General features: G+C 64.7%; 53 protein-coding genes and 1 riboswitch. Of the genes, 22 read left to right on the plus strand and 31 right to left on the minus strand.

From position 1 onward, the window contains the following. Positions 1–167: 167 nt before the first annotated feature. The 3 genes from ACG2LG_RS15045 to ACG2LG_RS15055 form a co-directional block, all read right to left on the minus strand. Complete coding sequence (locus ACG2LG_RS15045; RefSeq protein WP_396260301.1) at positions 168–1,439, minus strand: sensor histidine kinase; 1,272 nt, start codon at positions 1,437–1,439, stop codon at positions 168–170. Between the two features lie 3 nt (positions 1,440–1,442). Then, positions 1,443–2,120 carry a response regulator transcription factor gene (locus tag ACG2LG_RS15050; protein ID WP_396260303.1) on the minus strand — a complete coding sequence of 226 codons (678 nt, stop codon included), beginning with the start codon at positions 2,118–2,120 and terminating at the stop codon, positions 1,443–1,445. Positions 2,121–2,210: 90 nt separating this feature from the next. Next, entirely contained in the window at positions 2,211–3,314 is a 1,104-nt protein-coding gene (locus ACG2LG_RS15055) for an Lrp/AsnC family transcriptional regulator (RefSeq protein WP_396260309.1), read from the minus strand. 52 nt (positions 3,315–3,366) lie between these two features. Here ACG2LG_RS15055 and ACG2LG_RS15060 point away from each other — a divergent pair, with 52 nt between their 5' ends. After that, entirely contained in the window at positions 3,367–3,822 is a 456-nt protein-coding gene (locus ACG2LG_RS15060) for a group 1 truncated hemoglobin (RefSeq protein ID WP_396260311.1), read from the plus strand. A 9-nt stretch (positions 3,823–3,831) separates the two neighbouring features. On the opposite strand, the gene ACG2LG_RS15065 is transcribed toward ACG2LG_RS15060, so the two are convergent. Beyond that, entirely contained in the window at positions 3,832–4,635 is an 804-nt protein-coding gene (locus ACG2LG_RS15065) for a pseudouridine synthase (RefSeq protein ID WP_396260313.1), read from the minus strand. Between the two features lie 83 nt (positions 4,636–4,718). Further along, entirely contained in the window at positions 4,719–4,874 is a 156-nt protein-coding gene (locus ACG2LG_RS15070) for a small basic protein (RefSeq protein WP_396260315.1), read from the minus strand. Between the two features lie 147 nt (positions 4,875–5,021). Here ACG2LG_RS15070 and ACG2LG_RS15075 point away from each other — a divergent pair, with 147 nt between their 5' ends. From ACG2LG_RS15075 to frr, 3 genes are read left to right on the plus strand one after another with little or no spacing between them, the layout of a single operon-like run. Continuing rightward, positions 5,022–5,567 (plus strand): hypothetical protein, encoded by a 546-nt coding sequence (locus tag ACG2LG_RS15075; RefSeq protein WP_396260317.1) that lies wholly within the window; start codon positions 5,022–5,024, stop codon positions 5,565–5,567. Between the two features lie 53 nt (positions 5,568–5,620). Then, positions 5,621–6,358 (plus strand): UMP kinase, encoded by a 738-nt coding sequence (gene pyrH / locus ACG2LG_RS15080; RefSeq protein ID WP_396260319.1) that lies wholly within the window; start codon positions 5,621–5,623, stop codon positions 6,356–6,358. Positions 6,359–6,390: 32 nt separating this feature from the next. Beyond that, complete coding sequence (gene frr / locus ACG2LG_RS15085; RefSeq protein ID WP_396260321.1) at positions 6,391–6,957, plus strand: ribosome recycling factor; 567 nt, start codon at positions 6,391–6,393, stop codon at positions 6,955–6,957. A 34-nt stretch (positions 6,958–6,991) separates the two neighbouring features. Here frr and ACG2LG_RS15090 read toward each other — a convergent pair whose 3' ends face one another. Next, the gene (locus ACG2LG_RS15090) at positions 6,992–7,627 is read right to left on the minus strand and encodes a CRISPR-associated endonuclease Cas1 (RefSeq protein ID WP_396260323.1); all 636 of its coding nucleotides are present in this window, start codon (positions 7,625–7,627) and stop codon (positions 6,992–6,994) included. A gap of 136 nt (positions 7,628–7,763) precedes the next feature. Between ACG2LG_RS15090 and ACG2LG_RS15095 the strand changes: the two genes are divergently transcribed. Together ACG2LG_RS15095 and ACG2LG_RS15100 are read left to right on the plus strand one after the other, a co-directional pair. Next, on the plus strand, positions 7,764–8,021 hold the full coding sequence (locus ACG2LG_RS15095; RefSeq protein WP_396260325.1) for a type II toxin-antitoxin system Phd/YefM family antitoxin: 258 nt from the start codon (positions 7,764–7,766) through the stop codon (positions 8,019–8,021). Positions 8,022–8,032: 11 nt separating this feature from the next. Then, complete coding sequence (locus ACG2LG_RS15100; protein WP_396260327.1) at positions 8,033–8,473, plus strand: type II toxin-antitoxin system VapC family toxin; 441 nt, start codon at positions 8,033–8,035, stop codon at positions 8,471–8,473. Here ACG2LG_RS15100 and cas9 read toward each other — a convergent pair. From cas9 to ACG2LG_RS15120, 4 genes are all read right to left on the minus strand, one after another. Beyond that, a complete protein-coding gene (gene cas9 / locus ACG2LG_RS15105; protein WP_396260329.1) occupies positions 8,460–11,879 on the minus strand; it encodes a type II CRISPR RNA-guided endonuclease Cas9 in 3,420 nt (1,139 codons plus the stop codon). The genes ACG2LG_RS15100 and cas9 overlap by 14 nt on opposite strands. A gap of 347 nt (positions 11,880–12,226) precedes the next feature. Continuing rightward, the gene (gene pheA / locus ACG2LG_RS15110; protein WP_396260331.1) at positions 12,227–13,297 is read right to left on the minus strand and encodes a prephenate dehydratase; all 1,071 of its coding nucleotides are present in this window, start codon (positions 13,295–13,297) and stop codon (positions 12,227–12,229) included. Continuing rightward, positions 13,294–14,043, minus strand: coding sequence for an SMC-Scp complex subunit ScpB (gene scpB, locus ACG2LG_RS15115; protein WP_396260333.1), 750 nt, complete (start codon positions 14,041–14,043; stop codon positions 13,294–13,296). Before scpB ends, pheA begins: the two co-directional genes overlap by 4 nt. 150 nt (positions 14,044–14,193) lie before the next feature. Then, a complete protein-coding gene (locus ACG2LG_RS15120) occupies positions 14,194–14,502 on the minus strand; it encodes a hypothetical protein (protein WP_396260335.1) in 309 nt (102 codons plus the stop codon). 10 nt (positions 14,503–14,512) lie between these two features. Between ACG2LG_RS15120 and ACG2LG_RS15125 the strand changes: the two genes are divergently transcribed. From ACG2LG_RS15125 to folE2, 4 genes are all read left to right on the plus strand, one after another. Further along, positions 14,513–15,025 carry a TraR/DksA family transcriptional regulator gene (locus tag ACG2LG_RS15125; RefSeq protein WP_396260337.1) on the plus strand — a complete coding sequence of 171 codons (513 nt, stop codon included), beginning with the start codon at positions 14,513–14,515 and terminating at the stop codon, positions 15,023–15,025. A 41-nt stretch (positions 15,026–15,066) separates the two neighbouring features. Further along, a complete protein-coding gene (gene rpmG / locus ACG2LG_RS15130; RefSeq protein WP_396260338.1) occupies positions 15,067–15,240 on the plus strand; it encodes a 50S ribosomal protein L33 in 174 nt (57 codons plus the stop codon). 12 nt (positions 15,241–15,252) lie between these two features. Further along, positions 15,253–15,495: a 30S ribosomal protein S18 gene (rpsR, locus tag ACG2LG_RS15135; RefSeq protein WP_396260340.1), complete on the plus strand. Its 243-nt coding sequence runs from the start codon at positions 15,253–15,255 to the stop codon at positions 15,493–15,495. A 67-nt stretch (positions 15,496–15,562) separates the two neighbouring features. After that, positions 15,563–16,345, plus strand: a complete 783-nt coding sequence (folE2, locus tag ACG2LG_RS15140; protein WP_396260342.1) for a GTP cyclohydrolase FolE2 — start codon at positions 15,563–15,565, stop codon at positions 16,343–16,345. A 13-nt stretch (positions 16,346–16,358) separates the two neighbouring features. On the opposite strand, the gene ACG2LG_RS15145 is transcribed toward folE2, so the two are convergent. Beyond that, positions 16,359–17,051 carry a sulfite exporter TauE/SafE family protein gene (locus tag ACG2LG_RS15145; protein WP_396260344.1) on the minus strand — a complete coding sequence of 231 codons (693 nt, stop codon included), beginning with the start codon at positions 17,049–17,051 and terminating at the stop codon, positions 16,359–16,361. A gap of 137 nt (positions 17,052–17,188) precedes the next feature. Between ACG2LG_RS15145 and hypA the strand changes: the two genes are divergently transcribed. From hypA to hypD, 5 genes are read left to right on the plus strand one after another with little or no spacing between them, the layout of a single operon-like run. After that, positions 17,189–17,536 carry a hydrogenase maturation nickel metallochaperone HypA gene (gene hypA, locus ACG2LG_RS15150; protein WP_396260346.1) on the plus strand — a complete coding sequence of 116 codons (348 nt, stop codon included), beginning with the start codon at positions 17,189–17,191 and terminating at the stop codon, positions 17,534–17,536. 47 nt (positions 17,537–17,583) lie between these two features. Then, complete coding sequence (hypB, locus tag ACG2LG_RS15155) at positions 17,584–18,312, plus strand: hydrogenase nickel incorporation protein HypB (protein ID WP_396260347.1); 729 nt, start codon at positions 17,584–17,586, stop codon at positions 18,310–18,312. Continuing rightward, positions 18,309–20,660, plus strand: coding sequence for a carbamoyltransferase HypF (gene hypF / locus ACG2LG_RS15160; RefSeq protein WP_396260349.1), 2,352 nt, complete (start codon positions 18,309–18,311; stop codon positions 20,658–20,660). Before hypB ends, hypF begins: the two co-directional genes overlap by 4 nt. Beyond that, entirely contained in the window at positions 20,633–20,893 is a 261-nt protein-coding gene (locus ACG2LG_RS15165; protein WP_396260350.1) for a HypC/HybG/HupF family hydrogenase formation chaperone, read from the plus strand. The genes hypF and ACG2LG_RS15165 overlap by 28 nt, the downstream gene beginning before the upstream one ends. Next, positions 20,890–21,987: a hydrogenase formation protein HypD gene (gene hypD, locus ACG2LG_RS15170; protein ID WP_396260352.1), complete on the plus strand. Its 1,098-nt coding sequence runs from the start codon at positions 20,890–20,892 to the stop codon at positions 21,985–21,987. The genes ACG2LG_RS15165 and hypD overlap by 4 nt, the downstream gene beginning before the upstream one ends. A 21-nt stretch (positions 21,988–22,008) precedes the next feature. Here the strand turns inward: hypD and ACG2LG_RS15175 are convergent, their stop codons facing one another. The 12 genes from ACG2LG_RS15175 to ACG2LG_RS15230 form a co-directional block, all read right to left on the minus strand. Then, complete coding sequence (locus tag ACG2LG_RS15175) at positions 22,009–22,761, minus strand: hypothetical protein (RefSeq protein ID WP_396260353.1); 753 nt, start codon at positions 22,759–22,761, stop codon at positions 22,009–22,011. Positions 22,762–22,944: 183 nt separating this feature from the next. After that, the gene (gene hypE / locus ACG2LG_RS15180) at positions 22,945–24,024 is read right to left on the minus strand and encodes a hydrogenase expression/formation protein HypE (RefSeq protein WP_396260355.1); all 1,080 of its coding nucleotides are present in this window, start codon (positions 24,022–24,024) and stop codon (positions 22,945–22,947) included. A 20-nt stretch (positions 24,025–24,044) separates the two neighbouring features. Further along, on the minus strand, positions 24,045–24,509 hold the full coding sequence (locus ACG2LG_RS15185) for a hydrogenase maturation protease (RefSeq protein ID WP_396260356.1): 465 nt from the start codon (positions 24,507–24,509) through the stop codon (positions 24,045–24,047). Positions 24,510–24,512: 3 nt separating this feature from the next. After that, positions 24,513–25,940, minus strand: coding sequence for a Ni/Fe hydrogenase subunit alpha (locus tag ACG2LG_RS15190; protein ID WP_396260357.1), 1,428 nt, complete (start codon positions 25,938–25,940; stop codon positions 24,513–24,515). A gap of 18 nt (positions 25,941–25,958) precedes the next feature. Then, positions 25,959–26,498, minus strand: coding sequence for an oxidoreductase (locus ACG2LG_RS15195; RefSeq protein WP_396260359.1), 540 nt, complete (start codon positions 26,496–26,498; stop codon positions 25,959–25,961). Then, on the minus strand, positions 26,486–27,202 hold the full coding sequence (gene hoxU, locus ACG2LG_RS15200) for a bidirectional hydrogenase complex protein HoxU (protein WP_396260361.1): 717 nt from the start codon (positions 27,200–27,202) through the stop codon (positions 26,486–26,488). The genes ACG2LG_RS15195 and hoxU overlap by 13 nt, the downstream gene beginning before the upstream one ends. Before the next feature lie 9 nt (positions 27,203–27,211). Beyond that, positions 27,212–28,837, minus strand: coding sequence for an NADH-quinone oxidoreductase subunit NuoF (gene nuoF / locus ACG2LG_RS15205; RefSeq protein ID WP_396260363.1), 1,626 nt, complete (start codon positions 28,835–28,837; stop codon positions 27,212–27,214). Continuing rightward, entirely contained in the window at positions 28,824–29,357 is a 534-nt protein-coding gene (hoxE, locus tag ACG2LG_RS15210) for a bidirectional hydrogenase complex protein HoxE (RefSeq protein WP_396260365.1), read from the minus strand. The genes nuoF and hoxE overlap by 14 nt, the downstream gene beginning before the upstream one ends. Positions 29,358–29,557: 200 nt before the next feature. Beyond that, positions 29,558–29,998, minus strand: coding sequence for an RES family NAD+ phosphorylase (locus tag ACG2LG_RS15215; protein ID WP_396260366.1), 441 nt, complete (start codon positions 29,996–29,998; stop codon positions 29,558–29,560). Beyond that, entirely contained in the window at positions 29,982–30,431 is a 450-nt protein-coding gene (locus ACG2LG_RS15220; protein WP_396260367.1) for an antitoxin Xre-like helix-turn-helix domain-containing protein, read from the minus strand. Before ACG2LG_RS15220 ends, ACG2LG_RS15215 begins: the two co-directional genes overlap by 17 nt. A gap of 69 nt (positions 30,432–30,500) precedes the next feature. Further along, entirely contained in the window at positions 30,501–32,543 is a 2,043-nt protein-coding gene (gene thiC / locus ACG2LG_RS15225) for a phosphomethylpyrimidine synthase ThiC (RefSeq protein WP_396260369.1), read from the minus strand. A 58-nt stretch (positions 32,544–32,601) separates the two neighbouring features. After that, positions 32,602–32,715, minus strand: a riboswitch (TPP riboswitch). A 27-nt stretch (positions 32,716–32,742) separates the two neighbouring features. Continuing rightward, entirely contained in the window at positions 32,743–33,489 is a 747-nt protein-coding gene (locus ACG2LG_RS15230; RefSeq protein ID WP_396260370.1) for an ABC transporter ATP-binding protein, read from the minus strand. A gap of 89 nt (positions 33,490–33,578) precedes the next feature. On the opposite strand from ACG2LG_RS15230, the gene ACG2LG_RS15235 reads away from it, so the two are divergent. After that, on the plus strand, positions 33,579–34,556 hold the full coding sequence (locus ACG2LG_RS15235) for a ThuA domain-containing protein (protein WP_396260372.1): 978 nt from the start codon (positions 33,579–33,581) through the stop codon (positions 34,554–34,556). Between the two features lie 98 nt (positions 34,557–34,654). Here ACG2LG_RS15235 and ACG2LG_RS15240 read toward each other — a convergent pair whose 3' ends face one another. The 4 genes from ACG2LG_RS15240 to ACG2LG_RS15255 are packed head-to-tail and all read right to left on the minus strand — an operon-like array spanning position 34,655 to position 37,877. Beyond that, positions 34,655–35,689, minus strand: a complete 1,035-nt coding sequence (locus ACG2LG_RS15240) for a zinc-binding alcohol dehydrogenase family protein (RefSeq protein ID WP_396260374.1) — start codon at positions 35,687–35,689, stop codon at positions 34,655–34,657. A gap of 48 nt (positions 35,690–35,737) precedes the next feature. Next, complete coding sequence (locus ACG2LG_RS15245; protein WP_396260376.1) at positions 35,738–36,676, minus strand: aldo/keto reductase; 939 nt, start codon at positions 36,674–36,676, stop codon at positions 35,738–35,740. Continuing rightward, a complete protein-coding gene (locus ACG2LG_RS15250) occupies positions 36,673–37,485 on the minus strand; it encodes a TIM barrel protein (RefSeq protein WP_396260378.1) in 813 nt (270 codons plus the stop codon). The genes ACG2LG_RS15245 and ACG2LG_RS15250 overlap by 4 nt, the downstream gene beginning before the upstream one ends. Next, the gene (locus ACG2LG_RS15255; RefSeq protein ID WP_396260380.1) at positions 37,485–37,877 is read right to left on the minus strand and encodes an RbsD/FucU domain-containing protein; all 393 of its coding nucleotides are present in this window, start codon (positions 37,875–37,877) and stop codon (positions 37,485–37,487) included. Before ACG2LG_RS15255 ends, ACG2LG_RS15250 begins: the two co-directional genes overlap by 1 nt. 147 nt (positions 37,878–38,024) lie before the next feature. On the opposite strand from ACG2LG_RS15255, the gene fusA reads away from it, so the two are divergent. Beyond that, on the plus strand, positions 38,025–40,148 hold the full coding sequence (gene fusA, locus ACG2LG_RS15260) for an elongation factor G (RefSeq protein ID WP_396260382.1): 2,124 nt from the start codon (positions 38,025–38,027) through the stop codon (positions 40,146–40,148). A gap of 114 nt (positions 40,149–40,262) precedes the next feature. Here fusA and murA read toward each other — a convergent pair whose 3' ends face one another. From murA to ACG2LG_RS15280, 4 genes are all read right to left on the minus strand, one after another. Next, positions 40,263–41,531, minus strand: coding sequence for a UDP-N-acetylglucosamine 1-carboxyvinyltransferase (gene murA, locus ACG2LG_RS15265; protein WP_396260383.1), 1,269 nt, complete (start codon positions 41,529–41,531; stop codon positions 40,263–40,265). Positions 41,532–41,608: 77 nt separating this feature from the next. Then, the gene (gene prmC / locus ACG2LG_RS15270; protein WP_396260385.1) at positions 41,609–42,448 is read right to left on the minus strand and encodes a peptide chain release factor N(5)-glutamine methyltransferase; all 840 of its coding nucleotides are present in this window, start codon (positions 42,446–42,448) and stop codon (positions 41,609–41,611) included. After that, positions 42,445–43,587 carry a M20 family metallopeptidase gene (locus ACG2LG_RS15275; protein WP_396260386.1) on the minus strand — a complete coding sequence of 381 codons (1,143 nt, stop codon included), beginning with the start codon at positions 43,585–43,587 and terminating at the stop codon, positions 42,445–42,447. The genes prmC and ACG2LG_RS15275 overlap by 4 nt, the downstream gene beginning before the upstream one ends. 246 nt (positions 43,588–43,833) lie before the next feature. Next, complete coding sequence (locus ACG2LG_RS15280; RefSeq protein WP_396260388.1) at positions 43,834–44,493, minus strand: YiiX/YebB-like N1pC/P60 family cysteine hydrolase; 660 nt, start codon at positions 44,491–44,493, stop codon at positions 43,834–43,836. Between the two features lie 67 nt (positions 44,494–44,560). Here ACG2LG_RS15280 and ACG2LG_RS15285 point away from each other — a divergent pair, with 67 nt between their 5' ends. From ACG2LG_RS15285 to ACG2LG_RS15305, 5 genes are all read left to right on the plus strand, one after another. After that, positions 44,561–45,031: a MauE/DoxX family redox-associated membrane protein gene (locus tag ACG2LG_RS15285; RefSeq protein ID WP_396260390.1), complete on the plus strand. Its 471-nt coding sequence runs from the start codon at positions 44,561–44,563 to the stop codon at positions 45,029–45,031. Positions 45,032–45,173: 142 nt separating this feature from the next. Then, positions 45,174–45,962: an orotidine-5'-phosphate decarboxylase gene (pyrF, locus tag ACG2LG_RS15290; RefSeq protein ID WP_396260392.1), complete on the plus strand. Its 789-nt coding sequence runs from the start codon at positions 45,174–45,176 to the stop codon at positions 45,960–45,962. 129 nt (positions 45,963–46,091) lie between these two features. Further along, positions 46,092–46,898 (plus strand): MBL fold metallo-hydrolase, encoded by an 807-nt coding sequence (locus ACG2LG_RS15295; RefSeq protein WP_396260393.1) that lies wholly within the window; start codon positions 46,092–46,094, stop codon positions 46,896–46,898. A gap of 373 nt (positions 46,899–47,271) precedes the next feature. Further along, complete coding sequence (locus ACG2LG_RS15300) at positions 47,272–47,637, plus strand: nucleotidyltransferase (protein ID WP_396260395.1); 366 nt, start codon at positions 47,272–47,274, stop codon at positions 47,635–47,637. Positions 47,638–47,898: 261 nt separating this feature from the next. Continuing rightward, positions 47,899–55,896, plus strand: a complete 7,998-nt coding sequence (locus ACG2LG_RS15305; protein ID WP_396260397.1) for a tetratricopeptide repeat protein — start codon at positions 47,899–47,901, stop codon at positions 55,894–55,896. Positions 55,897–56,300 lie beyond the last annotated feature (404 nt).

The following is a 56,300-nucleotide window of genomic DNA, read 5'->3' on the forward strand; positions in this document are numbered from 1 at the left end:
CGCTTGGTCAGCTCGGCCCAGAAGCAACCGAAGAATCAGAAAGAATTGAGAAAACTGGCGAAAATGTTGAAATGCAGCACCTGACCCCATCTGCATCTGCGCGCCGGGTTCCAACGGTCGCTCGGCGTGCTGCGAGATCGTTAGGCAGCTTCGAGAGCCGCCTCTCCTCATGCCGAGGCCGCCGCCCCGGAGTCATCATGGTTCTGCGCGTCCGGGTGCGGGGGCACCTCTGCGTCCGGGGGAAGGGTGATGGTGAAGCGGGTGTCTTCTCCCGGTGTCGAGGCGACGTCGATCTGCCCGTGGTGGGCCTCGACGGCCCGCTTGACGATGGATAGACCGAGGCCGGTTCCCTTGATCTGGTCCTGATTGTGGTGCTTCTCGACCCGGTAGAAGCGGCGGAAGATGTGGGCGAGGTCGGTGCTGGGAATGCCGATGCCGTCATCCGAGACCCAGATTTCGATCGATTCGTCGGGCCTGCGATGGCAGCCGATGGTCACGCGCAGGCCGTCGCGGGGATTCTGCTTGAGGGCGTTCTCGACCAGGTTGAAGAGCACCTGGGTCCAGTAGAAGCGGTCGCCGTTGATGACGAGATCCTCATCGTCCATCCTGATCTCCACCCTGGCCTTCTGGGCCTGGATCATCGCCTCGAGGCGCTCGAGCACGTCGGAGATGCAGGAGCGGATCTTGAAGGGCTTCAGCTTGAGCGCGGCGGCCTCGCCGGATTCGAGTCTCGAGATCACCAGCATGTCCTCGACGATGCGCGAGATTCGCTCGGTGTGCTTGCGCATCACCTTGAGGAAGCGCTTGGTGAGCTCCGGGTCGCTGACCAGCCCGTCGTCTAGAAGGTTTTCGAGGTAGCCGTTGATGATTGCCAGGGGCGTCCGGAGTTCGTGGGAGGCATTCGCCACGAAGTCCTTTCGAATCTGTTCGGCCTGGTGCTCGGGGCTCACGTCGCGAAAGACCACCCGGAACTCCGGAGCGTCGTCGGGGGTTTCGGAAATCCGGGCGGCATCGACCACCCAGGCGCTGTCGCCGGGGCGCTCGTCGTCGCCGGAGCGGCGGAGGACCACGCGGCGAATGGTGTTCTCGCCGGTCTCGAGGCATTCGAGCACCGGTGCGGCGAGCCGGCGCTCCAGCAGGACGTCCTCGATGGTGCGGTCGATGATGCTGCGACCGGCGAACATCTCTTTCGCCGCACGGTTGGCGAAGAGGATGCGGGCGTCACGGTTGATGAGCAGGAAGGCCTCGTCGAGGGCGTCGAGCAGCAGGTCGCGCTCCTTGCGGGCGCGCTGCAGGTCGAGATCGAGCCGGAGTTTCCAGGCATCGACCTCTTGGATGAATTCACGGCGGGCACGGCGGAGTCGGAAGGCGACCAGGGTGAGGGCGATGATGGCGGCGAGGGCCGCCAGGACCGCGAGAATGACGGAAGGTTCGGTCATGCGCTAGGTGGACGACACGCGGTAGCCGATCCCGCGCACCGTTTCAACCATCCCGGCATGATCCCCCAGTTTCTGACGCAGCCGCTTCATGTGGGTGTCGAGCGTGCGGCTGTGGACGTCGTCGCTGTAGCCCCAGACCGAGCGGAGAAGATCGTTGCGATCCTGGGCCTTGCCGGCGCGCTCGGTGAGAAAGAGCAGCAGCTTGAACTCGGTGGAAGTCAGGTCGACGGGTTCACCGTCGAGGTGGAAATTGAGGTCGTTCTTGTTGAAGCGGAAGGGTCCGTGCTCCACCACCACGGCGCCCGGGGTGGAGTCGGAGCGTTTCAGCACCGCCTGGACCCGGAGCATGAGTTCCTTGGGAGAGAAGGGCTTGGTCAGGTAGTCGTCGGCCCCGGCTTCAAGGCCCTGGATCCGGTCCTCGGTCTGGGCCCGGGCGGTGAGCATGATGACCGGGGTGTCCCGGCTGCGCGAATCGCGCCGGATCTCCTTGAAGACCGCGTAGCCGTCCTTTCCGGGCAGCATCAGGTCGAGGATGATCAGGTCGGTCGGTTCGTGAATCGCGAGTTGGGCTCCGCGGATGCCGTCGTGGGCCTTCAGGACCTCGAACCCGGCCCGCTCGAGGTTGAAGGCGATCAGGTCGGCGATGTCCCGCTCGTCCTCGATGATCAGGATGCGCTGCATTGCCGTAGGGAAATAGAGCGGTTCCGACACGGAGAGAAAGCCAGGCGGGTGACGAAATCGTTGCTTTTGGCGGCAGCGGACTGGGAGGACTCAGCTGGCGTGCTTGGCGTGCCAGTCGCGGTAAACCGCCGGCGAGATCTCCGAGGGCTTGATTTCGGAGCGCCCGCCCCAGAAGACGTTGGTGTAGCTGACCGGGATGCCGCAGCTCTCGAGGTGGGCGTCGATGGCGGCCTTGTGTTCGAGGACCTTGTCCTTCTCGGTGCCGTGGACGACGCCCATGATGTTGACGTTCCCGAACTGCGGCCCGCCCTCCCGCCAGTAGCAGTGGGTCATGCAGTAGTGGCGGCCGACCTCGGCGCCGGCCTCGACCTCGCGGCCCTTGGGCACGGCCCAGTGGAAAAGGCCGTTGAAGCGGGTGACGCGCTGGCCGGTGGAGGAGGGTTTGACGTGCTCGAGAAAGGTCGAGAAGCGGCCGATGACCTTTTTGGCATTCAGTCCGGTGGCGATCTCGCAGAAGCGCTCGACCGGCATGCCAAGCTGTTGGGCGCGCCCGACCCACGGCTCGGCGACGATCTCCCCGGCTGAGAGTTCCTCCTTGAGGACCAGCAGCACGGCCCACTCCTCCTCGCTCAGTTCCACCGTGGCGGTGGTCATCATCACCGCCGGTTCATCCGCCTTGCTGCCGGGGGGGAGGCCCTTGCGGCGGACGTGGCCGACCCCCAGGGCGAAGACGCCGTTTGCCGGCATCAGCAGATACTCCTCGGCACCGGTCAGGCCCATCAGCACGGTGGCGTGCTCGTCGAGGGACTCGCCGACCGGGACCTTGAGGGTGGTCCAGAGGCGGTAGCCGGAGCCGGAGACATCGCTGTCGGTCGAGCGGATGACGACATGACCGGAGAAGGGGTCTTCCTTGGCCATGTAATCGAAGGCGTCGTTGAGCTTCTCCTCGGGAACCCGCCACGCCACCAGCGCGCCGTGGGCCAGCTTGGTCGAAAGCAGGGTCTGCCGGACGCGGCGGATGACTCCGGCCTCGAGCATGACGCGGATGCGCCCGAGCACGGTTTCCAGGTCGACCCCGCTTTTCTCGGCGATGAGGTGGAAGGGATGCTCGTGGAATCCGGAGATCAGGTCCTCGGAAATCGCGAGAATCTTCGCGTTGACGGGGTCGGTGTGTTCGACGGGAACGGTTTCCATGGCCGGACGCTATGAGGGGACCGGGCCCCGGGCCACGAGGAAATTTGCCGAAATGGTGTCCGCCGGGGCGACAAAGAAGCGGCTTGTCGTCACCCCGGCCCGCTGGTGGGATGGAGACATGAGCAAGGACAGTCTGTTCGCGCGGGCCGGAGGTGAGGCCGGAATCGAGAAGTTGGTCGAGGCCTTTTACGAGAGGGTGCTCGCCGACGAGGTCCTGGCGCCGTTTTTCGAGCACGCCCCCATGGACCATCTGCGGACCATGCAGAAGGAGCTGTTCAGCGAAGCGCTGGGTGGGCCGCTCTACTACAGTGGGCGTTCGCTCCGCCAGGTCCACGCCGGGAAGGGGATCAAGCGCCGTCATGTCCGGCGCTTCGTGGGACACCTGCTCAAGACGCTCGAAGCCGAGCGCGAGGACCTCCAGATCACCGAGCAGGAGGTGAAGGACATCTACAGCCGCATCGCGGTGGAGGTCGACCGGGTCACCGATGACGTGGCCGAGTCGGGCTGACGGCCCAACTCAGCGGGTCCGCTTGCGTCCGCCGCGGATGGGGGTGCGCTTGCGCTGCGGCTGTGGCCTGTTCTTGGCCGGGCGGGCCGGACGGGTGGATTTCCGCTCCGGCGGATTCTTGAGCAGGAGTTCGGTCTCCGCCGGCGAGAGGCGGGCCCACTTTCCGGTCCCCAGATTGCCGAGTTCGAGCGAGCCGATGCGCACGCGGAGAAGGCGCTGGACGCGGTAGCCGAGCTTTTCCAGCATCACGCGGATCTGGCGCTTGTGGCCGGTGGTGAGGACGATGCTGAGGCGGCGGGGGGAAAGGCGCTCGATGCGGTCGGCGCGCAACTTGCCGTCATCGGTGTAAATGCCGCTGAGGAGTGTCCGGACATGGTCGTCGGTGACCGGTTGGTTGGAGGTGACGAGGTATTCCTTTTCGACCTTCTTGGACGGGTGGAGCATGGCGTGGCCGAGGTCGCCGTCGTTGGTCAGTACCAGCAGGCCCTCGGACTCGCGGTCGAGGCGGCCGACGTGCTGGAGGTGGCGCAAGGAGTCCGGCAGCAGGTCGAAGATGTTGCCGCGCCGGAGTTCGTCGGCCTTGGTGCAGACCAGCCCGCGGGGTTTGTTGAGGACCACCACGGTCTCCTGCTTCGGCGCCACGCGGCGGCCGTCGACCTTGACGTGGTCCTCGGGTCCCACGCGGGTGGCGGGATTCAGGCAGGGCTGGCCGTTGATCTCGACGTGGCCCTCCTGGACGAGGGCGTCGCAGGCGCGGCGCGAGCCGATCCCGCAGGAGGCGAGATACTTGTTGATGCGGGTGCCGTCATCCATGGTGGGGCGAGGGGTAGAGACGAAAAAGGCGCGGTCCCCGGAGGGGGGAGCCGCGCGCTCGGGAAAAGAACCGGGTGAGCGGATCAGTCCTCGCCCTTGGTCTTGGGCAGGCCGATCGGGCTCTGTCCTTCCTTCCACTGGCCGCGGGACTTGAGGACTTTGATGCGCTCGAAGCGCTTCATCACGGAGCGTTTGCCTTCGGCGCCACCTTTGAGCTTGAGACTGTTGTGCTTGGACATGGGGAAAAACGGTTGGTTTCCGGTCGCGGGGCGCGGAAACTAGGGTTCGGGCCACGGCTTGGCAAGGCGAAAGGTTGGCGAAGAATGCGCGGAGGCGGCCGGACTCGTGGATTGATCGACCTGCCGGGGCATGACACGCTCCTCGCGATGAACCTCAAGATTGCCGCGCTCGTTCTGGCCGTGATTTCATTCGCCGGGGCCACCACCATTTCGGTCGTGCCGATCTACGAGCCGATCACGCTGCACGGCACCGACGTGGACGAGGCGATCAGCGAGATCGGGGAGGCGCTCCAGGCGACCGTCATGCCCCGTCCGATGGCGCTCAGCGGGGCCTTTCCCGAGACTCTCGTCGAGGCGGTGCGGACGACTCACGAACTGCCGGGCAACGATCCCAACTACACGGTCGACGAGGTCAACCTGCTGGTCCTGTGCCGTGTCGGCGTCGCGGCGGAGATTGTCGACCAGAAGCTGGAGGTTTCGCTCGATGTCGGCGAGATGGTCGTGCCGGAGGGAATCGACCTCACCGAGCGGCAGGTGATCCGGTTGGCGATCGTCGCGATCCGCAAGACTCTCGAGGTCTATCAGGAGCCCCAACCGGACCGCCTGGAGGTCAAGATCGCCATCGTGGGTGCCGGGGACCAGCGCGAGGGCCTGGGCGAGTTGGCGTGTCATTTCGAGATCGAGGGTTCCTGAGGGGCTTTTCCCCTTTGCAAGTCAGCGGGTGGGCGCTTGGATCGGGGCGCAAGATGAGCAGCGACACCCCCCCCGCAAGACGCCGGGTCATACTGAAACTGAGTGGTGAGGCCCTCCGCGAGTCGGGGAGCCGGGACAACATTTCGCCCGAGATCGTCGAGCGCATCGCCAACGAGGTGAAGGCCGCGGTGGAAACGGGAAGAGTCGAACTCGGCGTGGTCGTCGGCGGCGGCAATTTCTGGCGCGGGGCCTCGGCCAGCGCGCGGGGGATGGACCGGGCGACGGCCGACTACGTCGGCATGCTGGCGACCGTGATGAACGCCCTCGCCCTGCAGGGGGCGCTCGAGCACAAGGGGGTGCCCTGCGTGGTCCAGTCAGCGATCGAGATGAAGAACGTCGCCGAGACCTTCATCCGCCGCAAGGCGGCCCGGCATCTTTCCGAGGGACGGGTGGTGATTTTCGCCGCCGGCACCGGCAGTCCCTTCTTCTCGACCGACACCACCGCCGCGCTGCGGGCCAGCGAGATGGGTGCCGACCAGGTCCTCAAGGCGACCATGGTCGATGGGGTGTACGATTCCGATCCGAAGAAGAATCCGCAGGCGAAACGCTTCGAGCGGGTCAGCTTCCAGGAGTGCATCGCCAAGCGCTTCCAGGTGATGGACTCGACCGCCTTCAGCCTGTGCATGGACAATCACATCCCCATCGTCATCTTTGATCTGACCAAGCCCGGCAACGTGACCTCCGCCTTGCTCGGCGAACCCATCGGCACGGTGGTCGATGCCGAGGAATAACTGCTTTTGCCAACCCCAGAACCCACCCCGCCATGGACCCGGAAGAATCCCTCCTCGAAGTTGAAGACACGATGCAGAAGGCGCACGAGCATCTCGTGCACGAGTTTGCCACGGTGCGCACCGGCAAGGCCTCGCCGGCGCTGCTCGAGAACATCGACGTTTTCGTCCACAGCTACGGCAGCCAGATGAAGCTCAAGCAGCTGGCCGTGATCAGCGTGCCGGAGCCGCGGTTGCTGAATGTTTCCCCCTTCGATCCCTCGACCACCCAGGAGATCGAGAAGGCGATCCGCGAGTCGAAGCTGGGCCTCAATCCCGTCGCCGCCGAGCGTTCGATCCGGGTGCCGATCCCCGAATTGTCCGAGGAGCGACGCATCGAGATGACCAAGCTGGTGAAACAGCTCGGCGAGGAGGCGAAGGTGCGCATCCGGGCCGCCCGCAAGGAGGGCATGGACGCCGCCAAGAAGATGAAGGCGGACAACACCTTGACCGAAGATGGCCAGAAGGATCACGAGGCCGAGGTCCAGAAACTCACCGACCGCTTCGTCAAGGAGATCGACGACACCGTCGCGGCGAAAGAGGCGGAAGTGATGAAGGTGTGACGGGAGGCACCTCGTGCCTGCGCGCGGCCACCAGTCATTCAGGGCTGCTTTGCCTTGATTCAAAAACTGAGGGGGCGACCCTGCCGCGGCCGGCGCCGCCATCCTCGGCACCGCTTTGCCTTGATTCAAAAACTGAGGGGGCGACCCTGGTGCCGCCGAGCATCATCACCAGCGAGGGGCTTTGCCTTGATTCAAAAACTGAGGGGGCGATGCGCCAGAAAACTTTTGCGCACTCCGCTTCTTTCGTTTTGGCCCGTCCTTTGGCGAGCATCTCGAAGCGTGCGAGGCGTGGATCTTCAGGGGCGATCTCGCGGGCGAGGGAGAGTTGGTTCCGGCATTTGGCATCGATGGTTTTCCGCCAAAGGCGATCACGCAGCTGGGCGGGGATGTAGGCCTGGGCGCGGGTGAGCAGGGTGTCGGTGGCACGGTTGGCAGGCAGGACGAGCGAGGCGGGCTTGAAGTTCTCGCAGATGACGAGGCCGACGCCATGTTTGGCGGCTTCGAGCAGGAGCTTGGAGTGAATGGAGGCGGAGAAGGAGGTGACGACAATGGCACCGACGTCCTCGAGGGGCAGGCGCCGTTCGCCTTCGTTGCTCTTGCAGGTCAGCTGGCCGTCCTTGCAGGACAGGGAGCAATCTGGAGCGTCGATACTGACGATGTGGTAGGACATGGGGGAAGTGGCGAAAAGGGAGACTCCGCCCCCGATACCATGACCGACTTGAGGGCTTCCGGGCATCCCGTGATCGCGTGGCGATTGGGACACTTGAAACTTGACTTCGGGGCGATGTGCGTCAAATAAGTTAACAATGAAGACGGCGACCGTGCGGGAGGCTCAGCACCACTTTTCCAAGCTCCTCAAAGAGCTGGAGCACGGGGAGGAGATCGTGATCACCCGACGAGGCGTCAGCGTCGGGAAGTTGGTGCCGATGGAGGCGGAAGAGAATCCATTCACGCGCAGGGTGGACTGGAGCGAATCCATTCGCCGCCGGAACGAAGTGCTTGGTGATCTACCCCAACTCCAGCGGAACATCGTCCTGGAAATGCGCGAGGAGGAGCGCTACTGAGACAAGCTGGAATGAAGCAGGTGTATTCTGACACGAGCTTCTTGATGAGTCATTTCATCAACGACGAACATACGGATCAGGCGAGACGCCAAGTTCAAGGGCTTTCGGGCCCGATAGGGATTTCACGGTTGGGCGTTCTGGAGTACCAAAACTCGGTTTGGCGAAAGGTGGGTTTCGACGGTTTCGGGAAGGACCACGCGGAACGAGCGATCCGCGAGTTCGGAGAGCAGGTCAGCAAGGGCTGGTTCCTCTTGCAGCCGGTCGACGACGAAACGATCTGGCAGCGGGCGATGGGCTTGAGCACGAGCTATTCCTCGGAGCTGAAGGTGAGAAGCCTCGACATCTTGCATGTCGCCATTGCCATGGAGCTTGCGGCGGATTCCTTCTGGAGTTTCGATCAGCGGCAGAACGCTTTGGCCAAGAAGGCGGGATTCGCGATCATTGACCAGTAATGGGATAGCCGGTGTAGCGGCGGGGGAGGATCTCGAGGCCCGCCGCCATCATCTGCGGTATTCGGGCGTTCCCTTTTTTCAGCCCAATCTCTGCAGGTGAGGCCAGATCGACAGAAACCCCGTAGGCTTCAGAGTTTTTTACGGATGTTACTCGCCAAGTTCCTTTCCAGGTGCCCCCTGCGACTTTGATCAGGTCTCCCTTGCGAATGATCTTCGGTTTGACTCCCCCTTGGCTTTCGGTGATTGATCGAAGTGTTTCGTTGATCTTGGAGTGGGGAATCAGACGAGGATCTGTAAGCAGGGCGATTCCATAGTTCTCTGAAACGACGATCGCTCCGCGTCCTTTTCCGTGGGGCTGGAGTTTGCTTTTCTCTGTAGTCGGATTGGGTCCTAGGAGTGCGGTAGTTCGCTCTTTGGTGAGTTTTAGGAGTCCTCGCTGAACCAAGTTTCTCTCGCGCTGACTCAATCTGAGGCCGTGCATGTCGAGTAGTTTCAGGGCCTCCTTTGAAGGCTTTTGGTTTTCCCACCTCGGTTTAACAGAGTTGGGAGCTTGAGTGAATGTCGATCGGTTTGGGCGCTGCAGCAGGATCGTGTAGGGACCATCGAATGTGACGATCTTCCAGGTGGTGCGTTCGGCTTTTGTTCCTGATTGATCCGATGGGACGTGCTGCATGACGCGGGATTCGGCGAGGGAGCGGGCGAGGGCATTCTTGATCTCAGCGGGGAGGTCACGAAGGCGGACGTCGGTTTCGTGGTATTCATTGCCGTCGCGGTCGAGGCGCTCTCTCTGGTAGCGGTCGAAGATGCCGAGCTTGAAGAGGAAGTCTTTTTCCTCGTCAGTTCGCCGCCGCTTCATCAGTGACTGCCAGATCTTGCCGGCTTGGTTCTGACCGTGTTGGCGGAGGGGGAAGAAGTGGGCGGCGAGGGCGAGGGTGGCGGCGTCGAGGGCGTGGTGGAGGTGGGTGAGACCGCGGATTTCGTTCTTGGTCCTTACGTCGCCGTTTTCGTCGAGGATCTCGGGGCAGGCCAGGGATAGGGTGCCGATCAGGTCCCAGGACTTTCGGATTTCGGCATTCACCGGACCCGGGATCGGGTCGATCCGGGCGTTGGGCAGCTTCTTTCGGAGAGCACCCATCGCGAGCTTCATCAGCTGGCTGGATTGGGTGAGGGCACCGTCGGTGAACCCAAGCTCCTTGTCTTCGAAGTCGGTGGTTGCAAGGAGGGCTTTGCGGGCCTTCTTGCGGCGGCGGTCGTCATCGTGGCCCTTGGTATCGAGCTTATCGACGAAGGAGTCGTAGTTCTTGAGCGTGAAGAGGGAGAGATTGGATTTTCCCTGAACGGGCTGGCCCTCGAATTCAGCGATGAACTGTCGGGCGGTGCGCTTGCCCTTCATCCGGTTGACCTCGGGCCAAGTAAGCACGAGGGAGTGGAGAGCGCTGGTGCTCCGGGTGGAGTAGGGGATGATGTGTTCGCGTTCGAGATTCGGGAGGTCGTAGGCGTCGAAGGATTCGCCGGTGAAGGGGCAGTGCCAGTTCATGTCCATGGCGATGCGGGCCTTGCGGATGATGCCCCCGCTGACGGGAAGGTCGGGCGCATGCTTGGCGAGGTAGTCGACCGCTGCCTTGAAGTCCTTGAGGCGGCTCTTGAGTTCGCTTGCGATCTCCTTGGCGGTTTTGCCGGAAAATTCTTTCAGTTCGCGGGCGACTTCCACCACGACCTGGGAAAACTCGTTCCCGCCGGTGCCGAACTCGGCGAGGATGTCATCGACGAGACGGTCGAGGATGAGCATGCGGTGGCGGACGAGGTGGTTGTTGGTGAGTTGGTCGATGGGGCGTTCGGCCTGGAGCAGGCGGACGCGGGAGGTGGGAATCCCGAGATCGTAGAGAACTCCATCGGCGGGTTTGTCCTCACCGTTTTCGGGATCGGTGCTGCGGCTGGCTTTCCGGGGATGGTGGCCGGCGAGGACCTCGGTGACGACCTGCTCGAGGACGGGGCGGGCGTAGGGCGCGCGGCCACTGATCTTCCTGGGGGCGAGCGGTTGGAGGAGAAACTCGTCGAGAGACATCTTCGACGAGGCCTTGCGGGTGCGCTTCTGGCTGGCGGTGTGGGCGGCTTCGATGGCCTCCATGACCGGGACGGCCATGCCACTGAGTTGGTGAAGTTCGGCGAGCGTGATCGATTTGCCCCGGGTCCAGCGGGTGAGGGCCTTTTGGCGGGCGTCTTCGTCGAGATGGGGCCAGATGGCTTTGATCGTCTGATTCTGCGCGGCGTAAGCGCGGGCCGGGTCAAGGAGGAGGGCGTCTTCCGAGTCGGGGTGAATCTTGAAAGTGGCGTCGAGGTTGTAGGGGGAATGTCCTGCGTCCTTGATTTCGCGGGCGAGATCCTTGTGGGTGAGGCGACCTTGCCTTTCGGCGAGATTCCAGAGTTGTCGGCGGAGCGTTGCGGGAAGTGGCTGGCCGTCGTCGACCTTGAGGTTCGCCAGCAGCATGGCGAACCGGTAACGCAGGAATTCGGGGGATTTGGCGGTGGGGACCTTGGAGAACTTGTCGGCGAGCTTGCGGGCGACGCCTTCGGGCTCTCCGCTTTCGATGGCATCGTCGTACTGCCTGGCCCAGGTGATAGGGCAGCGGGCGATGATGCGGTTGTCGAAGCGGGGAACGAGCTGGCCGAAGAGGAGCCCCCCTTGGTAGCGGCGCGGGAGCTTGATCCCGGCGGCAGTGAGTAAGTTGCGGTCGTCGCGGGTGAGAGGCGAGTCCTTCAGGACAAGGCGGGCTGTGGCGGGATCAAGGCCGGGGGTTTTGCGGATGAGGTCGGCGACCTCCTTGGTTACGACGGAGCGGGGGTATGCAGCGTTGAGGGTCTTGTAGGGGAGATCGGAAGAGATCCGCTGGTCGTGTTCGGCAGGTTTGAGGCCGAGGCAGGCACAGACGGTTTCCGCCATCGTGGTAGTGCCGTGTTTGGCCATCAGTTGGCGGGCATTGGACTCCTTCTCGGTGTCTTCTTCATTCTTCTCGTCCCGCGCCCAGCGTGAGTTTCCGTCGTAGCCGCGGTTGTGGGCATACCATCGGAGGACCGTCCAGAGTTCCGCAGGATTGAGGGTCCGATGATCGTTGAGGGCGGCAGCGGCGAGGAGGAAGGGCGCGGGATGGCCGGGGGCGTCGAGTTCGGCACGGGTGAGGATTCGGCGGTGGATGAGCCACTGCTTGAGGCGCTCGATGCGCAGGCGGGTCGAGCGGATGTGACGGCGGGTGCGGCGAAGGTCGCGGCGGGTGGAGGCCAGGCAATCATCGGTGGGAAAGGTGACGACTCCCGTCCCGAGAAACTCGGGGTCCTGTTGATTTGAGGAGGAAAGAACGCACCAGCCGATGGATGCGTAACCAATGTCGAAAGAAAGAGTCAGGTCCATGGCGAAAATGTTAGGTCCAGGGGATAGGACAAGGGCAGGGGGAGTGCGAGTGAAAACGGCACGGCACTGGCGGAAGAGGGTCAGGACCAAGGTGCTGCTGGCAATCGCCTCATCGCCCTTCGTTCACCGCCGCGCAAGTTTTGGGTTGCCAGGGTTCGGGGGGGTCTGACAGCCTCTCCCCGAATCAAGACAAAGTTTGAAGCGCAGACCGATCTTCTGAAATCGCCTTCGGGCGTAACACACCGGGAAAACGAGCGCTTGTTTTGGAACGGCCACCCGACGGGGTGGCCGTTTCACTGTCACCGGGTTTCGGTGCTGGTTGACGCGGATGCCGGCGGCTTGGACCACTACTCGCTGCTATCGGGATAGGAACCGAGCAGCTTGACGATGGAGCAGTGGCGCTGGAGTTCCGTCATCGCCTCGCTGACCTTCTTGTCTTCGCAATGGCCGGCAAGGTCGACGTAGAACACATATTCCCAGTCCTTCCGCTTCGAGGGGCGGGATTCGATCTTCGACATGTTGATGTCGAAGTGCTCGAAGGCCTGGAGCGCCTTGACCAGCGATCCCGGGCGGTCGTGGATCGCGAACAGCAGGGAGGTGCGGTCCTTGCCGGTGGGTGGACAGGTTTTCTCGCCGATCACCAGAAAGCGGGTGGTGTTGGTGGCTCGGTCCTGGATGCATTCCTCAAGCATCTCGAGCCCGTTGAGTTCGGCGGCGAGGGGACCTCCGAGCGCCGCGGCGCCTTCGCCGGCCTTTTCGCGGGCGATCTCGGCGGCCCGGGTGGTCGAGGAGACTTCCACCAGATCCGCCTCCGGGAAATGCCGCAGGATCCAGTTCCGGCATTGGCCGAAGACCTGGGGGTGCGAGTAGAGGGTGCGGATTTCTTCGCGGGGGATGGATGCCATCAGGCCGTTCTCGATGCGCAGCAGGATCTGGGCGCAGATGTGCAGCGGCGAGTCGACGAAGAGGTCGAGGGTGTGGGAAACGGCGCCTTCGGTCGAGTTCTCGATCGGCACGACGCCGTAGTTGGCCCGGCGGCGGCTGACCTGATCGAAGACCTCGGCGAAATTGGGTTGGGCGCTGTATTCGACCGAGTGGCCGAACTTCTTGATCGCCGCCTGGTGGGTCCAGGTGCCCTCCGGTCCGAGGTAGGCGATCTTGAGATCGTCCTCGAGTGCGAGGGCGGCCGACATGACTTCGCGGTAGATGGCGCGGATCGACCTTTCGGGGAGCCGGCCCTCGTTCATCGCCACGAGCTTGCGCAGCAGGGCCTCCTCGCGTTCGGGGGCGTAGATTTGAAGGCCGTCCCGCTTTTTCAGCACGCCGACCTCGTGAACCAGATCGGCCCTCTCGTTGAGCAGGGCCAAGAGCTGGCGGTCGATCCGGTCGATCTCCTTGCGAATGTCGTCGAGATTCACGATTCCTGATCGGCGGTGACTTCGCCTTGGGGTTCGGAGCTGCCGGCCTCCGCCGGTGGTGCGTCGGCCCCGGCTGCCTTGAGCGCGAGCTGTTCTTCGGGGGCGGGTCCCCCGGATTCCTCGGGAGCCTCCGGGAGCTTCACCTTCCGCAGCTCGTCGGCATTCGGCAGGTCATCGATCGACCGGATGCCGAAGTGCTCGTAGAACAATTCGGTGGTCTCGTAGAGCAGGGGGCGTCCGGGAAGTTCGGCGCGGCCGCCGATCCGGATCAGCTCGCGATCGAGGAGTTTCTGCAGCATGCCATCGCAGGAAACGCCCCGCACCGCCTCGATGGCGGACTTGGTGATCGGCTGGCGGTAGGCGATGATGGCGAGGGTTTCCATGGCGGGAGCGCTGAGGCGTTCGGGACGGCGCCCGGGGAAAAGTTGGCGGACGAATTCCCCGTATTCGACCCGGGTGAAAATCCTCCAGCCCCGTGCCCTCTCGCTGAGTGTGAAGGCCCGCCCGGTCTGTTCATAGGCCCGGTTGAGTTCCGCGATGGCCGCGACGACCTGCTCCTCGGTGACTTCGGCGAGCGCCGTGAGCCAGTCGGGCAGAGGGTCCGGATTCTCGCCCTCCTCGGTCTGGCGGGCCCGCACATCCTCGGCCTCGGCGACGCGGGCACGGATCAGGCGGGCGATTTCCGGGGACGGGAGGGCGTCGTCGGACGCGGTGACCAGGGCTTCGATAATGGAGCTGAGCTGCATGGGCAGGCGGCAGCTTAGGGATCCGCCGGGGCAGATCAAGTGCCGGGGAGAGGGGTAAGATCTTGGAAAAATCAACTTGAAGGGGTGGGGTGGAGGGGATAAGCCACCGCGCCCCGGACGAAGGAAAGCAATTCAAGGCTCCTTCAGGCATCATTCATTTCCGACACCGAGATCCATGGCTGCGAAGAAAAAGGTGGCAAAGAAAGCCGCCAAGAAGACCGCGACGAAAACCTCCGCCAAGAAGGTGGCGAAGAAGGCTGTCAAGAAAGCGGTGAAGAAGGCCCCCGCCAAGAAAGCCGCGAAGAAGGCGGCCAAAAGGCCGGTGAAGAAGGTGACCAAAAAGGCCGCAAAAAAGGTCGCCAAGAAAGCCGCCAAGAAATCTCCAGCAAAGAAGGTCACCAAGAAGGCCGCGAAAAAAGTCGCCAAGAAGGCTGCCGCAGCGAAGAAGCCGGTCGCCAAGCCTCAGCCGGTGAAGAAGGTTGCCAAGAAGGCGGTGAAGAAGGCAGCGGCGCCCAAAAAACTGACGGCATTTGCCAAGAAGCAGCGCCAGCGGCTTCTCGATCTGCAGGATCAGCTGGTGGATGCCATGTCCGGCGTGACCGGGGAGATCCGCAATGGTCCCGACGGCAGTGATGCCTCAGGCAGCGGGATGCACCAGGGCGATGCCGGGAGCGACGCCTACGACCGCGATTTCGCGCTCAGCGTGCTGGCGAAGGAACAGGACGCGCTCTACGAGATCGAGCAGGCCCTTCGCCGGATCGACCGCGGCGTCTATGGAATCTGCGAACTTTCCGGTGAGAAAATCCCGCAAGCCCGCCTCGAGGCCATCCCCTTCGCCCGGTTGACGGTTGAATGCCAGGAGAACTGGGAGAAGGAATACGGCAAACAGCGTTTCCGGCCGAAGTCGGAGATCGGATTCAGCAATGGAAGCGTGATCGACGACGATTCCGAGGCGGTTTCGCTTGACGAGTCGGACGAGTAATCTAGTCTCCGCGCCCCTCCCACTCTCCAGACGAAAGTCCCATGCCACGCGATATCATCACTCTCGAATGCACCGAGGCTCGCCCAGAGGGCAAGTCTCCGTCGCGCTACGTCACCACCCGAAACAAAAAGAGCCTGCGCACGCCGGGTCGCCTTGAGAAGGTGAAGTTCAATCCGGCACTCAAGCGCCGCACGCTGCATCGCGAGCTCCGCTAACCTTTCCGACTCATGTCCGAACCGAAAACCGTTCAGCGCCGGATCGCCTTCCGCAAGGCGAACCGCACCATGCCCCGCCGCCGCCTCGACATCCCCGTCGAGCAGGTGGTTTACACGAATCCCGACATGCTCTCGAAGTTCACGTCGGAGACCGGCAAGATCCTTCCCCGCCGGGTGACCGGGGTTTCGGCCAAGTTGCACCGCCGCATCACCCGGGAGATCAAGCGGGCCCGGGCCGTGAACCTGATGCGCTGAGGAGCTTCCCATCGACTTCTCGAAAGGCCTGTCCGGGTTTCCCGTGGCAGGCCTTTTTTCTGAGCCCATGAAGGAACTCAAGGATACCCAGAACGAGCGGGACGACCGCCGGATTCCGATCGACCGTGTCGGCGTCAAAGGCCTGCGGTTTCCCGTGGAGGTCCGCGACAAGGGCGGCTCAACCCAGCGCACGGTGGCGACCGTCGCCCTGGCGGTCGATCTTCCCGAGCACTACAAGGGGACCCACATGAGCCGTTTCGTCGAGGCGCTCAACGCCCATGGCGGATGCCTCGATGTGCGGGAGATGGCGGCTCTGCCTCGCGAGTTGCTGCAACGTCTGGATGCCGGGAAGGCGCACGTGGAGTTCGAGTTTCCCTTCTTCCGGTCGAAGCCGGCGCCGGTGACCGGCAAGCCGGGCTTGATGGACTACCAGGTTCGTTTCGAGGTGGAGGCGGAGAAGGGCGGCAAGGTGGACTTCGAGGTGACCGTGAAGGTGCCGGTGGCCACGCTCTGCCCCTGTTCGAAGGAGATCAGTGACCGCGGTGCCCACAACCAGCGCGGCGAGGTGACGTACTCGGTTCGTTTCCGGGAGCCGGTCTGGATCGAGGATCTGATCGAGTTGGTCGAGCGCTCCGCGAGCTGCGAACTCTTCAGTCTGCTCAAGCGGCCCGATGAGAAGCACGTGACGGAGCGTGCCTATGATCATCCGGTCTTCGTCGAGGACCTCGTCCGCAACGTCGCTTCGCGCTCGAACGCCCACGAGGAGATCGTCTGGTATCGCGTGGAGGCGGAGAATTTCGAGTCGATCCACAACCACAACGCCTACGCGGTGGTGGAGAAGCGGCTCTGAAACCGACGACCGATCAGAGACCGAGGAACTGGATCGTGCAGCCGGCGACGGCGATGGTCGCACCCGCGAGCACGTGGTTGTAGCGGGCGAGGCGGCCCGCGGGCAGCCACGACAATCCCCACCGACCGAGCAGCACGAGGGCGGTCATCGAAATCAGCGTGACGCCACCGAAGGCGATCGCCACCAGCCATGCCCCCGCCATGCTCTCGGTGGCGGCCGGGTAGATGAAGAAGGGGATCAGCGGCTCGCAGGGACCGAAAAAGAAGATCACGAAGAGAATCCAGGGCGTGAGGCTGATCTCTTTGCCGGTTTTCGGATCATGGACGTGATCGTGGGCATGGAGCCGGATCATGTGGTCGTGGGTGTGGCCGTCGGGTCCGGACTTCTTCATTCGCCACAGTCCCCAGGCGGCGTAGAGGGCCCCGAAGATGATCAGCAGCCAGGCCGCCACTTCACCGCGGAAGGACTCGATCCATTCGAGGTGCGTGAGCGCCGCGCCGACGGCGAAGCCGGCCAACCCGAGCACGATGGAACTGGCAACGTGACCGAGACCGCAGCCGACGGTGATCCAGGTGGTCCGGGCCCACGACCAGCCCCGTGCCTTCGACATGACGATGAAGGGCAGGTAGTGGTCGGGGCCGATGACCGTGTGGATGAAGGCCACGGCCATCGCGTTGATCGTCAGGATGGTGAGCTCGGGGTCCATGGGCTGGATTGCTGCGGGCATGAGGATTCCAGCCGGGACGTCTTTGGACTCCGCAAATCCCGTCCATCTCGCAGCATGGCTTTTCCCAAGGGCCGCTGCTGCTGGACCCGGTGTTCGGAAAGGGGCATGATTCAGGCATGCACGAAGTCGGCATCATGGAATCCGCCATGTCGCTGGTCGAGCAGCACGCTGCCGGCCGGGAGCGAAGCCGGGTGAGCCGGGTGGTCCTGCGGGTGGGGGTGCTGGCGGGGGTGGATCTGTACGCCCTGCGCTTCGCCTTCGACGTCGTGTCGGCCGGCACCCTGGCAGAGGGAGCGGACTTCGAGGTCGAAGAGGTGCCGGTGACGGCCTACTGCCTCGGCTGCGAGAGGGAATTTTCGGGGGTGGACGGGGACTTTGTGTTCGCCTGCCCCGACTGCGGAGACTTCAGCGGCGAAGTCCGGCGTGGTCGTGAACTGGAACTGAGCCGCATCGAACTCAGCTGAACGTCATGTGCCGGGAATGTGGATGTGCGGATCGGGTACCCTTCGGGGTGAAGGTCCTGAGTGTGTTTGCGCCGAAGCTTCTTCAGTCGGCGGCGCGGGAGTCGGCCGGCCCCGCGACCGTGGAGATCCATACTCCCTTGCTGGCCAAGAATGACGATGCGGCGGAGCGGAACCGCGCGGTGTTTCGTGATCGCAAGATGCTGGTGCTCAACCTGATCTCCTCTCCCGGGTCCGGAAAGACCGAGTTGCTGTCGAAAACGATGGACGGCTTCGACGAGAAGGCGGCGGTTCTGGTCGGTGATCTCGAGACCGACAACGACGCCCGGAGAATCCACCGGCCCGGGGTGCCGGTGGCGCAGATCACCACGGGGACGGCCTGCCATCTCGACGCCGAAATGATCGCGCGCGGCATGGAGGGACTCGACCTCGATGGCGTGCGGGTCCTGTTCATCGAGAATGTCGGCAACTTGGTGTGCCCGGCCGAGTTCGACCTCGGGGAAAAGATCCGGGTGGTGCTGCTGTCGGTGACGGAGGGCGAGGACAAGCCCCTGAAGTACCCGCCGATCTTCAAGTCGGCCGATCTGGTGCTGTTGACAAAGACCGACGTGGCCGGAGCGCTGGGCTTCGACCGCCAGGCGGCGCTTTCGAACATTGCCCGGGTCGCGCCGCAGGCGGAGGTCATCGAGTTGTCCGCGCGTTCGGGCGAGGGTCTGGACGCGTGGTACGGTTTTCTCCGGAAACAGCTTGTCGGGAATCCCGAGGCGGCCCCCGCATGAGTGTGGGCCTGCCAGTCTCCCGCGATCAGTTGCTGCGGGTCCGGGGAACCGTGCAGGGGGTGGGTTTCCGGCCCTTTGTGTGGCGTCGTGCCACCGAACTCGGAATCAAGGGTTGGGTGCGCAATGATGCCGAAGGGGTTCTGATCCGCGCGGTGGGTCAAGCGGATCGGGTCGAACGACTGGTCGAGGCCCTGTGGAGCAAGGCTCCCGGGGCGGCCCGGGTCGTGGTTGTCGAGCGCCTGGAGGAGGTGCCCGCCGATCCGGGGGTGGGCGAGGACTTTTCGATCATTGGGAGCGAGGGATCTTCGGGTGAGATCGAGACCGGTGCCCCCGTGGACCTCGCCCCCTGCGAGGATTGCCGCCGGGAGCTTCTCGACCCCGCGGATCGGCGTTTCGGCTATGCCTTCATCAACTGCACGCAGTGCGGCCCGCGCTACTCGATCATCGAGAGTCTGCCCTACGATCGTCCACAGACGACGATGAGGGACTTCACCATGTGCCCGTCGTGCCAGCAGGAATACGAGGCGTCACGGGACCGACGGTTTCATGCGGAACCAAATGCCTGCCCACGCTGTGGTCCGCGAATGGAGTGGAGCGACGCGTGGGGCCGGATGCGGGTCCACGGCCCGGCGGCCATCGATGAGGCGCTGGAGGTTCTGCGGGCGGGAGGCATCGTTGCGGTCAAGGGAGTGGGAGGATTCCACCTGATGGCCGACGCCACGAATGAGTCGGCGGTTTGCGAGTTGCGGCGTCGCAAACATCGTGAAGAGAAGCCCTTCGGGGTGATGTTCGCCGATCTCGAGATGCTGCGTCGCCGGGCCGAAGTATCCGAGAAGGCGGCCGCCTTGCTCACGTCCTCCCCGGCGCCCATGGTCCTCGTTCCGCATCGCGACGGGGGTGATCTGGCGGCGGGCGTGGCACCCGGCAATCCGTGGATCGGCGCGCTGCTGCCATCGGCTCCGCTGCACCTGTTGCTGTTCCAGCGCTGGGACCGGCCGCTGGTTGCCACCAGCGCGAACCTTTCCGAGGAGCCGCTGTGCACGGAGGACGCCGAGGCCCGCGAGCGGCTGGCTGGCATCGCCGATGGCTTCCTGGGGCACAACCGCCGGATTGCCCGGCCGGTGGATGATTCGATCGTTCGTCTTACCCGCGAAGGAACCCCGGTGGTTTTGCGCCGGGCACGCGGTCAGGCACCTTCGCCATTGTCACTTCCCGCGCCGCTCGAGCACCCGCTGCTCTGCGTGGGAGCCGACCTCAAGAACACGGTGGCGGTGGCTTCCGGGCAGCGCCTCGTGCTCAGTCCACACATCGGAGATCTGGCTGGGGCCGCAACCCAGGGAGTCTTCCGGAGGACGCTCGAGACCCTGTCGTCCTTGATCGGAGCCACGGCCCGGGCGGTTGTCTGCGACAAGCACCCCGACTACCGCTCGACGCGCTTCGCCGAGGAGTGCGGGCTGCCCCGGATCGAGGTTCAGCATCATCTCGCCCACGTGCTGGCGGTCCTGCTGGAGCACGGGCGCGGGCCGGATGGGGTTCTGGGCGTCGCGTGGGACGGAACCGGCTACGGCGAGGATGGGACTGTCTGGGGCGGGGAGTTTCTGTTGTTGGAGAAGGGGCGGGCATCGCGCTTCGCCTGCCTCCGGCCGTTTCAGCTTCCCGGAGGAGAGGCGGCGGTGCGCGACGCACGGAGGGTCGCGCTGGCCATGCTGCGGCAGGCCGGACAGGAATTCCTTCCGCGGCTGGGTTTCTCCGGTTCGGAGCTGGCGACGCTGGAGGCCATGCAGGACCAGCGATTGAACTCACCGGTTTGCACCAGTGCCGGCCGCTTGTTCGACGCCTTCGGTGCCGTGCTCGGGCTGGGACAACGGAACCGCTTCGAAGGGCAGATTCCGTTGGCGGTCGAGGCGGCGGCGGTCGCCGGCGACGAGGTGCTGCCCTTCACTTTGGGCGAGACCCTCGCCCCGGCCGATTGGGAGGTCGACTGGCGTCCGGCCATCGAGTCTTGCCTGGAAATGGATCCCGGCAAGGCGGCTGCCGCACTCCACCGCGGGCTGGCCGGGGCGATTGTCGAAACCGCCCGCCGGGCCGGGGCCGCGACCGTGGTGCTTTCGGGCGGGTGTTTCCAGAACGTGCGGCTGCGGGAACTTTCCGAGGAGGCCCTTATCGCTGCCGGCTTCGAGGTTCTCGCCTCGAAGGAGCTTCCTCCGGGTGACGGAGCGATTGCCGCCGGCCAGGCGCTCGCCGCCCTGTGGCAGCTTACCAGTGTCGGGTTGCCCCCTGCCGGCTCTTTGTCCACGATGAAATCGAAACCCACTGAATCATGTGCCTCGCCGTTCCTGGAAAAGTGATTGAAGTCGAAGGGGATGACCCGCTGCTGCGCAGTGCGCGGGTGAGTTTCTCCGGTGTGATCAAGGAGGTCAGTCTGGCCTGCGCACCCGAGGCGCAGCTGGGGGACTACGTTCTGGTCCATGTGGGACTGGCGATCAGCGTGATCGACCAGCAAGAGGCCGAGGAGACCTTCCGCTACCTCAAGCAGATGGGGGAGCTCGACGACCTGGAAGAAGAGACGGCATCGCCATGAAATACGTCGATGAATACCGGGACGCGGAGCTGGTCCGGAAGCTGGCGGACGAAATCGAACGTCTGACCACGCGCCCCTGGACGATCATGGAGATCTGCGGTGGGCAGACTCATGCCATCGTGAAGTTCGGTCTCGATGAATTGCTGCCGGACCGCATCACCCTCGTCCACGGGCCCGGCTGTCCGGTCTGCGTGACGAGTGCGGAGCTCATCGATCAGGCGGTCGAGCTGGCGACCTCGCACGGGGTGATCCTGTGTTCCTTCGGGGACATGCTGCGGGTGCCGGGAAACGGCATCGATTTGCTCACCGCCAAGGCGCGCGGGGGCGACGTGCGAATCGTCTACTCGCCCCTCGATGCGGTGAAGATCGCCGAGGAAAATCCGTCCCGCCAGGTGGCCTTCTTTGCGGTGGGCTTCGAGACCACCGCCCCGGCGAACGCGATGAGCGTCCTCCGGGCCGAGCATGCCGGGTTGAAGAATTTTTCCATCCTCACCTCCCACGTGCTGGTTCCGCCCGCGATCGAGGCGATTCTCGGTGCCCCCGACAACCTCGTGCAGGGCTTTCTCGCCGCCGGCCATGTCTGCGCGATCATGGGCAGCCGCGAGTACAGGCCGATCGCCCGCAGGTTCGGTTCGCCCATCGTGATCACCGGCTTTGAACCGGTGGACATCCTCGAGGGCGTCCGTCTCTGCGTCCGGCAGCTGGAGGAAGGACGGGGCGAGGTGGAGAATGCCTACCAGCGGGCGGTGAAGGACGAGGGCAACCCGTCCGCCCAGCAGATCGTCGGGCGGGTCTTCGAGGTCTGCGATCGCGACTGGCGTGGCATCGGAGTGATCCCGCAGAGCGGATTGGCCGTCCGCGAAGCTTATGCGGATTTCGATGCCAGCCGGCGTTTCGAGCTGCGCACCACCGGGGACGCCGGTGCCGGCGAATGCATCAGCGGCGAGATCATGCGCGGCGTGAAGAAACCGCACGACTGTCCCGCCTTCGGCGTCCGCTGCACCCCGGAGAACCCGCTCGGGGCGCCGATGGTCTCCAGCGAGGGTGCCTGCGCGGCCTACTATCGTTATCGTAGCCGTCAGGGTGTTGCTTGATCTGTGTTCGTGCGGGGGATTTTAGCCTCTGGACAGGCTGGCTTCTGGTCCATCGCGTCGCGGCCGGAGTCCTTCGAGGGCAAACATCGCGGGGAATGCCGCGAGGAGTCCGTAGCCGGCACACTTGGCGGTGAGAATTACCCAGGCGGGGGGCGACTGCCACCAAGGGGCAGGTGGACCGCACGGGATCGAACCCACTATCTTTAGTTCATATCCCAACGCGCCGTCTCCCATCAACCATTGGAGATCGTCCTCCAGGCGCTCCTGCTCGTTTGCCAACGGGATGTCATCTCGGCCTGCGATCCCACCTTTGGATTCCGCGATGCGCATGGCTTCATGGATCTCATCGAGCCTCGCTTTCAACTGCGAACGCCACTGATCGCCATACTCGCTTCGCACGCGGCGAACAACTCTCCGCGATGCCGCCTGGAATGCTTCATCGAGCCGGTTCAGACCATCTTCAGAGTGGTGGGTGAAGATTACGTGTATCTGTCCCCACGTAGTACCGTTGGGACCAGATTGCTTGCTCGACGAGCTCACTCTCGCCCTTGGGCGGAGCCAGAACAGGGGAGGAGTCCAATATTCTCCCTCGCCGGAAAGATTGGTTTGGAGGGCAATCAGGGTCGCGTTGCTTGCCAACTCGTCGCGGAGATTTGCCATGTAGGGTGAGGTATCCACTCCCGCTGGTAGCACGCCCACTTCCAAGTCAACACGCCGGCTCTGGTTTGCCTTGAGGAAGACCATTACCAGAACAACGCCGGTCAACAGACCCATTACTGGCCCGATCCACAGCATGGCACCCCAGCGTCGGACGAGACGCGCTGGCAACCACCGTTCCGCGCCGGATCTCATTGCTTGGATAATCTCTGATTTGCTGCCAAAGGCAAAGTTGGAATGCGACGCACCAGGGGGCTGGGCGGTTGTTGAGTCAGTGGGACGGCCAACGGTGATTCAGGTTCAGCAGATCCTCGGCAACTGTTCGCCGCTGAGCCGGTCGACGATGCGCTCGGCACCGATGACGCTGCGCTGGGTGACTTGGCCCGCCGGGCCGGAGCCGACGCGACCGATGATGGCCGGGGATTTGCCGGGGGCGGTGTCGGTGAGGATCTTCAGGGCCCGCTCCGCTTCGCCTTCGGGCAGGATGCAGACGAAGCGCCCTTCATTGGCCACGTAGAGCGGGTCGAGGCCGAGAATTTCGCATGCACCGTTGACCGCCTCGGGAACCGGGATCCTGACGGCATCGATCGCGATCGAAAGTCCGGACGATTCGGCAAGTTCGACGAGGGAGGTGGCGAGTCCGCCGCGGGTGAGGTCGCGGAGGCAGTGAATTTCCAAGCCCGCTTCAAGCAGGGCCTTTACCGGCTTCACCAGCGGCGCGCAGTCGCTTTCGATCGGGCTTTCGAATGAGAGTCCTGCCCGGGTGGCCATGATCGCCATGCCGTGGCGGCCGAGGTCGCCGGAAAGCACCACGGCATCTCCTTCGCGAAGTTCGGTCGGGGCGATGGTCCGCGGCGTTTCCACCACCCCGATGCCCGAGGTGGTGATGTAGAGACCGTCGCAGCGTCCCCGCTCGACGACCTTGGTGTCGCCGGCGACGATGCCCACGCCGGCCGCGTCGGCGGCGCGCTTCATCGACTGGACAACCCGTTCGAGGGTGTCGATGGCGAGGCCCTCTTCGAGGATGAAGCCGGCGCTGAGCCAGAGGGGGCGGGCACCGGTCATGCAGAGGTCGTTGACGGTGCCGTTGATCGCAAGTCCGCCGATGTCACCTCCCGGGAAGAACAGCGGGCTGACGACGTGGGAATCGGTCGAGAAGGCGAGACGACCCGCCGGAAAATCAAGCAAGGCGGCATCGTGCTGGGCCTCCAGCGAGTCCGTATCGAAGGCCGGGCGGAAAATCCGGTTGATCAGGTCCTGGGTAAGGCGGCCGCCGCCTCCGTGGCCAATGGTGATTTCCGACCCGACGGGAAGGGGAACCGGGCAGGAGGAAAAGGCGAAGGCGTCGGGCGTCGGGTCCACGGCGGTTTGGGTACGCAATCGGTGGGGTAGATCCGAGCCTATTCGTTGTCGGCTCGACCGTGGAGTACCGGGGCAAGGCGCGTCTCGATCATCGTGACCGCTTGCTCGACACACTTGGCGGCAAGGTCCGAGAGTCCCTCCCGGAGTTCGAAATCCCGTGTCGGGATCGCGATCAGGCTGGCCTCGGGGGCGTGCCCGTAGAGCGCCTTGGAAAGGGCGAGCAGTGAGGCGGGATCACTGGCGTGGGAACCGATCTGCGGGTTCTCGGCGGGCTTCATCGGAGTGACCTCGATCCCGCCGTCCGAAAGCTCTTGATGCGCGTCGACGAAGACCGCCCGAGCGACCCGGGAAAGGGCTTCCGCATGCTCGGGGAGGAGTTGGTGGCATTCGATGACGATGACGCCGGGGAGGCCGAGTCGTTCCACCCGACGGGCGGCCTCGGGTCCGGCGCCATCGTCACCGCGAAGCGGATTGCCGTAACCGATTACCAGCAACCCGTTCATCGCTCAGTCGCGACGCTTTTCGTCGAGCAACTCGCCGCCGGGGCCGATCAGCTTGATCAGCATCGGCATCTGGCCCACCGCGTGGGTCGAGCAACTCAGGCAGGGGTCGAAATTTCGGATGCCATGCTCGACCCGGTTGAGCACGTGTTCGGGGATCTCGGGACCGTCGATGTAGGCCTTGGCGATCTCGAGGCATGAGCGGTTCATCGCGAGATTGTTCTGGCCCGTGGCGATGATCATGTTGACCGACTGGATCACACCGTCGCGGTCCACGGTGTAGTCGTGGAACAGCGTGCCACGCGGGGCTTCGCTGACCCCGACGCCGCGGAGTTGGTTGATTCCGGCCTCCGAGCGAAGGCGGTCGGAGAAGATGTCGGGATCCTCCATCAGCTTTTCGATGCGCTCGAGGCAGGCGACGATCTCGATCAGGCGGGCGTAGTGGTAGAGGTAGCTGGAAGTGACGGCGCGACCGCCCCACTCGGCCCGGTATTCCTCGAGCTCGGCGTCGGCCTGCGGGGTGCCCATGAAGTCGGCGACGTTGAGGCGGGCGAGCGGTCCCACGCGGTACATGCCATCGGGAAAGCCGAGCGGCTTGTAGTAGGGGGACTTGAGATAGGACGACGACTGGACGGCCTCGCCGATGTGGTCGGAGTAATCCTGCGCACTGATCTTGTCGGCGACGATGTTGCCCTTGCTGTCGGAAAAACGCAGCTGTCCGCCGTGGTGCTCCCATTCTCCGTCGGGCGCCACGAGTCCCATGAAGAGGGAATCGAACTTGCCCATCTTCTCGACATCGTCGCGGTGCTCGTGGATGACCTTCTTGAAGAGGTCGAGAGCCGCGCGGGTGGTGTCGTAGGCTTCGGGAAGCTTCGAAACGATGACGTCCCGGTGTTCCTTCGAGAGTCCGCTGCGCACGCCGCCGGGAACCGCCCATGACGGGTGGACCTTCTTGCCGCCGAGGAACTCGATGATTTCCTGGCCGAACTGGCGGAGCCGGATGCCGGCGCGGGCGAGGTCGGGGTGTTCCCGGACGATGCCGATAATGTTCCGCTTGGCGATCGGAGCGTCCCAGCCGATCAGGAAATCGGGGGCGGAAAGGTGGAAGAAGCTCAGGGCGTGGCTCTGGGTCAACTGCCCGAGATTCATCAGGCGCCGCAACTTGTCGGCGGCGGGCGGGACCTTGACCGCGAGGATCTCGTCGCTGGCCTTGGACGAGGCGAGCAGGTGGCTGACCGGGCAGATGCCGCAGGTCCGGGCGGTGATGGCGGGCATTTCCCACAACATCCGGCCTTCGCAGAACTTCTCGAAGCCGCGGAACTCGACGACGTGGAACTGGGCGTCGGAAACCTCGCCCTTGTCATCGAGGAAGATGCTGATTTTGGCGTGACCCTCGATGCGCGTGACCGGGTCGATGATGATGCGTTGGCTCATGACTTGCAGGATGAGGCGTCAGCCGAATTTGAGTTGTTCGCCGGAGAGCGGTTCCCCGACGCCGAGAAGATTGAGAACGAGGGCCTTGATCCGCTCGGCCGGCGGCGGGCAGCCCGGAAGGTAGTGGTCGACGGGGATCACCTGGTGAAGGGGGATCGCCTGCTCGAGCAGGTTGGGAACGATCACGGGATCATTCGGAATGCCCTTGTTGGTGTCGGCGAGCGTGACGTAGGCGTACTCGAGCGGAACCTCCGGTTTGCCGAGGGCGTTGCGCATGCCGCAGACGTTCGAGGTCACGGCGCAGTCGCCGAAGGAGCAGACCAGCTTGGTCCGCTTGCGGATGTGGTGGGCCATCTCGACGTGCTCTTCGTGACACACGGCACCCTCGATGAGGCACAGATCGACCTCCTCGGGGTATTCCTTGGTGTCGACGATGGGGCTGTAGACGATGTCGATCTTGTCGATCAAATCGACGAGGAACTCATCGACGTCGAGAAACGACATGTGACAGCCCGAGCAGCCGCCGAACCAGATGGTGGCGAGTTTCAAACGTTCCATTGCTTTTTCCTTCTGGCGGTGATGATGTCGTTGAGGCGGCCGGGGTCGCGGGTCATTTCGCCCGCGGTGGCCCCGATCTGGAAGAGGGCCCCGGTGGGGCATGACTGGACGCACTTGCCGCACCAGGTGCAGGTGGCGGAGTCGCCCCAGTCCTCGTTCATGTCGGTGATGATGTGGGCGCGGCCTCCACGGCCGGCGACGTTCTTGGTGCCGGCACCCTCGATGTGCCAGCAGGTCCGGACGCAGCGGGCGCAGAGGATGCAGCGGTTGTGATCCATTCCGAAGAGCGGATGGGTCAGGTCCATTTCCCACTTCGGGTAGCAGTAGTCGTAGCGGACGTGATCCATGCCCTGCGAGTAGGCCATGGTCTGCAGTTCGCAGTGACCGTTGGCGACGCAGGCGGCACAGACGTGGTTGCGTTCCGCAAACAGGAGCTCAAGCGTGATCCTGCGGTATTTCTTGAGCCGCTCGCTTTGGGTGTGGATCACCCATCCCTCGGCTACGATGGTCGAGCAGGCGGGTAGCAGCTTCGGGATGCCCTCGACTTCCACGAGGCACATGCGGCAGGCGCCGGTGTCGTAGACCCCGTCCATGTGGCAGAGGGTCGGGATGGTGATGCCGGCCGCCTTGGCGGCGTCGAGCACCGAGGAGCCTTCCTCAACGCTGACGTGTTGGTCGTCGATGGTGATGGTGCGGACTGACATGGGATTGGATCAGGCGGTGGTCACGGGAGGAGCGGCATAGGGATTCTCCTGAAGGAGTTCCTCGTATTCGTTGCGGAAGAAGCGGAGTGTGCTGAGCACCGGGTTGGGGGCGGTCATGCCGAGGCCGCAGAGGCTGGTGTGTTTGACCATGTCGCAGAGCTCCTCGAGGAGTTCGAGGTCGCGGGCGGTGGCCTTTTTCTCGATGATCTTGGTCAGCAGATGGTGCATCTGGACGGTGCCGGTGCGGCATGGAATGCACTTGCCGCAGGATTCGTCGCGGCAGAACTCCATGAAGAACCGGGCGACGTCGACCATGTTGGTCGTCTCATCCATCACGATCATCCCGCCGGATCCCATGATCGAGCCAAGCGCGGAGAGGGATTCGTAGTCGACGGGAGTGTCGAGGTGGTCGGCGGGGATGCAGCCGCCGGACGGGCCGCCGGTCTGGACCGCCTTGACGGTGCCGCCATCCGGGGCGCCGCCGCCCATCTCCTCGACGATCTGGCGCAGCGGAGTGCCCATGGGGACTTCGACGATCCCCGTGTTGGTGATCTTTCCGGCGAGGGCGAAGACCTTGGTCCCCTTGCTCTTCTCGGTGCCGATGTCGGCGAACCACTTGGCGCCGTTACGGATGATGGGCGCGACGTTGGCGAAGCTCTCCACATTGTTGATCAGCGTCGGGCAGCCCCACAAGCCGCTCTCGGCGGGGAAGGGGGGGCGTGGACGCGGGACCCCGCGCTTGCCCTCGATCGAGGCCATCAGGGCGGTTTCCTCGCCGCAGACGAAGGCACCGGCACCGATCCGGAGGTCGATGGAGAAGTTGAACGGGCACTCCATGATCTGGGCACCCAGGAGTCCCGCCTTCTTGGCCTGCTTGATCGCCTTCTGCAGCCGCTCGATGGCGAGCGGATACTCGGCCCGGACGTAGATGTAGCCCTGCTCGGCGCCGACCGCGTAGGCGGCCAGGGTCATGCCCTCGAGGATCGCGTGGGGATCACTCTCGAGCACGGTGCGGTCCATGAAGGCACCGGGGTCTCCTTCGTCGGCATTGCAGACGATGTATTTCTTGTCGCCGCGGGCCTTGGAAACGGTCTGCCACTTGAGGCCGGTCGGGTAGCCGCCGCCGCCGCGTCCGCGCAGGCCGCTGGTCATCATCTCCTGAACGACTTCCGCGGGTTGCATCTCGCGCAGGGCGTGGCGGAGGGCCATGTAGCCGTCGGCCGCGATGTAGCTCTCGATCCGTTCCGGGTCGATCTCGCCGCTGTTTCCGAGCACCACCGAGAACTGCTTGGCGAAGAACGGCTGCGTGGGATCACCCGTCTGGAGCTTGGCGATCGATCCATCCAGAGCCGCGGTGACGATGGCCTTGGCATCGCTCGGTTCCAGCTTCTCGTAGAGAGGTCCCTCCGGGTCGGCCTGGGCGAGCGGTCCCTGACAGCAGAGGCGCATGCAGCCGACGCCGCGGACTTCGATCTGATCTTCCGCACCGGCCTCCTTGACGGCGGCCTTGAGGTTCTTGAGGAGATCTCCGGAGCCCTGGGAAGTACACCCGGCCGCCATGCAGCAGCGAATGGTGGTCTTCTTGCGGGCGGCGAGTTCGGCCTCCTTGATTTCCTTCAGTTCATTCAGCGTCATGGCCGGTCCATTCCTTGATTTTGGCGAGGGCGTCCTCGGGTGTTTGCTTGGCGGCGACCTGCCCGTCGTAGGTGACCGCGGGTGCCACGCCACAGGCGCCGATGCAGCGGGCGGTGAGCAGGGAAACCTTGTCGTCGGGCGTGGTTTCACCCGCAGTAATGCCGGTGGCCTCCTCGACGGCGGCCTGCACCTTGTTGGCTCCCTTCACGTAGCAGGCGGTGCCCAGGCAGACCACACAGGTGTGCTCGCCTTTCGGTTTGAGTGTGAAGAAGTGGTAGAAGGTGGCGACGCCGTAGACACGGCTCGGCGGCAGCTTCAGGTGATGGGCGACGAAGATGAGCAGGTCGTCTTCCAGGTAACCGAAGAGCTCCTGGGCCTTGTGCAGGACCTCGATCAGGGCGTCGGCGCGGAACATGTGGCGCTTCATGAAGACCTCGAGGATCTTGAAGCGCTTGTCTCCGCTGGCGTGCTCTAGGACGTGGTCGATCTCCCTCGACCGGGGCTGGTGAATGAGCGGCATGGGTTCGCCGGGGTTGGCGTTGGGTGAGTGGAGCGGCCCTTCCCTCTCCACGCGTCTAACGATTTATGATTTTGAGATCGAGGGCACAATCTCCGTCCATGCGCGTGGATTGTGAAAACCTCCGCATCAAATTCGACGGTCTTGGCCGACGTCGTGAAACCCCTGCTTCGCGCCCGTGCGCTCCACCGGCAACAGACATGTTAGAGTCTGTCGTCGAAGCGGAAATCGACCGCTTCGCCGACCCGGACCCGGGCCATCTCGGGGTGGGCGGGATTGAGCAGGTAGTTCGGCTCCTCGGGGATCAGGGCCGATGGGGCGCGCAGGCACAGGAATCGTTCCTGCCGGATCCACGAGTCACCCACCGTCGCCGGGTTCGCGTCCCGATCCGCATCGCGGATGTGGCGGGTGGGAATCCGGGCTTCGAGGATGCGGTAGGGCTTCGCCCGGCTGCGCGGCGAGGGAAGGTGGAGGAGCAGTTCGAGGGCGGCGAGGGCGCGACTTCCGGCGAGGTAGACGACGGGTCGGCCGGGCGAGTTCCACCGGCCACCATGGCGGCGGGCCCCCTCGCCGGAGAAGGCGGTGGACACCCACCGCGGCGCCACGATCCGGTAGGCGGTCAGGAACTCACGAGAAGACGCCATGATCGAGGCGGCCGAGGAGGTTTTCCACTTCGCGGGCACCGAACTCGGTATCGGCATAGGAGAGCGGCGACTCGTTGGCGGTGCCCCGGTTTTCCGTCTTGAGCCACTCGCGGGCCGCTTCTTTGCTGCCGAGGACCTCCATGGCGATCCCGAAGAGCCGGGCGAAGCGGACGATGCGTTCGCTCTCCGGCGTGCCGAGTTGGCGGGCCTTCTTGCGGCGGTTGAGGGTGGCGGGAGAGATGCCCAGTAGTCGGCCGAGTTCCTCTTCGGGGATGGCCAGCAGCTCAAGGAGGGCGCGAAACTCCGCGAACGGCAGCCCCTCCCGGATCCTCTCGACGAGGGGCGCAGTCAGCAGCCCTTCGTCGTTCAGAACGGTCGCGGAATCACCTTGGGGCAGGAGGTTCCGCACCACCGGAGCCAGACGGTTTTTCATGACACCAAGGTGCCAGCCAAATCAGCGGGGGTCAATCAAAAGAAAGAATCCGACTGATCAAATGATGTTTCAGGAATCCACATAGCCATTCTCCCGAGCGTACTCGCGGACGTCGGCGGTGATCTTCATCGAGCAGAAGGTGGGTCCGCACATCGAGCAGAAGTGCGCGGTCTTGGCGCCCTCGGCGGGAAGCGTTTCGTCGTGGAAGGCGATGGCTTTCGCCGGATCGAGGCCGAGCGCGAACTGGTCGCGCCAGCGGAACTCGAAGCGGGCCTTGGAGATCGCATTGTCGCGGACCTGCGCGGCCGGGTGGCCCTTGGCGAGGTCGGCGGCGTGGGCGGCGAGCTTGTAGGTGACCACCCCCTCGCGGACGTCGTCGCGGTTCGGCAGGCCGAGGTGTTCCTTCGGAGTGACGTAGCAGAGCATCGCGCAGCCATACCAGCCGATGTTGGCGGCGCCGATGGCCGAGGTGATGTGGTCGTAGCCGGGGGCGATGTCGGTGGTCAGCGGCCCGAGCGTGTAGAACGGGGCCTCGTCGCACCACTCGATCTGCTTCTGCATGTTCTCCTGGATCAGGTGCAGCGGGACGTGGCCGGGACCCTCGTTCATCACCTGGCAGCCCTTTTCCCAGGCGCGGCGAGTGAGCTCACCCTGGACTTCCAGTTCGGCGAGCTGGGCGTAGTCGTTGGCATCGGCAATCGATCCCGGGCGCAGCCCGTCGCCGATCGAAAAGCTCACGTCGTAGGCGGCGCAGATGTCGCAGATCTCGTCCCAGTGGGTGTAGAGGAAGTTTTCTTTTCCATGGTGGATCGACCACTTGGCCATGATCGAGCCGCCGCGCGAGACGATGCCGGTCATCCGCTTGGCGGTGTGCGGGACGAAGCGCAGCAGCACGCCGGCGTGGATGGTGAAATAGTCCACGCCCTGCTCGGCCTGCTCGATGAGGGTGTCGCGGTAGAGTTCCCAGGTCAGGTCCTCGATGCGGCCGTTGACCTTCTCCAGCGCCTGATAGATCGGCACGGTGCCGATCGGGACCGGCGAGTTGCGCAGGATCCATTCGCGGGTCGCGTGGATGTTCTTCCCGGTGGAAAGGTCCATCACCGTGTCGGCGCCCCACTTGGTGGCCCAGCGCATCTTTTCGACCTCCTCGTCGATGGTCGAGGCGACCGCCGAGTTGCCGATGTTGGCATTGATCTTCACCAGGAAGTTGCGGCCGATGATCATCGGCTCGTTTTCCGGGTGGTTGATGTTGGCGGGGATGATCGCGCGGCCGCGGGCGACCTCGTCGCGGACGAACTCCGGCGTGATCAAGGCCGGGATCTGAGCGCCCCAGCTCTGGCCCGGGTGCTGGTGGTTCATCGCATTGCGCGCGACCTGGCGTTGCGGTTCGATTTCGGAGGGCCGCGGCATGTTGTAGCCCTCGGGCGTCGAGCAGAGTTGCTGCATGCGCGCCCGGACCTCGGGCGAGGCGTCGGCAGGGGTCGGATACTGGTCGCAGATGGTCTTGTATTCCTCCCGGCGGCCGAGGTTTTCGCGGATCGCGACGAACTCCATCTCGGGTGTGATGATGCCCTGGCGGGCATACCAGAGCTGGGTCACCGGGTGGCCGGCGGATGCCCGAAGCGGCTTGCGCTTCAATCCCGGATACTCCTTCAGCTTGTTCTTCGCCGCCTTGTTCTCGTTGTACTTCTCGGCGTGGCTGTCGGAAAGGTAGCCGTTGTCTTCCGGCTTCACGTTGCGGCCCTCGTATTCCTCGACGTCGCCGCGGGCGAGAATCCAGTCGGCACGGAGGGCGGGCAGGCCCTGGGTCACGTCGCCTTCGAAGCAGGGATCGCCCCAGGGGCCGGAGCAGTCGTAAACCCGGACGGGATCGTTCGAACGTTTCGAACCATCCGGCAGTTCGGTGTCGGCCAGCCGGATTTCCCGCATCGGCACCCGGACGTCTTCGTGCAGCGTTCCGTTCACGTAAACCCGGGATGAGTTCGGGAAGATCGTCGGATCCTTCTCGATGGCGGCGAGTTCCTCGGAGTTGTCGATGTCTTCGACGAAGTTTCCGGTGTAGTCGGAGCGCTGGTGGGAGGTCTCCGGGTTGAGCGTGTCTTGCGGATTCATGAATTTCGGTTGCGTGTCGTGGAAACGGGAAAGGCCGCGCGGAGGGCGCGGCCGAAAGGAAGAAACCGGGGCGACTTCCTACGGCGGCACAACCCGCGTCAGGTTCGGAGGGTCTTTTCCGCGCGTCGGAAAATCTCGGCCCGGCGGTCGGCGGGCACCCCTGTCGTGTGATCAAATGATGGAGAGCTCGGGAGTGAAGTCAAGATGGGGTCCCGAGCGTCGTGGTTTCCGAGCGGGCGATCTTGATGAAAACCTCGTCGAGATCGCGGCCCGCGAAGCGTTGGGTCAGCTCCGAAGCGGTGCCTTCCGCAAGGATCCGGCCCTCGTGGAGGAACAGCACCCGGTCGCAGACCTCCTCGATGTCCCGCATGTTGTGCGAGGTGTAGAGAATCGCCGGATGCCGTTCGCGCTGGATGCGGCGGACCAGCTTGCGCACCTTGTCGGCGATGTCGGGATCGAGCGAGGCGGTCGGTTCGTCGAGTAGCAGCAGATCGGGATCGTTGAGCAGCGCCTTGGCGAGGTTCACCCGGGTGCTTTCACCGGCCGAAAGCTGGCCGGTGACCTTGTTCGCGAGGTGGGGGATCTCGAGGAGTTCGAGGAGTTCGGCTACCTTCCGCTTCGGCTGTTTCACCTCGTAGAGGCTGGCGAAGATCTCGAGATTGTGGTGGACCTTGAGGTTGCCGGGAAGGGTCGCGTAGGTGGTGCAGAAGTTGGTTCGCTTGAGGATCTCGATGCGGTGCCGGGCGAGGTCCATGCCAAAGGCCTCGATGGAGCCGTCGCTCGGCGTGATCAGGCCGAGGATCATGTTCATCAACGTCGTCTTGCCCGCACCGTTGACGCCCAGCAGACCGACCGTTTCGCCCCCGGCCACCTCTAGCGAGACGCCGTCGACGGCGGTGAACCCGTCGAAGCGCTTGGTGATCCTGTCGATGGTGAGAATGGCCACGCGCGCCCAGCATCGACGGATCGGCCGCCGGGTCGAGTGAGAAGCATGGGCGGAAGGATGCGGCGAGGTCGTGCGTAGTGACAGGCATCATGAAATGTACCCCGTCCTTCCTCTCGCTGTGTCTGGTCCTGGTTTCCGCCTCCGGGCTTTCGGCAGCCGAAAAGCTCCAGGCGCTGATCATGGACGGCCAGAACAACCATGCCGTGTGGCCGAAGTCGACGATCATGATGCGCGAGTATCTGCAGGACACCGGTCTCTTCGAGGTCGACATCGTGCGGACCGCGTCGATCTGGAAATGGGAGCGGGAGGAGGCGTGGCTGCCGATGGCCGGGGTGGGCGAGTCGAAGCGGGCGAAGAAGCCCGAGCCGGACCCGGACTTCGCGCCGGACTTTTCGCGCTACGATGTGGTGGTCAGCAATTTCGGGTTCAACGCCGCCGGTTGGCCGGAGGCGACCAAGCGGTCCTTTGAGAAATACATGGCCGGGGGCGGCGGCCTGGTCGTCGTCCACGCCGCCAACAACGCGTGGGGCGACTGGCCGGAGTTCAACCGGATGATCGGCCTCGGCGGATGGGGCGGTCGGAACGAGAAATCCGGACCGTATGTCTATTACAATGCCGAAGGCGAGGTGGTGCGCGACGATTCGCCGGGGCGCTGTGGGACGCACGGGCCGCAGAGCGAGTTCGTGGTGACGATGCGCGATCTTGATCACCCGGTCACCAAGGGGGTGCCGGACTTCTGGATGCACGGCAAGGACGAGTGCTATTCACGGCTGCGCGGACCGGCGGAGGACATGACCATCCTGGCGACCGCGGCGGACACGCCGGCCTTGCAGAAGGAGGGCCGCAACGAACCGATGCTGATGGTGATCGACTACCACAAGGGGCGGGTGTTTCACACCACGCTGGGTCACGACACCCCGGCCTTCGAGTGCGTGGGCTTCATCGTCACCTTTCAAAGGGGAACCGAGTGGGCTGCGACGGGCGAGGTAACCCAGAAGATCCCCGAGAACTTCCCTGGCAAGGCGGAGACGGTGTCGCGCTCCTTCGACCTGAAGCCGGCCGAGTGAAATCGGGAGGCTCAGGACTCTCTCAATCCACCCGTCGCCCATTCGGGGCTCGCCGGACCGCCGGGGCGGACTGAAATCCGCGCTCCATTGCTCCGGAGCTACCGGACCTCGATGACCGCCTTGATCGCGCCGGTGGCGGGGTCGGTGAAGTCGGCGAAGCGCGCGGGGACCTCGTCGAATGCGACGCGGTGGGTGATCCACTTGTCGGTGTCGACCTTGCCCTGGCGGATCAGGTCGATGATCGCGGTGAATTCGTGCGGCACCGCGTTGCGCGAGGCGAGCAGGGTCAGCTCGCGCCGGTGGAACACCGGGGCGTGGGGAAACTGGAGGTCGGTGGTGGTGATGCCGACGTAGACGACCCGCCCGGTGAAGGCGGCGTATTCGAAGCAGGTCGACATCGACTTCGGGCTGCCGGTGGCGTCGATCACGACATCGGCCAGGTGTCCGCCGGTCAGGGCCTCAAGCTCCGGCAGCGGCGAGTTCGTCGGATCGAAGCGGATGCCCTGCGGGAGGCCCAGGTTTCCGGCGCAGAAGTCGAGGCGGCCCTGGACCATGTCCATCACGATCACGTTGACGCCGTCCATGAGCTTGAGGAACTCCAGTGCGGCGAGGCCGATCGGGCCGGCGCCAATGACCAGGACGGTCTCACCCGGCTGCGGGTTTCCTCGCGCCACCGCGTGGTAGCCGATCGCGAGTGTCTCGACCAGGGCAAGCTGGTCGTAGGAGAGGTCGTTGCCGGGGTGCAGCTTGACCGCCGGCACCTTGTAAGTGCCCTGGCGCAGGCCGCCGTTCATGTGCACGCCGATGACCTGCACGCCGGGACAGCAGTTGCTGTGGCCGGCCTTCGAGGTGCGGGATTCCGGGTCGTTGAAATAGGGCTCCACCGAGCACTTGTCGCCGGGCTTCACGTTCGTGACCCCTTCGCCGACGGCCACGACCTCGATGCCGAGTTCATGGCCGGGGACGCGCGGGTAGTCGAAAAAGGGGAACTTGCCGAGGTAGCACGAGAGGTCGGTTCCGCAGATGCCCATGCGGTGGGTGCGGACGGTCGCCTCGCCCGGGCCGGGCGCCGGAGCGTCGGGCAGGTCGATGACATGGATCGTCTCGGGTGCGGTGAATTCGATGGCGTTCATGAAATTGTGATGGATGCTCGGCATGGCGGATGCAATCCGCCGCCACGTTCAGTTGTTTTCAGGCAGCCCGCTCTCGTGGCCGAGATTTTTGACCGGCTCGAAGATCGCGAGGACCTGGTCGAGCAGTTCGCGGTCGATCGGTTCGGCGAGCCACTCGGCCCACTTGCGGACGTTGACGGGGTTCGCCGAGCCGGCGACGCAGGTGGCGAGGTCCTCGTGCTCGCAGGAAAACTGCAGCGCGAGTTGGGCGAGGTCCACGCCGCGCTCGTCGCAGAGCTTGGCGGCATCGCGGGCGGCCTGCTTGACCTCCTCGGGTTCCATCACCCAGTCGGGCGGGCCGGTGCGGGTCAGCAGCCGGGCCGAGAACGGACCGGCATTCATCACGCCCAGACCCTTGGCCTTGAGCCGCGGCAGCAGGTCGTCGACCAGCGTCGTGTTCTGCAGCGTGTAGCGGTTGTAGCACAGGATGCAGTCGATCAGGTCCTCGACGTGGTCGAGCACGGTGTGGAAGGTCTTGAGAGGGTAGCAGGAGAAGCCGACGGCCTTGACCTTGCCCTGCTCCTTCGCCTTGAGCACGGCGGGCACGGTTTCCTCCCAGATCTGGGGCAGGGGCACAAACTCGACGTCGTGCAGCAGCAGGATGTCGAGGTGGTCGGTGCCGAGGCGGTGCAGCGAGGTGTGGATCGATTCCTCGACCCGCTTTGCCGAGAAGTCGAAGTGGCGGTCGGTGTAGCGGCCGAGCTTGGTGCAGAGCTGGTAGGAGTCGCGCGGCACGTCGCGCAGGGCCACACCGAGCAGCACCTCCGACATGCCGCGGCCGTAGAAGGGCGAGGTGTCGATGAGGTTGATGCCGAGGTCGAGGGCGGTGTGAACGGACTGCAGGGCCTCGTCGAGGCGGACCTGGCGGAATTCCTGGCCCAGCGACGAGGCGCCAAAGCCGAGGACGGGGAGATCGATGCCGGTGTTTCCAAGAGGGCGTGTCTTCATGAGATCTGTGACTTGATGGATTGGATGGTTTGGGCCGCGGCGGCCTCGGCGTCGGGCAGCGGGAAAATTTCGGCGGAAAGGTAACCGCGGTAGCCGATCTCCTTCAATGCAGCGACTAAGGGGGCGGGATCGGTGTGGCCGAAGCCCATGGCATGGCGGTTGGAGTCGGCGTAATGAACGTGGCCGACGAGATCGCCACCTGCGCGCATGGCCTCGGCGAGGTCGGTCTCCTCGATGTTCATGTGGAACATGTCGGCGAGCAGCACGATGTGGTCGAGCGACTCGCTCCGGACCCATTCGGCGGCGTCGCCGACGCGGTTGAGAAGGTTGGTTTCGTAGCGGTTGAGCGGTTCGTAGATGAAGGGCACGTCGTGTTTTCCGGAGGCGGCTCCAATCGTGCGCAGGGCGTCCGCGAGCCAGCCGAGAGCCTGGTCGCGGGACACATCACCGCCCCACTTGCCCTGCATCGACCCGAGGATCGCGGGTGCCTTGAGCGGACCGCCGAAGTCGATCATCGCGAGAATGAACTCGAGGGCGGCGGCGCGTTTTCCCGGGTCCGGATCGGTGAGGGACAGGCCATGCTTGACCATGCCGGCGCCGGTGCCGACCGCGGCGATCGGCAGCCCGTGCCGGTCCTGCAGGGCCTGGATTTCGCTGATTTCCACGGCATCGGGTCCCGGAAGGAAGAGCTCGACGGCGTCGAAACCGAGCGTGGCGGCCTTTTCAAAGCCCGCGTCCAGCGGGTCGTGGAAGACGAAGGGTCCGGCGGCGGCTTCGGCGACGCGGCAGAGCGTGACGGCGGATTTCATCAGACCGATTCGATGATGATGTTGCCGTAGGCGGTCGGGTCACCGGTCCGGATCAGGCCGATGGCGGAGGGAACCAAGGCCTTGAAGTCCAGGTGGGGCAACCGCTCGACCTCCGGGATGCCCTCGAAGGCTCCGTCGAAGGCTTGAAGCGTCTCGGTGGGATTGGTGGACAGAAATTCCTCCGCCTGCCAGACCTTGCCGATCGTGAAGTTCGGCCGGATCAGGCCGAGAACGTCGAGAATCGTGGGGATGCCGCGGGTCAGCGAGATGTCGACGGTTTCGACCTCCGGCCAGTAGGGGAAGGCCCAGTCGGCGATGACCAGGGTGTTGGTGTGGCGGATTCGGGCGAGGAGCTCGAGGATGTGGGGGTTCAGGATGCCGTTCTGCAACATGGCGGCGGAATCCTGAGCCTCAGGGCGGGTTCGACGCAACCCTTGCGGCGGATTTTCCGCCAGTCCGGTGTTGCCAAATCCGCCAAGGTGGATAGCAATTCGCCGCCCTGCGACTTGGTCGCCTGACAATCAAGCAACAACGACCCGATGACGGACCTCAGCAAATACCGCAACATCGGCATCTTCGCCCACGTCGATGCCGGCAAAACCACCACCACCGAGCGGATCCTCAAGCTCACCGGTAAGATTCACAAGCAGGGTGAGGTCCACGACGGGGAAGCCACGACCGACTTCATGGAGCAGGAGCAGGAGCGCGGCATCACGATCCAGTCGGCCGCCACCACCTGCTTCTGGCCCGGAAAGGACCAGCAATGGGCCAAGGAGCCCATCCGCTTCAACATCATCGACACCCCCGGCCACGTCGACTTCACCGTGGAGGTCTACCGCTCGCTCAAGGTGCTCGACGGAGGCGTCGGCGTCTTTTGCGGTTCCGGCGGCGTCGAGCCCCAGTCCGAGACGAACTGGCGCTACGCCAACGACTCGAAGGTCGCGCGCGTCATTTATGTGAACAAGCTCGACCGCATCGGCGCGGACTTCTACCGCGTGGTCGAGCAGGTGAAGAACGTCCTCGGTGCCAAGCCGCTGGTGATGGTGCTGCCGATCGGCACCGAGAGCGATTTCGTCGGCGTGGTCGACCTGCTCGAGGAGAAGGCCTACTACTGGGACGACTCGGGTCAGCCCGAAAACTACGAGGTCAAGGAGATCCCCGAGGATCTCAAGGAGAAGGCGGCCCAGTACCGCCACGAACTCATCGAGATCGCCGTCGAGCAGGACGACGAGGTGATGGAGGCCTACCTCGAAGGCAACGAGCCGGATGTCGCCACCATCAAGAAGTGCATCCGCAAGGGCACCATCGCTCTCGACTTCTTCCCGACCTTCTGCGGGTCATCCTTCAAGAACAAGGGGGTGCAGCAGGTCCTCGACGCGGTGGTTGACTACCTGCCGAGCCCGACCGAGGTCCCGGCCCAGCCCGAAGTCGACGCCGAGGGCAACGAGACCGGCAAGTTCGCCGTGGTCGATCCGGACGGTCCCTTCCGCGGCCTTGCCTTCAAGATCATGGACGACCGCTTCGGCGCCCTGACTTTCACCCGCATCTACTCGGGCAAGATCAAGAAGGGTGACACCGTGCTCAACAGCTTCACCGGCAAGACCGAGCGCATCGGTCGGATGGTGGAGATGCACGCCGACCAGCGCACCGAACTCGATTCCGCCCAAGCGGGCGACATCATCGCCATCGTCGGCCTTAAGAACGTCCAGACCGGTCACACGCTCTGCGACGAAAAGAATCCCGCCACGCTGGAGCCGATGGTCTTCCCGGAACCGGTGATCTCGATGGCCGTGTCCGCCAAGGACAAGGCCAATGCCGAGAAGATGAGCGTCGCCATCGGCAAGATGGTCGCCGAGGATCCGTCCTTCCGCGTCGAGTCCGACGAGGAGACCGGCGAGACCATCCTCAAGGGCATGGGCGAACTTCACCTCGACATCAAGGTCGACATCCTCAAGCGGACCCACAAGGTCGAGGTCGAGGTCGGAGCGCCGCAGGTCGCCTATCGGGAAACGATCACCAAGCCGATCAGCGACAGCTACACCCACAAGAAGCAGTCGGGTGGTTCCGGTCAGTTTGCGAAGATCGACTACACCATCGAGCCCTGCGAGCCGGGCGAGGGTTTCATCTTCGAGTCGTCGGTCGTCGGCGGCAACGTGCCCAAGGAATACATTCCGGCGGTGCAGAAGGGCTTCGAGCAGTCGATCGAGAACGGCCCGCTTGCCGGTTATCCCTGCCTCGACTTCAAGGTCACGCTGAAGGACGGCGGCTTCCACGCGGTGGACTCTTCAGCCGTGGCGTTCGAGATCGCTGCCAAGGCGGCCTACCGCCAGTCGATGCCGAAGGCCGCACCCCAGATCCTCGAGCCGATCATGAAGCTCGACGTGTTCTGCCCGGAGGAAAAGGTCGGCGACGTGATCGGCGACCTGAACCGCCGCCGCGGCATGATCCAGGGTCAGGACCCGACGCCGACCGGCATCCGCATCAAGGCCCAGGCTCCGCTCAGCGAGATGTTCGGCTACATCGGCGACCTGCGCACCATGACCTCCGGTCGTGGCCAGTTCTCGATGGAGTTCGAGCATTATGCCCCGTGCCCCAAGAACATCGCCGACGAGGTGATCGCCGAGGCCAAGAAGCGCGAGGAAGCGCGCCGGGCCGGCAAGTAAGCGGAGGCGTGGCGGCGGCTTCCAGCCGCCAAGCCCCTTCATCCACAAGTCCGTCACCATTCGGTGGCGGGCTTTTTCTTTTGCGTGCGGAGGCAAGCCCCCGCCCGCAAAAATTCACACCCGCACCCTCTCCACGTTGGCCCCGAGTGCCTCGAGTTTCTCGTCGATGTGCTCGTAGCCGCGGTCGATGTGGTAGAGGCGGTTGATCTCGGTGGTGCCCTCGGCGGTGAGGGCGGCCAGCACGAGGGCCGCGGAGGCCCGCAGGTCGCTGGCCATCACCGGTGCGCCACTGAGTTTCTTGACGCCGGTGATCTGTGCCTGGCCGTCGGCGACGTGGATGTCGGCGCCCATGCGCTTCAATTCCGCGCAGTGCATGAAGCGCTGCGGGAAGATGGTGTCGGTGACCCTGCTGGTGCCCGGCGTGGTGGCGAACAGCGCGGTCATCTGTGCCTGCATGTCCGTCGGGTAGCCCGGGTAGGGGTCGGTGGAAATTTCGGCCGGCATGGGCGTGTCGCCGCGATGGATGGTGCAGGCGTCGCCGTTGTCGTTGAAGTGGACCTGGTGGCCGGCCTTTCGCAGGGCACTGGTGATCGCCACCAGGTGGCCTTCGTGAACGCGGCGCAGGGTCACACCCTCGCCGGCCAGGGCGGCGGCGACCATGAAGGTGCCGGCTTCGATCCGGTCGGGAATCACGTTGTGAACCGTGCCGTGAAGTTCCCCGACTCCCTCGATCGTGATGGTGGAGGTGCCGGCACCGGAGATCCTGGCACCCATGGAATTCAAGAAGTCGGCGAGGTCCACGACCTCGGGTTCGCAGGCGGCGGAGGTGATGGTGGTGGTGCCCTCGGCGAGGGTGGCGGCCATCATCACGTTGTCGGTGCCGAGCACGGTCGGCCCGTTCTCGCCGCACAGGTCGACCGTCGCGCCCTTGAGCCCGCCGGGGGCGGAAAGGATCACGTTGCCGCCCTCGAACTCGGTGGTGGCTCCCAGCGCCTCGAGCCCGCGGATGTGCAGGTCGATCGGCCGGTCGCCGATGACGCAGCCGCCGGGCAGCGCGACGACGCAGCGGCGCTTGCGGGCGAGCAGGGGCCCCATCATGCACACCGACGCGCGCATCCGGCGGACGATGTCGTAGGGCGCGGTGTCGGAAATGTCGGCGGCCGTCACGCGCACGGTGCCCGAGAAGCGCTCCACGTCCGCCCCGAGGCCGGTGAGGATCTGCACCATGTAGTTGGTGTCGGAGACGTCCGGCACCCGGCGGATCACCACGTCCTGGTCGGTGAGCAGTGCCGCCGCGAGGATGGGCAGCGAGGCGTTCTTCGACCCGGAAATGGTGATGGCGCCGTGGATCGGTGTGCCGCCGTGAACGAGGAGCTTGTCCATGAAGGTGAAGAGGAGGGCGGATATTCCTGTCCGCGATTCGGGTTCTGGAAAGGCGGACAGGAGTGTCCGCCCTCCCTTCATGCCTTGCGGGCAATCGGGAAGCGGGGGATGCCAGAGAGGTCGTTGAGGGTCAAGACGTCCGTGAGTCCGGCGTCGCCGAGCAGGCGCTCGACCTGCGCCGCCTGATCGATGCCGATCTCGAGGGCGAGCCAACCACCGGGGCGGAGACGTTCGCTGGCCTCGGGAATGAAGCGGCGGATGACGTCCAATCCGTCTTTTCCTCCGAAAAGGGCGAGCGGGGGGTCGTGGCGGACCTCCTTCGCCAGTTCCTCGCCCTCGGGCACGTAGGGGAGGTTGGCGGCGATCAGGTCGAAGGATGCGTCCCCCGGGATGCCGCTGAAGAGGTCGGACTCGATGAACCGGACTTCTGCCGCGCCGATGGAGGTCGCGTTTTCCCGGGCCAGATCGAGGGCGTCGGCGGAAACATCCGCCAGGGTGACCCTCGCCCCCGGAAAATCGGTCGCCAGTGACAGCCCGAGGCAGCCGCTACCGGTTCCCATGTCGAGGATCGCGGCGTCATCGGGCAGTTTGACGTTCTTCGCCAGCCATTCGGCCAGTTCCTCGGTTTCGGGGCGGGGGATCAGCGCGCGGGCATCGGTCTTGAACTCGTGCTGCCGGAAGCCGACGGACCCGACCAGGTGCTGCACCGGGACCCCGTCGCCCCGCTGCTTCAGCGATTCCCGGAGGGGGGCCATGTCGGACTCCTCCATCGGCTCATCGAAGCGCAGGTAGAGGTCCATGCGGGTGCAGCCGAGCTGGTGGGCGACGAGCATCTGCATGTTGCGCCGTGCATCATCGATCCCGCGCTTCTCGAGGTAGGCGGTGCCCTTGTCGAGGATGTCGAGGACGGTGGTCATCTGATTTCAGATTTCAGATTCTGGATCGCAGATTGTATGAAGCGGGTGAAGAAGGTGGCACCTTCCTCAAGGGCGGCGATTTCGATGAACTCGTCGGCGGTGTGCGCCTGATTGATCGAGCCCGGGCCCATGCAGACCGAGGGAATCCCGGCGGTCGAGAGGTGGGCGGCATCGGAGAACCAGGGGGCTCCCACCGGCGTCGAGTCCGCCCGCACGGACCGGATCCGCCCGATCCACGGGTGGTCCGCCGCGGTTTCCATCGGCGGATTGTCGTGGGGATCGACGAGTTCGAGCGGTGTGCCCTCCAGCGCTTCCTTGAGGACCTCAAGAACCCCGCCCGCGTCGTCCAGCGACGGTGTGGTGCGGATGTCGATCTCCGTCTCGCAGCGGTCGGGCACGACATTCGGCCGGCTGCCGCCGCGGATCACGCCGATGTTCAGGGTCGAGTGTCCGAGAACGGGGTGGGTGAAGCCGGCGAGCCGGGTCCCGAGCTGGTCTTCCAAGGCGGCGAGTGCGCGGGCCATCTTCATCACCGCGTTGTCACCCTTCTCCGGTTGGGACGAATGCGTCGCCTTTCCCGTGGTTCGCAGCGTCGCCCACAGCGAGCCCTTGGTCACATGGACGATGTCGAGACCGGTCGGCTCGCCGACGATGGCGAACTCGTAGTCGGCGGCATGACGGCGGGCGAACTCCCGCGAGCCCCACTGGCCGGATTCCTCGCCCATGAAGGCCACGAAATCGATGGCGACCGGCGAATCGGCCAGGGCTTCGGCATGCTCCCGCAGCCCCCACAGCATCGCGGCCATGGGGCCCTTGGTGTCGCAGGAGCCACGCCCCCAGAGGCGGCCGTCGCGGATCTCCCCCGAAAAGGGCTCGATGGTCATGCCCTCGACGCCGACGGTGTCGAGGTGAGGCCCGAGCAGGATGCGCGGGCGACCGTCGCGCGGCGCGAAGGTCGCGATCAGATTCGGGCGCCCGGGCTTGATCTCTTCCAGCTCGACGGTCGCGCCGATTCCTTCGAGCCATTCCTTCAGCCACGCCGCCATCGCCGCCTCCCCGATCCGGTCGGTGCCGGGGGCGTTGTCCGGATTGACCGAGGGAATGCGGACGAGTTGCTGGAGGAGTTCGGTGACGGACACGGGCCGAGGCTGCGCCTCGAATGACGAATGACAAATGCTAAATGACGAAGGTGGAGGAACGGGGGCGTGTTAGCCTGCATTTCTCACGCGTGAGAAATGCATCCCGACCGGGTCGGGACCGTTACGGCACCACAGAGGATTCTGGCGATTGTTTTTGTTAGACAGTGTGTTGCAGGGCCTATCGGGGCTAACCCCGACAAAGTCGGCCCTTCGGGCGGATTCCTCACGTCCCGTGAGAAATCCGGGTTAGTGCTTCTTCACCGCCCGCCGCGGGGCCTCGACGAGAAGAGGGGACTTCACGAGGTCGCCGGGAGCGACGGCCGGCTCGTCCAGCGGCAGGTTCTGCCGTCCGCCGTAGCGTTGGTCGATGATGGCCTTCACGGTGGGGGCCTCGAGGTTGTAGTCGCGGAACGGGCGTTGCTTGCAGAGTTCAACGCCGGCCTGTCGATAGAGCTTCCACACGAACTCGGAGCAGTAGAGGGCGCCGTCGTCCCAGCGGAACTTGAGGTCGTAGTTGAGGCCGAGCTGCCGTTCCGCCCAGCCGCGGGCCCTGGCGGCGGATGCCGGCTCGAGCGGCTGTTTCAAACGATAGGCGCGAAAGGTGTCGGGCAGGCTGCGGGCGATCCAGCGGTCGAGCGGCGTGGCACCGACGGGCTGGACGGCTTCGACCACCATCCAGCGTCCCTCGTGTTTGAAGACCACGCCGCAATGGGTGAAGGGCGAGCCGGTGGCGTCGCGGATGGCATCGCTCTGGGCCCCGGGGTTTCCCTGGAAGACGATGTCGCCCTCCTGCAGATCGTAGCGGGGCTGGGCGGGTTGCCGTTTCGACCCGGCCGCAGCCGGGAGCAGTGTGGCGGCGAGCGCTAGCAGGAGAAAGGACCGGACCATGGTTTCGTGTAGCGTCAAAAGCCGGTTCTTGCCATGCGATTCTTCGCATCGACGCCGGGGGCTGGATTTCCTAACGTCGGGTCTGATGCAGCCTAGGACACCCTTCGAGTACACGATTCTGAGCCTGCGGGTGCTGCTCGGTGTGTGGTTTGCGGCCATTGGCGGGGACAAGCTGTTTCGCGTCGGTGCACCGGCATTCTCCCGTCAGGTCGCGGAATTCGGCATCCTCCAGGATCCATGGAACCTGATGGTCGGCTATTTCGTCCCGTGGCTGGAGCTTCTCGCCGGGATCTGCCTGCTCGCCAGCGTCCTGCACCGGGGGGCGGTGCGGGTGCTGCTTGCGCTTACCGTGATCTTCCTCTTCGTCAACGGCCAGGCGATGGCCCGCGGCATGGATCCGGATTGCGGGTGTTTTGGAAAATGGTTCGAGATGGGGGTCGGTGGAAAAATGATCCTGCTGGTTTTTCAGGGGGGGCTGCTGGCTTTCCTGATGGGGACGGAGCGAAAGGTGGGGCGTAAGGTCTTTCGCGGGACGCGGATGCGCCTTCCGGGCTGAAGGGCCGCGCGACCCCGGTCGCGCATTTTGACGGGAGCGCGAGTGCCGCCTACGCCAAGGCTCCGGCGTGCCAGGGGGCTTGCGCGGTCCTTTCGGCCCCCTTGCCCTTGCCGTGGGCGATCGATGGGGCAAGATTCCGGGCATGCGCTACGCCGAACGATTGCAGGCCCGGATCGACGCCACGGGATCGAGACTTTGCGTCGGGATCGATCCCCGCCCGGGGGACGACGGGATCGGGGCGGTGCCGGATTTCCTGAAGCGACTCGTCGACGAAACCTGGGAGCAGGCCGCCGCCTTCAAGCCGAACATGGCTTACTTCGAGGCGATGGGGCTGCGCGGCATCGAGATCCTCGGCGAACTGCTGGAGGCGATGCCGGACGAGGTGCCGGTGATCCTCGACGCCAAACGCAGCGACATCGGGGAGACCCAGAAGTACTATGCGCATAGTTACTTTGATCACTGGGGGGTCGACGCGGTCACGCTCAACCCCTTCCTCGGCTACGATTCGCTCGAGCCCTTTCTCAACTGGGAGGGGAAGGGGGTCTACCTGCTCGCGGTGACCTCCAATGCCGGTTCGGCGGACTTCCAGCGCCAGCAACTTGCGGACGGCCGTTCGGTGTTCGAGTTGGTGACCGCGCTGGGGGATCGTGCCGGTGCTGAAGGACGCGCCACGGACACCGGCTACGTGGTCGGGCTCACCAATGCCGCCGACGTTCTGGCGAAGATGCCGGATGCCCCGTTGCTGGTCCCGGGACTCGGGGCCCAGGGCGGGGACCTCGCCTCGCTCGCCGGTGCCGGACGCAGGGCACCGGATGTGATCAACGTATCGCGCGGCATTTCCTACGCCGGCGACGACCGCGGCTTCGCCGAGCGCGCCCGTGACTGGGCCGAACGGATTTCCGAGGCGTATGCGGCGGCCACGGGCGCTTGAAGGAGTAGGGGCATGGCAAAGAAGCGAGCGAGGCCGGGGCGCGCCAGCGCGCACTATTCGGGGATCCTTCCGCAGAAGGGTTGGCCCCGGCGTAACTACAAGTTTTTCCGCCATCGCATCGTGCCCGGCATGTTCCGCCGGCGAAATGGTGAGATCCAGGTCCCGGTGCTGGAGCCGCCCGCCGAGGGCGCGGTGCGGGTGACCTGGATCGGCCATGCCGGGTTCTTCCTCCAGTTCGCCGACCACACGATTGTCATCGATCCCAACTGGGCGCGCTGGCACGGCATCGTGAAGCGCCAGCGCGAACCCGGCCTGCCGATCGAACGGATTCCGGAACTCGACTTGGTGCTGGTCACCCACGCCCACTTCGACCACCTGCACAAGCCCAGCCTCAAGGTGCTGCAGGCGCGCGACGGGATCGTGGTGCCGAAGGGAAGCGGTTCGTTGGTCCGCAAGCTCGGCTTTCCGGAGGTGCACGAGATGAAGGTTTGGGAGCAACTGGAACTCGACGAACTCCACATCCTCCACACGCCCAGCCACCACTGGGGCGCGCGCTACCTGCACGACACCCATCGCGACTACGGCGGCTACCTGATCGAGGCCGGTGGCAAAAGCGTCTTCCACTGCGGCGACTCGGCCTGGTTCGACGGCTTCGCCGAAATCGGCCGCCGCTGCCCGTCCATCGACGTCGCCCTGATGCCGATCGGGGCCTACGACGCGCCCAGCGGCCGCGACGTCCACATGAACCCGGAGGAGGCCGTCCGCGCCTTCGCCGAAATCGGGGCGAAGATCATGATCCCGATGCACTACGACACCTTTCCGCTCGGCAACGAGGAGCCCGGGGAGGCAGTGGACCGCTTGCTGCAGGAAGCCGACCGCCTTGGCATCAGCAAGCACATCCTGATCCCCGAGGAAGGGGTGGGGATCGAGTGGTGAGCCGGTGTTGAATTTGAGAATGGGCGTCTGGATTGGGTCATTCGGTCTCGCCGTGCATGTCTTCCTTCAACGGGCTTGTTCTGTCCTCGCCGGGAGGTATCCTGCGCGCATGAGTGGTTCGATTCTAGTGGACCAGACCCAGCGTGGCCGAGTTTGGTCCCGCAAGCTTGGCGTCGAGGAGGACGACGGCGAGTTCGATCTCGCGTTCTGGCAGGCGCAATCCCCCGAAGTCCGGTTTTCGGCGGCTTGGGACATGGTCGAGACCGCCTGGTCCATGAAAGGGCTACCAGTCGATGAACTTCGACTTCAAAGAACTGCTGGCCGAGCTGTTCCGTTTCCAGGTTAGGTTACTGGTCGTTGGGGCTACGCGGTGATGTATCACAGCGAGCCGAGATTCACGAAGGATCTCGACCTGTGGATCGAACCGGATCCGGATAACGCGGCTCGCCTGCGTGAGGCCATGTTGAAGTTCGGCGCTTGGCTGAGCCACATGGATGTCGGTGATTTCAGCCAGCCGGGGGTGATGTTCCAGATCGGGGTGCCACCGGTCCGAGTCGATTTGCTGACCAGTGTTCCCGGGCTTGAGTTTCCGGGCTGCTGGACTCGTCGCGAGGCGGTCCGGATCGGAGGGATTGAGGTCCCGTTTCTCGGCCTTGATGATCTGATCTTGGCGAAGCAGCGGGCTGGCCGCGATCAGGATCTCCTCGACTTGGAGAAGCTCCGGCGGCGGATTGACTGAGGGTGCTGGCGAGGCGGTCGATCGATTGCTGCAGGAAGCCGACCGTCTCGGCCTCAGCAAACACATCCTGTTCCCCGAGGAAGGGGTGGGGGTCGAGTGGTAGGCGGCCGCCGGAGGACGGCCGATTCCGACGAATTTCCAAGGAATCACCGTCCAAGGGGTCATTCAGGATGAAGGAACGGACGGAGTCCTTCCTGCGGGGCGATTCTTTACATAGGCCTTACACACCGCCCGTGGCCTTTCCCCTAGCCTCATCCAACCATGAAACTGCTCCTTGCCCTCGCTCTGGTTCTCCTGTCTCCGGCATTTGCCGCCAACCCTCTGCTCCCGGCCGAGCGGGCCCTGAAGGCGAAAGACTTTCCGAAGGCGGTCGAGTTGATTGAAAGTCATCTGAAAGCCGGGGACGCGAAGCAGGCTGACTACGCCCGCTATCTCAAGGCCCTTGCTCTCGAGTTGAGCGGCCGGCACGGGCTCGCGGTGGAAGCCTGCGACGAGCTTCTCGACCGGCACCCGAAGAGCGAGTGGAAGCGCAAGGCGCTCTATCTCAAGAGCCGGGCGTTGGTCGCGCAGAAGAAATTCGAGGAGGCGGAGAAGATCTATGAGGCGGAGGCGAACCGGCTCTTCTCGTCGGATCGGAAGCAAGGACTGGCGCGGATCCTGGTGGAGTTCGCCGATGAGCTGGGCCGGCAACCGGAGCAGGACGAACTCGATGCGCCGCCCGCCGACTACGCGAAGGCGCTGCAGCTCTACACCCATGCACTCGGGCTCGAAATCGGCCGCGCGTTGAAGGACGAGGTGCAGTTCAAGATCGCCTGCAGTCACCAGGAGCTTCAGAACTGGCCGCAGGCCGAGGCCGAGTTCCGCGCCTACCTCAAGGAGTTCGATCCGAATTGGGCGGGGCCGGTCGGCAGTCCGGAGCGGCTGCGCGGCCAACTGCGCGAGAATCCGCTCCCAGCCGGGAAGCACTTCAAGGAGGCCCGCTTCCACCTCGCCGACGTGCAGCTCGCCCAAAGCGGCCAGAGCATCGTCGTCGTCGCCGGCATGCGCCATCAGGCGCTCCAGGTCCCGGACGACCCGAGTCCCCACCTGCCCAAGTTGCAGATGGCCCGACAGAATGCGGAGGACCTGATCGACCTGCTCGGCGGGAAGGACCAGGCGCTGAAGTCCGACACCCACTGGCTGCTGGTCCGTTCCTACAACCTGCCTCATCCGGCCCCCGGCGAGCTCGACCAGGCGATCCTCGAAGCGCGTGATTTCCTCAAGCGCCATCCGAAGCATCCGCGCGCGACCGACACCTCGCGGCTGATCGCGCTGACCTACCGGAATTTCGGTCGGACCGACGATGCGATCGCCGCCTACCAGGACTTCGCCACCGGGGCGAATTTCACCTTCGTCCCGGAGGATGGTGAGATTGATCCTGAAATCAAGACGGGCGTCTCCTGCAGCGAGACCTTCGAGAACTGGACTCGCGAAGCGGTCTTCATGATCGGTGAATTGCGCTTCCGGCAGAAGGACTACGAGGCCGCCATCCGGCAGTGGCGGGAGTACATCGCCCGCTTCCCCAACGGCGCGCAGTGGTCGCAGTGCCAGTCGGGCATCATCAACGCGCAGTTCCAGATCGGCATCGATGCGGTCGCCGCCAAGGACTACGACGTGGCGGGTGGGCATTTCGACAAGTTCCTGCAGGATCATCCCCTCGACCCGCGGGCGCGTCAGATCCTCTTCACGCTCGGGCAGATCCAGCACGCGCAGGCGGTCGAGCTCGAGGAGTCCATGGAAGATCCCGACGAGGAAACCCGGGAGAAGATTGCCGGGCACTACCGGAAGGCCGTCGAGGAATGGGAGAAGCTCGTCAGCAAGTATCCGAACACCGAGGAGTCGTCGCTCGCCCTCTACCGCATCGGCCAGGTGCAGGAGGAGAAGCTGGGTGAACTCGAGCAGGCGCTCGCGACCTACCAGCGCCTGAACTGGGGTTCATGGTCCGGCCAGGCCAGCCAGCGTTTCGCCCAGCTCACCGCGCACTCGCTCAGCGCGCGCACCGAGCGGACCTTCCGCACCAACGAGGACGTCTTCATCGAGGTGACCTCGCGCAATGCGCCCAAGCTGACCCTCAGCCAGTATTTCCTCAATCTCGAGGCCTACTTCCGCAAGACCCACGGCATCGAGGGCATCGACGGTCTCGACGTCGACCTGATTCAGCCGGACAAGACCTGGGAAGTCGAGGTGCCGGACTACGAGAAGTTCAAGCCGACCACCCAGCGGATCAAGATCCCCTTCGAGAAGGGCAAGCCGGGCGTGTGCGTGATCAAGGTGACCGAGGAGGATTTCGAGGCGACCACCCTGGTGATCCGCTCGGACATCGACATCATCACCAAGACCAGCCGCCGCGAGGTGCTGGTCTTCGCGCAGAATCGCCTGACCAACCAGCCGGCCGCCGGGGTGTCGGTGATCGCCAGCGACGGCGGGGAGGTTTTCGGCACCGGCAAGACCGGCAAGGACGGGGTCTTCCGCGGCAAGTTCGAGGAACGGCTGAAGGACGGAAACAGCGTCCGCATCTTCGCCTCGAGCGAGCAGGGGATCGCCTCCTACAACCTCGACCTGAGCAATCTGCAGCTCAGTTCCGGACTCAGCGCCCGTGGCTATGTCCACACCGAGAAGCCCACCTACCGACCGGGGGAAACCGTGAACATCCGCGCGATCCTGCGCGATGTGGAGGATGGCAGCTACATCGTCCCCAGGGAGAAGAGCTTCGACGTCGTGGTGTTCGATCCCAAGGGCCGGATGCTCACCCGGGAGCACTGCAAGCTCTCGGAATTCGGGGCGCTCGATGCCTCGCTGAAGATCGACTCCCAGGCACCCCTCGGAGACTACACGATTAACGTCAGGCTCCGCAATCACACGGGCGGATCGTTCGGCGGATGCAACGGCACCTTCGCCGTCCAGCGCTACAAGCTGGAAAAGGTCAGGCTGGCCTTCGACTTCAAGGAGCCGGTGATCTTCCGCGGCGAGATGGTGCGGGGCCGACTGAAGGCGAGCTACTACTGGGGCACCCCGGCGGCCGGCGAGATGATCGACTACACCCTGCCGGACGGTCGCAGCTACTCGGGCCGGGCCGATGACAAGGGCGAGATCGGGATCGAGTTCGATCCCTCCGGTTTCCTCCCGGGCCGTGCGCTGGAGTTCACCGCCCACGCCAAGCAGTACAATGTCGCAGCCGTCGACCAGGTGTTCCTGGCCGAGCTCGGGTTCAGCGTGAAGGTCAAGCCCTCGCAGGAGGTGGCCCTCGCCGGCGAGCCCTTCGATGTGGCGCTGGAGACCATCGGGGCGGATGGCGAGCCGGTTGGGCGCAAGCTCACGCTCACCGTACTCCGGCGCGAGGTGCCGAAACCGGACCGGATCCTCTCGCAGGTGCCGTGGATCGACCGCGGCAGCCTGCCGGCGGCGGAGGTCACGGTCGAGGAACACACCGTGGAGACCGATCCGAAAACCGGGCGGGCGACCCAACAGCTGACCCTGAAGAAGGGCGGAAGCTACCTGCTGCGCGTTTCGGGAATGGACCGCTTCGAGCAACTCGTGTCCGGGCAGGCCGGCATCCGCATCTCGGACGACGAGGATGCGGTGAAACTCCGCTTCTTTACCGACAGCGATACCGGGCAGGTCGGGTCGAAGCTGCCGATCCGGCTTCACTCGAGGTTGGATGAGGTCCTCGCGCTGCTGACGATCGAGGGCGAGGAGGTCATTTCGCACGAGGTGCTGACGCTGAAGCCGGGCTTCAATCCGGTCGACCTGGTGCCCGACCACGCGCACTACCCGAACTTCCGCATCGCGGTCGCTGCCATCGACGGCCGTGAGCTGCGCGCCGCGCACAAGGACCTGACCGTCGAGCGGGAACTGCGGGTGACGGTGAAACCCCGTCGCGCCGTCGAGGCGCCCGGAGCGGACGGTGAGGTCGAGCTGGTCGTCACCGACCACAACGGCAAGCCGGTGCAGGCCGAGCTGAGCCTCGCCTTGGTAAACGAGGCGCTCTACGCCCTCTATCCCGAGCGGGTGCCGCCCATCCTCGAGTTCTTCCAGTCCGGCGCCCGCCGCCATGCGGGCTTCGATCTCGGGTCGACCTGTGGTTTCGGCTACACCGGCCTCACCCGTCCGGTGCTCAAGACCATCCTCGAGGAAGAGGAACGCCTCGAACGCAGGAAGCGCGAGGAGGCCCAGCTCGCCGAGCTGGCGGAGATGAATCGCGCCACCTACGGCCAGGGAGCCGCCCCAATGGGCCTGGATATCGAGGCCTTGAAGGACCAGATGCCAGCCGGCCAGTCCTTGGGTGGCATGGTTGCCAACGAGCCGACGGCGCCAAGGCCAATGTCGAGGGCGGAGCAGCGTCTGGCGGAGTCGGGCGCCTCTGGAGAAGCCAAGGTGGTCGATGGCAAACCGGCGGGAGCGCCGCAGCCGCGCAAGGACGTCATGAATGCCTCGCGGTGGCTGTCGCCGATCGTGACCGACGAGGAGGGCGAGGCCACCGTGACCCTGCCGCTGCCGGAGAGCACCACCCAGTGGCGCCTCACCGCCCGCGGCTGCACCCGCGAAACGCTGGTCGGCCAGGCCACCGCAGACCTGATCACCCGCAAGGATTTCTTCCTCGAACTCAAGACGCCGACGATCGTCCAGGAGGGCGACCGCATGCGGTTCCTCGCCAAGGTTCACAACCTGACGAACTTCGCGGGTGAGATCGAGGTGAAGCTCGAAGTCGGGGCCGAACCGCCCTTCGTCAGCCGCCGCAAGGTCGGGATCAAGGCCAACTCGGTCACCGAATGTGTCTTCGAGGAACTCGAAATCCCGCTGGCGAAACGGGTGACGCTGACCGCGTCGTCCGCGACCGGCAAGCATGCCGACACGCTGGAGATCGACATGCCGCTGCGGCCCTGGGGCATGGAGTTTGCGGTTTCGGACGGCGGGGTGTCGTCGGGCAATGCGAGCGCGATCCTCGAGCTTTCCGACCAGCGCGAATACAGCTGGCGCGAGATGGAGCTCACCCTGAGTCCCTCGCTCGAGCAGGCGCTGGTGGATTTCGCCCTGCACACCGCGGGGTCGTCGGGTCAGGCGGACGACCTGCTGGCCGCGGTGGCGGCGCTCGACTACGCCGTCGCCCGCGATGGCCGGGAGGACGCGATCCGGATGCTTCGCGAACGGGTGCGGACGCTGGTGGCGTCGCTGACCGCGACCCAGCAGGACGACGGCCACTGGCAGTGGTGCGGATCGACCGACCTCTACCTGACCTGCCGCAGCTACTGGGCGCTGGCCCGGGCGCACGCCGCCGGGACGCCGATGCAGCCCGACGTGCTCGGCAAGACCGAGGCTTACCTTGCAAACCGCTTCAGTTCACTCGGCACCAAGGACAACGACAACAAGGCGGTGATCCTGCAGGCGCTGTCGGTGACCGGGAAGGCCGACTTTGCGCACCTTAACCGGATCTATCGCGAGCGGGCCTCGCTTTCCAACAGCGCCCTCGCCCACACGGCGGTGGCGATGATCAACCTCAAGCGCGACGACTTCGCCAGCGACCTGGTGGATTTGCTGGAACAGAAGGTCGAGTTCGAGGAGGGGGACCGGCGGCCGAAGATCGCGTGGTGGGCCGGCCACGGCCACACCGTGCTCCAGGACCGCAACGCGACCACCGCGCTGGCCCTGCTGGCATTCGCCGGGGTGAAGCCGGACTCGCCGCTCGCCGAGCAGGCGGCCAACCTGCTCCTGCGCAACCAGGGGTGTTTTCCGCACCACGCACCCGGCGCGCTGGGACCCGCGGTGGCGGCGCTCGCCGCCTATCACGGGCGCAACCAGGCGGAACAGACGGACTTCGATATCGATGTCCTCGTCAACGGACGCAAGGTTGCCTCGCTGAAGAGCGGCGACATCGTGCGGAACACGCGCATTCCGGTGCCGCCAAAGGCGCTGGTCGACGGGACGAACGTCGTGCGCTTCGAGAAGAAGGGGCCGGGCCGTTATCACTATGGCGCGATCCTGACCGGGTTCTCCGCCGACATGAAGAATCCGGACAGCTGGGGGCACCAACTGCGGTTCACGGGCGGGGGCTTCTTCCATGACCGCCTTTCCTACCGGGGGGTGCCGCTGGGTTCGCTCAGCACCTCACCCGTCACCAAGGTCGAGATGGGCCAGAAGATCCGGGTGACCTCCACGGTCAGCAATTCCTACAGCGATGCCCGCCGCCAGTACCGCATCCGCCGGGAGTTCCTGCCGGCCGGGATGCTGCTCGTCGATGGCTCGCTGTCTGGCAGCGTGCCGCATCACGAGATCGGCGACGGGATGATCACGCTCTACTACAGCCCGGGTCAGGCGATCGGTGACCTTTCCTACGAGCTCGTCGCCTACGCGCCGGGGACCTACCGGGTGCTGCCAGCGATCATTCACGACCTCTACAACCGCGGGCGGATGACGCTCGGCAAGCCGCGCGAGATCACCGTGCTCGGGCCCGGGGAGAAGAGCGACGATCCCTACAACATGAATCGCCATGAACACTTCGAGTTGGCCGGTCTCAACTTCAACGATGGCAATCACGAGGTTGCCCTCAAGCATCTGACGCTCCTATTCGAGAAGCATCGCAGCCACTACGAGCGCGACCTCGCCCGCATGCTGCTGTGGATCTACACGATGGAGGAATACTTCGACGCCGACCAGGTGGTCGAAATGTTCGAGATCCTCCGCGAGCGGCATCCGGACCTGACCATCCCCTTCGACAAGATCCTGGCGGTGGGCAAGGCCTACCGCCTGATCGGTGAGCACGAGCGGGCCTGGCTCGTCTTCCGCGCGACGATCGACTCCAGCTTCATCAACGATGCCAGCCTCTCGGCGGTGCTGGAGGACCAGGGGCAGTTCCTTGGAGGGATCGACTACATGGAGGACATCTGGCGCGAGTATCCGGACACCTCCCAGGTGGTTTCCTCCTACTTCGCCCTTTCCCAGCAGCTCTATGAAAAGGCGCCGAAGGCCCATGAGCTGAAGGCCGAGCAGGATCGCCGTCGCCGCCGCTTGGGTGAGGAAGAGAAAAGCGAGGAGTTCGACCGGGTCGGTCTGCTCAAGCGTTCGCTGGCGCTGCTCGACCGCTTCCAGACCCTCTACCCCGAGGATCCGCTGGTGGACGACGCGGCCTTCAGCATGGCCAACGCCTTCTTTGCCCTGAAGGACTACGAAACGGTCGTGACGGTCGCGGAACGCTTCCAGAAGCGCTACCCGAAGAGTGACTTCGTCAGCAGCTTCCAGTACATGGCCGCGCTCGGTCACTTCTGGCAGCTTCACTACGACGAGGCGCTTGCCTCGGCGGCGCCGGTGACGGAGGGCAAGAGCAAGGACCGGGACTACGCCCGATACATCACCGCGCAGATCCACCACGCCCAGGGGGCGCCGGGCAAGGCGATCGAGTGGTATGAGAAGGTCGAGGGGCTCTACCCGGACGCGGGGGCGGCGATCGAATACTTCGAGGAAGAGAAGATCGGCCTCGAGGAGGTGACCACCTTCAAGCCGGGAGAGGAAGTCGTGCTCGACCTGAGCTACCGGAACATCAAGGAAGCCTACCTGCAGGTCTACAAGGTGGACCTGATGAAGCTCTACCTGCGCGAGAAGAACCTGTCGAAGATCACCCAGGTACACCTCGCCGGCATCGCGCCCGAAAGCGAGCTCACCGTGGAGTTGGGCGACGGCAAGGACTACCGCGATCTCGAGAAGAAGGTGACCCTGCCGCTCGAGGAGGAGGGCGCCTACCTGGTCATCTGCCGGGGCGACAACCTCTTCACCAGCGGCATGGTGCTGGTGACGCCACTGCGGCTCGAGATCCAGGAGTCACCGGCCGCCGGGTCGCTGCGGGTGAACGTGCGCGACACGGTCGATGAAGGCTACCAGGCCGACGTGCACGTCAAGGCGATCGGTTCGAGCGACAGCGAGTTCAAGAGCGGCGAGACCGACCTGCGGGGCATCTTCGTCGCCGAGGGCCTGCAGGGTCGGGCGACAGTGATCGCGCGCCAGGAAGGCCGCTACGCCTTCTACCGCGGCACCACCCACCTCGGGGCTCCGGACACACCCAATCAGGCGGCACCGCAGCCTCAACAGGAACTGCAGCAGCTACGGCAGCAGGATTTCCTCAACAACCTGAACATGGACAACAGCACGATGCAGCGCAGCAACATCGACGGCTGGGAATCGCTCCGCCGCGGCAAGGGCGGCAAGGGGGTCGAGGTGCAGAAGGCCTATTGATCGCCTCCCCGAGACCAACCGCACTGAAAGCCTTGCGCCGCGGTTGGTATCTGGGAGAGGAGAGTTTTGGCGAGAAGGTGCTGGCGATGCTGAGGCCGGAAGTGGCGGAGAGGCACCGAGAAAGGGAGCCTGCGGGGAGCGGCGGCTCGTGCGCACGATGCGGCGGAGGCGGAGCGCCTGGCGAAGGCGGGGCTCGAGTGGATAGGGTTGCCGGTAAAGGCGGGGGACCTGGTGGGGCGGGGCCGCTGGTTGGATGAGAAGGCTGTATTGGCGGCGCTGATCCGGTGGCGGACCGGAGTGCGCAATGCATGGGTGGCAGAGCGCCTGGGGATGGGGGTGGAGGGAAAAGTGACGCGCGCGTTGAGGCGGGTGCGGGGGGAGAAGGGAATGGAGGGAGCTTAAAG

Origin of the sequence: Haloferula sp. A504 (assembly GCF_044385805.1) — a bacterium.
Taxonomy (GTDB): Bacteria; Verrucomicrobiota; Verrucomicrobiia; order Verrucomicrobiales; family Akkermansiaceae; genus Haloferula.

Coding starts and splice junctions, on each gene's coding strand:
- hoxE (WP_396260365.1), bottom strand. CDS start 29,357: ATGCCGCTCATTCACCAGCCCCGGTCGAGGGAGATCGACCACGTCCTA.
- rpmG (WP_396260338.1), top strand. CDS start 15,067: ATGCCACGCGATATCATCACTCTCGAATGCACCGAGGCTCGCCCAGAG.
- cas9 (WP_396260329.1), bottom strand. CDS start 11,879: ATGGACCTGACTCTTTCTTTCGACATTGGTTACGCATCCATCGGCTGG.
- ACG2LG_RS15095 (WP_396260325.1), top strand. CDS start 7,764: ATGAAGACGGCGACCGTGCGGGAGGCTCAGCACCACTTTTCCAAGCTC.
- hypA (WP_396260346.1), top strand. CDS start 17,189: ATGCACGAAGTCGGCATCATGGAATCCGCCATGTCGCTGGTCGAGCAG.
- ACG2LG_RS15070 (WP_396260315.1), bottom strand. CDS start 4,874: ATGTCCAAGCACAACAGTCTCAAGCTCAAAGGTGGCGCCGAAGGCAAA.
- ACG2LG_RS15045 (WP_396260301.1), bottom strand. CDS start 1,439: ATGACCGAACCTTCCGTCATTCTCGCGGTCCTGGCGGCCCTCGCCGCC.
- ACG2LG_RS15090 (WP_396260323.1), bottom strand. CDS start 7,627: ATGTCCTACCACATCGTCAGTATCGACGCTCCAGATTGCTCCCTGTCC.
- ACG2LG_RS15305 (WP_396260397.1), top strand. CDS start 47,899: ATGAAACTGCTCCTTGCCCTCGCTCTGGTTCTCCTGTCTCCGGCATTT.
- ACG2LG_RS15295 (WP_396260393.1), top strand. CDS start 46,092: ATGTTCCGCCGGCGAAATGGTGAGATCCAGGTCCCGGTGCTGGAGCCG.
- ACG2LG_RS15060 (WP_396260311.1), top strand. CDS start 3,367: ATGGTGTCCGCCGGGGCGACAAAGAAGCGGCTTGTCGTCACCCCGGCC.
- ACG2LG_RS15175 (WP_396260353.1), bottom strand. CDS start 22,761: ATGGGTCTGTTGACCGGCGTTGTTCTGGTAATGGTCTTCCTCAAGGCA.
- ACG2LG_RS15100 (WP_396260327.1), top strand. CDS start 8,033: ATGAAGCAGGTGTATTCTGACACGAGCTTCTTGATGAGTCATTTCATC.
- ACG2LG_RS15220 (WP_396260367.1), bottom strand. CDS start 30,431: ATGAAAAACCGTCTGGCTCCGGTGGTGCGGAACCTCCTGCCCCAAGGT.
- frr (WP_396260321.1), top strand. CDS start 6,391: ATGGACCCGGAAGAATCCCTCCTCGAAGTTGAAGACACGATGCAGAAG.
- ACG2LG_RS15235 (WP_396260372.1), top strand. CDS start 33,579: ATGAAATGTACCCCGTCCTTCCTCTCGCTGTGTCTGGTCCTGGTTTCC.
- hypF (WP_396260349.1), top strand. CDS start 18,309: ATGAGTGTGGGCCTGCCAGTCTCCCGCGATCAGTTGCTGCGGGTCCGG.
- pyrH (WP_396260319.1), top strand. CDS start 5,621: ATGAGCAGCGACACCCCCCCCGCAAGACGCCGGGTCATACTGAAACTG.
- ACG2LG_RS15240 (WP_396260374.1), bottom strand. CDS start 35,689: ATGAACGCCATCGAATTCACCGCACCCGAGACGATCCATGTCATCGAC.
- nuoF (WP_396260363.1), bottom strand. CDS start 28,837: ATGACGCTGAATGAACTGAAGGAAATCAAGGAGGCCGAACTCGCCGCC.
- ACG2LG_RS15195 (WP_396260359.1), bottom strand. CDS start 26,498: ATGGAACGTTTGAAACTCGCCACCATCTGGTTCGGCGGCTGCTCGGGC.
- folE2 (WP_396260342.1), top strand. CDS start 15,563: ATGAAGGAACTCAAGGATACCCAGAACGAGCGGGACGACCGCCGGATT.
- ACG2LG_RS15055 (WP_396260309.1), bottom strand. CDS start 3,314: ATGGAAACCGTTCCCGTCGAACACACCGACCCCGTCAACGCGAAGATT.
- ACG2LG_RS15300 (WP_396260395.1), top strand. CDS start 47,272: ATGTATCACAGCGAGCCGAGATTCACGAAGGATCTCGACCTGTGGATC.
- pyrF (WP_396260392.1), top strand. CDS start 45,174: ATGCGCTACGCCGAACGATTGCAGGCCCGGATCGACGCCACGGGATCG.
- thiC (WP_396260369.1), bottom strand. CDS start 32,543: ATGAATCCGCAAGACACGCTCAACCCGGAGACCTCCCACCAGCGCTCC.
- hoxU (WP_396260361.1), bottom strand. CDS start 27,202: ATGTCAGTCCGCACCATCACCATCGACGACCAACACGTCAGCGTTGAG.
- rpsR (WP_396260340.1), top strand. CDS start 15,253: ATGTCCGAACCGAAAACCGTTCAGCGCCGGATCGCCTTCCGCAAGGCG.
- hypD (WP_396260352.1), top strand. CDS start 20,890: ATGAAATACGTCGATGAATACCGGGACGCGGAGCTGGTCCGGAAGCTG.
- ACG2LG_RS15215 (WP_396260366.1), bottom strand. CDS start 29,998: ATGGCGTCTTCTCGTGAGTTCCTGACCGCCTACCGGATCGTGGCGCCG.
- ACG2LG_RS15255 (WP_396260380.1), bottom strand. CDS start 37,877: ATGTTGCAGAACGGCATCCTGAACCCCCACATCCTCGAGCTCCTCGCC.
- ACG2LG_RS15050 (WP_396260303.1), bottom strand. CDS start 2,120: ATGCAGCGCATCCTGATCATCGAGGACGAGCGGGACATCGCCGACCTG.
- fusA (WP_396260382.1), top strand. CDS start 38,025: ATGACGGACCTCAGCAAATACCGCAACATCGGCATCTTCGCCCACGTC.
- ACG2LG_RS15145 (WP_396260344.1), bottom strand. CDS start 17,051: ATGGACCCCGAGCTCACCATCCTGACGATCAACGCGATGGCCGTGGCC.
- ACG2LG_RS15245 (WP_396260376.1), bottom strand. CDS start 36,676: ATGAAGACACGCCCTCTTGGAAACACCGGCATCGATCTCCCCGTCCTC.
- ACG2LG_RS15190 (WP_396260357.1), bottom strand. CDS start 25,940: ATGAGCCAACGCATCATCATCGACCCGGTCACGCGCATCGAGGGTCAC.
- scpB (WP_396260333.1), bottom strand. CDS start 14,043: ATGCAGCTCAGCTCCATTATCGAAGCCCTGGTCACCGCGTCCGACGAC.
- ACG2LG_RS15065 (WP_396260313.1), bottom strand. CDS start 4,635: ATGGATGACGGCACCCGCATCAACAAGTATCTCGCCTCCTGCGGGATC.
- ACG2LG_RS15075 (WP_396260317.1), top strand. CDS start 5,022: ATGAACCTCAAGATTGCCGCGCTCGTTCTGGCCGTGATTTCATTCGCC.
- murA (WP_396260383.1), bottom strand. CDS start 41,531: ATGGACAAGCTCCTCGTTCACGGCGGCACACCGATCCACGGCGCCATC.
- ACG2LG_RS15250 (WP_396260378.1), bottom strand. CDS start 37,485: ATGAAATCCGCCGTCACGCTCTGCCGCGTCGCCGAAGCCGCCGCCGGA.
- ACG2LG_RS15165 (WP_396260350.1), top strand. CDS start 20,633: ATGTGCCTCGCCGTTCCTGGAAAAGTGATTGAAGTCGAAGGGGATGAC.
- prmC (WP_396260385.1), bottom strand. CDS start 42,448: ATGACCACCGTCCTCGACATCCTCGACAAGGGCACCGCCTACCTCGAG.
- ACG2LG_RS15285 (WP_396260390.1), top strand. CDS start 44,561: ATGCAGCCTAGGACACCCTTCGAGTACACGATTCTGAGCCTGCGGGTG.
- ACG2LG_RS15185 (WP_396260356.1), bottom strand. CDS start 24,509: ATGAACGGGTTGCTGGTAATCGGTTACGGCAATCCGCTTCGCGGTGAC.